Source organism: Polaribacter sp. MED152, assembly GCF_000152945.2.
GTDB lineage: Bacteria > Bacteroidota > Bacteroidia > Flavobacteriales > Flavobacteriaceae > Polaribacter.
The window spans coordinates 922,743-980,413 of record NC_020830.1; the positions used below are offsets into that span (position 1 = coordinate 922,743).

The window sequence follows — 57,671 nt, forward strand, 5'->3', positions numbered from 1 at the left end:
ATTCTTCTTCTGCTTCTGTATATTTACCATCCCAAGCAAATGTTCTTCCTTTTAAAATTCTTACATCGATATAATTTGAGTTTTTTCTAAGAATATAATTACAAATTAAACGCGCCAAATCTCTTTCTTCATTAAAGGCTTTTTCTCTAGCCAGCATAAACATTTCATTTAATTTAAGGTTGGCCGTTAATTCTTCTACTTTTTTTAACTCTTCAGGCTTAAACTTATACACTTCTTTAATAACATCGTTTTTATTAAAAGGATAAATTTTATCATTCTGTGTAACATAAGCATTTAGACTTTTAAACTCGTTCAATTGCTTTTTTATCTCAGCTTCAATGGTATTGTCTTCTACTTTATAAGTGTTAAAATTGTCTTTTATTTTAAACAAGGTTCCACTAGAATACATATAGTCTTTGTAAACAAAATCATTTAAACTGCCTTTATAACGCATTAAAGGTATTTTATGAATGTTTCTAAAGGCTTGTGCAGTATCTATCCCTGTACCAATCCATGGTGCTTTTTGAGGTATGGTAATATTATAGTTCTTTGATAAGAAAGCCAACAAACTTGGTGTAACATCTAAATGTGAGGATACTGAATTCATTTTTGAAGTTTGTTTTAACATTGGGCTGTAGATGAACAATGGCACATTAAACCTACATAATTGATCTTTCTGTGCAATTGGAATTAATCTATGATCTCCACTAATAATGAATATAGTATTGTTGTAATCTGCTCTTTTCTTGTAAGACTCTATAAACATTTCTATACTTTTATCAGCATATAAAATACTTGCAAAAATTTCTTTGTTGGCTGTTATTTGTTTTTCAGTTACCTCTAAATCTGTATCTGAATTAATAATACTATCAACTTTTTTTAAGTAAGATTCTTTAACAGGAAAATCGAATGGCTCGTGTATGGTTTGCGTTGTAATTAAATCTAACCTTGGGGCTTTAGTATTTTTTAATTCGACCAATGTTCTTTTAAAAATTTCATAATCTGAATATCCCCAGCTAAAACCTGTATCTCCATTTGTTGATTTAGGATAAGAGCTGTCGTATTTATTTTCATCGATGACATTATCTAAACCATGATAATCTAAAAAGTTTATTTTTTTGTCAAAACTAGATTGATCTCCAGAGAAAAAAGAAGTAGTATATCCATTTTTCTTTAAAACACTAAATAATGATAAATGTGTTGGTGTATCTTCTATTTCTAGAAAACCTTTATTGCCAAAAGGTACAGAAGCCATTAGCGAAGGCAAAGCCCCAAATGTTCTACCTGTGTTACTTAAAAAGTTAGGCCAGAATAAAGATTTCGGAATTAACGAATTTAAATAAGGTGTAAAACCACTATAGTATTTATCACCAACAAACTCAGAACCTAAACCTTCTACAAGTATAATTACAACATTAGGTTTTTCTTCTTTAATGGTAAAAAACGGTCCTAAAACATCCTTTATTTCGGATGACTCTCTTAAAAACGGATATTCATTACTACCATCTAATTTTACAGCTTGCACATCCTTTTTTCCAATTTCATAATTGATGACATCTGTAACAAAATAGTACATCTTATTTTGATACTTAGCATTAGAAAAATCACTGATCGTTAATTTTATTGCAACAACAATTATGGTGGTTATAATAAATATTCTTCCATAATGCTTGTAATAAGGAGATTTTTTAAGAAAAACACTACTTACTATAAACAACAATGGAAAAATAATAAATGGTAGAAAATAAAATACAGAGGTGCTTTCTGATGAAGTTACAGTTAAATAAATATCATCTAAAGAATAGCCTAATAAATCTGCACCTAAATTTAAAAGCGTAGTAAGACTATACTTGGTTAAAGAAAATTCTATAAGAGTTAAAATTACAAACATCACCTTAATAAATACTGCCCCATATTTATATTTCTTACTGGCTAACAAATGATAAAATGGTAAGAAAATAAGAAAGATGAATAATACTGTGTATAAATGATTTAATAATTTAAAAGCAATGAGTTTAAATAAATTTGGTAATTCTTTACCACTGAAATACGTAGATGTAATTTCAAAAACACTTATCATCCAAAAGCTGAGCATTAATGCAAAACACAGTAGAATATAAGCTCTATTTTTTTCTCTTATTGTTTTAATTTTCATAGTGATTGTTTAAAATATCATTATTTACTAGAAAGACCTTTTCTAACCATTACACCCCATTTTTTATTTTTATTAAAATAATAATCTATGTTTCCTTTTATAGCTGCATACAATACTAAAGGATGCAATATAAAAGGCTCTAAAAATATGGTAAGCACCAGTTTTAAACCAATACCTTTCTTCTTATATTGATGGTAAGTAAACTCTTCTGTAAAGACAGCTATGAAAGAAAATAGAAGCGAAAATAGATAAGCTAATAAAAAAAGCCCCACCACAAAACTCCAATTTAAAGGTTGATAAACCACCAAAAACAAAAAATATAGCATACCCAAAACTTCTACAATTGGCGCTATTCTTTCAAATATAAACCAGTAAGGAAAACTTAAAAGACCTAACAATCTATATTTATAATTCAAACCTATATTTCTATGCGTTTTTAAAGTTTCTATGGTTCCTCTTGTCCATCTATTTCTTTGAGATATTAAGATTTTTCGATCATTAGGAGCTTCTGTCCAACACAAAGGATCTGGAATGTAAGCTACTTTATATTTCAGATTTTGCTCCTCCATATACTTCCTCATTCGTACAATGATCTCCATATCTTCACCTACAGTAGTAATATCATAACCACCCACTTTTATAGCTATTTCCCTATCAAACATGCCAAACGCACCAGAAATAACAAGTAAACCATTAAGTTTTGCCCAAGCCATTCTACCCAATAAAAAAGATCTTAAATATTCTAAAATCTGAACTCTTTCTAGCCATTTATCAGGAAAATTGACCTCTATTAATTTTCCGTTTTCTATTTTACAAGAATTTGCAATACGAATTACACCTCCAGAAGCAATTACTTTTCTATCTGTATATTCTAAAAATGGTTTTACCATTCTTTGCAGTGAGTCTGCCATTAACAAACAATCTACATCTATACACGCTAAGTATTTACTGTTACTAATATTTATTCCAAAATTTAGTGCATCAGACTTACCACCATTTTCTTTATCAACAATAATTAATTTTTCGAATGCAGGATTTTTTGATTTAAATACCCCAGCTCTTAATGGTTTTGTGGGTATTTTCTGATTGATTAAATATTCTACCTTTTCTAAATCATAAGCCTTAATAAGTCTTTCTAAACTATCATCTTTGCTACCATCGTTAATAATAATAACATCATAATTTACATAATGTGTAGACAATAACGATCGTACGTTTTCTACAATATTTAAACTTTCGTTGTACGCAGGTGCAATTATGGAAATGGATGGAGCTATTGAGGAGTTTAAGAGATCTTTATGGTAAACAAAGCTGTTTTTCTTTAAATAATCTACTGTTTCTTTAGATGAAAATATAGCCAAAAGTATATAAGAGCCTATAATTAGCAACGTAAACACTAAAAAGAAGTAGTGAAAAAAAAGTAAGATATTTCTTAAAACTTCATTAAAATCCATAACTATAATCTAAATACTCTATTATTCTATTATAAGATTCATCTTCAGAGCTTTTGTCTAATTTATTATACAACTCTGTATCATGCTTCTTTAAAATTGTTAATGCTTTGCTTTTTATTTCAAAATCTGAATCTTTTATATGTTCTAAAACGAATAAACTATCGTTTTTAGTGGCTACCTTTTCTAAAAACTCAAACAGCGCTTTTTGCTCTTTAATAGTTAAGCTTTCAAATTTTTCTACCAATATTTCTTTGGCTTCTGTAATTTCGAAATAAGTGACAACTTCAATAGTTTTTAGCCTAATATCTAAATTTTCATGATGCAATAATTCTAACAATAGCTCTTTAGTTTCTAATCGATTAAAAATTTTTACAATATTTAAAATGAAAAGAATTACAAAATCATTTTCTGACTTTAGCCATTTCTTAACATCTAATAAGTGCTGATTATCAAATTTTTCGATTTCAATTAATAATTCTATTTGATCCCATTCAGACAGTGGTAATTCTAGCGTATCTAAAAATTGTAAACCCTCAAACTCAAATAATTCTAAAAAGTAAAGATGTGCCTCTCTCCTCACCTCTTCTTTTTTATGATTTACAAACTTTTTGATTATTGGCGCAAATTTTTTAACCTCAAACTGTCTTAAATCGCGAATACCTAAAGCAATAATATTCCACTTTTTGCTTTTTATCTTTTGTTTTGCAAAATAAATCAGACCAATTTCTTCATATAAATTATGCATAATGTCTATAACATTTCCAGACACCTGCTGACTTAATTTTAAAAAAGTATTGGTAATAATTCTTCTTTTTCTGCGATTTTTTACCCCTTTTTTAAATTCTGAAATTATATTTTTTTGCGTTTTTAAAAAATTTTCTGATGATTGATCTAGATGTAAATATTCAATTAATAAACCCTCAATATAGTTGGTGTATTTTTGGCTTCTAGACTCAACAACTCTAATATTACGTCTTAAAATTTTTAGATAAATAATTAAAACTATAACTGCCACAATTAGTACTACTACTAATGTCCAAATTATATTTTCTATTAAAGGAAATCTCATCAAATCTTCATTAACATACGCTTAACTCTAATCGTTAATTCATTAGGGCTTAATGGTTTACTCATAAAATCATTAGCACCTAAATTAAAGGCATTTAAAACCATTTCTTCTTGTCCAGAAGAAGAAAACACCAAAATAGGCGTCTTGCTTTCAAGCTTATTTCTTACATGGCTAATGATCTCTAAACCACTATAATAATCCATCATAACGTCTGTTAAAATTAAATCTGGATTTTCAGTTTCTATAAATTCTATGGCTTCTTTACCATCCTTAGCTATAAAGAGTATATAACCTTCTTTTTCTAAGCGAAATTTTAAAAGGAGAGATAAAACAGAATTGTCTTCTGCTAGAACTATTTTACTATTTTGACTCATATTTTTTGTAGGGGTATGTAGGTTATCACAATTAAATTGCATCCTTAAAAAACCAAGATAATCAAATAAAAAGATAAATAGCAGTTTTTATCTATCTTTGCTCTAAAAGTTAGACTTCTAAAAGAGCCCCTAAATAAAATACATTATGCAAATTGAAAACATATTAACCAGCGAAGTTGTAGACTTAACTTCTTTAAAAAGTTTTTTTTCTTCGGATAAAGATTCTTTAATACAGCTAGTTACAGTTTATTTATCTGACACTAAACCAAGATTAGCTTTGCTAAAAAAAAGTATGGATAATGTAAATTATGAAGAAGTACGTAGTATTTGCCATTTCCTAAAATCATCTTTAGGTTTAATGGGTGTAAGTTGTTTAGAAGAAATTACTTCATTAGAAAAAAGAGCTCAGAATTTAGATCCAGAACCAATTATTAATGAACGTCTACAGCCTATTACTAAGGTTTTAGATGAGAGTATTGTAGAGTATCAACGAATTTTAGATCAGCTTCAAGCGCTATAATTTATTACCTTAAATGATAAAAGAAATACAATTACGTGTCAATTTAATTGAAGAACGTAAAGAAGACATTCTCATTCATAAAGCCTCAAAATTTTTAAAAATACCTCGTACAGAAATTACAGCAGTTAAAATTCTTAGAAAATCTATAGATGCTCGTAAAAAAGAAACCATTTTTAACTACAAAGTTGCAGTATATATTAATCAAGAAATTCCAGAAAAATCAGATTATATTTTTGATTATAAAGATGTTTCTAAAGCCAAAGAAATTCATATAATAGGTTTTGGTCCTGCAGGCATGTATGCTGCCTTAAGATGTATTGAGCTAGGTTTCAAACCTATTGTTTTAGAGCGTGGTAAAAATGTTCAAGAACGCAGAAGAGATTTAAAGGCCATTAATCAAGATCATAAAGTAAATAGTAATTCTAATTATTGTTTTGGCGAAGGTGGTGCAGGTACTTATTCTGATGGTAAATTGTATACTCGAAGTTTAAAAAGAGGTGATGTAAGAAGAATCTTTGAAAACCTAGTTTTTCATGGAGCTACAGAGCAAATCTTAATAGATGCTCATCCTCATATTGGTACAAACAAATTGCCTAAAATTATTCAAACGATTCGCGAAACCATTTTAAACTTTGGTGGTGAAATTCATTTTAATAGTACTGTTACCGATTTTATTATTAAAGAAAATAAAATCAAAGCATTACAATTAAATAATGACACAGAAATGGCTGTAAACTCTGTAATATTAGCTACAGGTCATTCAGCAAGAGACATTTACGAATTATTACATGCAAAGAAAATAGCCATAAAAGCAAAATCTTTTGCAATGGGTGTTCGTGTTGAGCATCCCCAAGAAATTATAGATCAAATTCAATACAGCTGTTCTGGAGAAAGAGATGAATTACTGCCTGCTGCAGCTTATAGTTTGGTGCATCAAGTAAATAATAGAGGTGTTTATTCCTTTTGCATGTGTCCAGGAGGATTTATTGTACCAGCAGCAACTGCAGATGGAGAAGTGGTTGTAAATGGAATGTCTCCTAGTAGAAGAAACAACAAATTTGCGAATTCAGGTATTGTAGTTGAACTAGATATTGATAGAGATTTTAAGAAGTATGAACATTTAGGCCCTTTAAAAGGATTACAATTCCAGAAAGATTTAGAAAAAATAGCTTTTTATGCTGGTGGAAGAACACAAACTGCTCCTGCACAAAGGTTGGTAGATTTTGTAGATGGAAAATTATCTACAGACTTGAATGATACTTCTTATCAACCAGGATTAAATTCGGCACCTTTGCATTCTTTGCTCCCAAAAATTATTGGTGGTAGATTACGAAAAGGATTCCCAGCATTTGGTAGTAAAATGCATGGCTACTTTACAAATGAAGCTAATATTGTTGGTGTAGAATCTAGAACATCATCTCCAATCAACATCCCTAGAAAAGAAAATTTAGAACACCCAGAAATAGAAGGTTTATTTCCTTGTGGCGAAGGTGGTGGTTATGCAGGTGGTATTATTTCTGCAGCTATGGATGGTGAGAGGTGCGCAGAAGCTGCAATAGCAAGTCTCTAATTATTGCAGTATTTTAAATAGACAAACTCATTAAGAATTTGTAGTTTTACTATCTTTAAAATTCATACATGAAATTAACGATTGGAAGAGTTGACAAGGCTGATTTTCCAGAACTTTCTCTTTTAGACATAGATATCAAAATAGACTCAGGTGCATACACCTCTTCTATTCATTGCTCTAACATTAAAGAAGTAAATCTAGAAAATGAACAATACCTAAAATTTACGCTTCTAGATCCTGAACATGAATTTTATAATCATAAAGAGTTTACATTTAAGAACTACACTTCTAAAATTGTAAAAAGTTCTAATGGAATAGCTGAGCAAAGATTCATGATTCAAACATCCATTTTTATTTTTAACCAATCTTTTCCAATTTATTTGACTTTAAGTGAACGAAAAGACATGAAATTCCCTATTTTAATTGGCAGAAAGTTTTTGAATAAAAAGTTTATCATAGACACCGCAAAAATGAATATATCACACAAATTAAAAAACAAATAAATGAGAATTGTTATTCTATCTAGAAATCCAAAATTGTACTCTACAAAAAGATTAGTTGAGGCTGCAGTTAAACGAAAGCACGAAGTAATAGTTGTAGATCATTTAAAGTGTGATATAGTTATCGAAAAAAAATCTCCTAAAATTTATTATAAAGGGGAATATATAGAAAACGTAGATGCAATTATACCAAGAATTGGAGCTTCTGTAACTTTTTATGGTACAGCAGTTATTCGTCAGTTTGAAATGATGAAAGTTTTTACTTCTGTAAGTTCTATTGCTTTAACCAGATCTAGAGATAAACTGAGTAGTTTACAAATTTTAGCCAGAGCTGGAGTAGGCTTACCAAAAACCGTTTTTACCAATTACACTAAAGATGTAGAGCATGTTGTTGATTCTGTTGGTGGTGCTCCATTAGTTTTAAAATTGTTAGAAGGTACTCAAGGTTTAGGTGTAGTGTTGGCTGAAACGAAAAATGCAGCAACCTCTGTATTAGAAGCCTTTAATGGTTTAGGTGCAAGAGTTATTGCGCAACAATTTATTAAAGAAGCAGGTGGTGCAGATATTAGAGCTTTTGTGGTTGATGGTAAAGTTGTTGGTGCTATGAAACGTCAAGGAAAAGAAGGTGAATTTAGATCAAATTTACACAGAGGTGGAAACGCTACTGTAATTGAATTAACAGATGAAGAAGAAAAAACGGCTTTAAAAGCAACTAAAGCCCTAGGCTTAGGTGTAGCTGGTGTAGATATGCTTCAATCTTCTAAAGGTCCTTTAGTGTTAGAAGTAAATTCATCTCCAGGCTTAGAAGGTATAGAAATTGCAACTGGTAAAAATATTGCCAAAGAAATTATACGTTATTTAGAAATACATGTCGAATAAACCTTTTACTCTTTTAGGCAAAGTTATTCCAGAAGGAAAACGCACTGTAATCGACCTAAAAATTGCCAAATTACATACTAGAACAACAGTTAATGTACCTGTAATTATAGAACATTCTAAAAATCCAGGACCAGTTGTTTTGCTTCTTGCAGGTATTCATGGAGATGAAACTAATGGAGTTGGTATTGTAAGAGAAATTATTGATCTTAAATTAAACAAACCCAAAAACGGAACTATTATATGTATTCCTGTTTTCAATATTTTTGGTTATTTAATACAGACTAGAGAATTTCCTGATGGTAGAGATTTAAATAGAATGTTTCCAGGCAGCAAAAGCGGTTCTTTAGCGGGTCAATTTGCTTATCAGTTTTCAGAAAAAATTGCTCCTTATGTAGATTATGTAATTGATTTTCATACAGGAGGAGGAGAAAGAGATAATATTGCTCAAATTAGATGTAATAAAGACGATGCTAAAGGTTTAGAACTAGCTAAAATATTCAATCCACCAATGATTGTACATTCGAATACAATCATAAAATCTTTACGAGAAACATTGCATAAAATGGGTAAAACCGTTTTACTTTTTGAAGGAGGAAAATCAAAAGAACTTAGTCCAACAATTATAAATGAAGGGGTAAATGGTACAAGAAATGTATTAATCCATTTAGGTTTAATTGAAGGTGAGATTAATGTTAGAGCCACACCAATATTTATTAAAAAAGCAAAATGGATTAGAGCTTCAGATTCTGGTATGTTTAAAGTAAGGGTTCAAAATGGTGCTTTAGTAAAGAAAAAGGAAGTGCTTGGGGTAATTCAAGATCCTTTTGGAGAGTTTAAAAAGAAGGTTTACGCACCATTTAATGGGTATGTTTTTTGCATAAATAAAACTCCGATTGTAAATAAAGGTGATGCTTTGTTTCACATGAGTATTAACGATTAAGATTTCTCATAAAATTATACTGCTATTTTATTTTTTAAAATTAATTTTGCCACATGCGAATAGATATTATTTCAGTAGCTCCAGGTTTATTAGAAAGTCCTTTTAATCATTCTATTATAAAACGTGCAAAAGAAAAAGGGCTTGCAGAAATTGTAATTCACGACTTACGTAAATATGGTTTAGGCAATTACAAACAAATAGATGATACTCAATTTGGTGGTGGTGCAGGCATGGTTTTAATGATAGAACCAATTTCTAATTGCATCAAAAAATTACAGGCAGAAAGAACATATGATGAAATAATTTATATGACTCCAGATGCAAAAACACTAAATCAATCTACTGCAAATACATTATCATTAAAAGAAAATATTCTTATTTTAACAGGGCATTATAAAGGTGTAGACCAAAGAATAAGAGATAAATTTATTACAAAAGAAATTTCTATTGGCGATTATGTTTTAACTGGTGGTGAATTGGCTTCTGCAGTTTTAGTGGATGCTATTGTAAGATTAATTCCAGGAGTTATTGGTGATGAACAATCTGCACTTACAGATTCTTTTCAAGACAATTTATTATCTCCTCCTGTGTACACAAGGCCTGCAGAATTTGAAGGACTAAAGGTTCCTGAAATCTTATTGTCGGGTAATTTTCCGAAAATTGAAGATTGGAGAAGCAATGAAGCTTATAATAGAACAAAAGAAATAAGGCCAGATTTACTAGATGATTAGTCGTTAAAATCAAAATTTCAGATTGTATCTCACTAATTATCAGCCTAAAAAATAAACGAATTAAATTTCCTCAATTAAAAATAATTACTAAATTTGCACTCGCTAAAATAACCTCTGACGAGATACGTGAATGTTGTTTAAGTAAAACTATAAACTATTATAAGATATGGAATCTTTAATAAAATTTGTACAAGACGAATTCGTAACAAAAAAAGAATTTGCAGAATTTGCAGCAGGTGATACTATCACTGTTTATTATGAAATTAAAGAGGGTGAAAAAGTTAGAACTCAGTTTTTTAGAGGAGTTGTAATTCAAAAAAGAGGATCAGGATCTTCTGAAACATTTACAATTAGAAAAATGTCTGGTACTGTAGGTGTAGAACGTATTTTCCCTGTAAACTTACCATCTATTCAAAAAATTGAAGTTAACAAAAGAGGTAAAGTACGTAGAGCTCGTATTTTCTACTTTAGAGGTCTTACTGGTAAAAAAGCTAGAATTACTGAAAAAAGAAGATAATCTTTTTCAATACTATATATTTAAAAGCACTGTATTTAATACAGTGCTTTTTTAGTTAACAAATGTTTATAAGTCTAGTTCATAGATTGTTAACTAAATAATTTGAAAATATTTTAAATTACAATTGGTTCAAATTATCTTTATTTCAGAATTTACAAGACATTAAACTTAGAGTCTTCAACAACCATAGAATGGTATTGTAAATTTTAAAGAATAAAGTTCTTTATAATTAAATTTTTAGTATTAAAATTTAAGTGATATTTATTATAAAGTTATGGCTATGCCTTTACTAAATTTTAAATATCGTTGAATCCATAAATAAGAATGTGATATTCATTCATCTAATTTATGAGTTTCAAGAAAGCCATATTTTGCAAGTAATTGTTAAATATGGCTTTTATGTTTAAATAAATTGTTCCAAACTTACTTCCTTTTACAGATTTCACACAAAAACCTCTGAACTATTAAGTATTTAATAACAAAAAATACATCTGTAATTCTTAAATTTGCCTCGCTCAAATATTGAGCATATTTTTTATATAATAAATTCAATTTTAAGATACTTTAAACTTATCATAAATGGCTAAAATAATTTATACAAAAACGGATGAAGCACCAGCTTTAGCAACACGTTCTTTCTTACCAATAGTAAAAGCCTTTACAAAATCTTCTAATATAGAAATTGAAGTTAAAGACATTTCTTTAGCGGCTAGAATTCTAGCTAATTTTTCTCACTACTTAACAGAGAATCAAAAAGTAGAAGATGCTTTATCAATTTTAGGAGATTTAGCAAAACAACCAGAAGCAAACATTATTAAATTACCAAATATTAGTGCATCTGTTTCTCAACTTACAGAAGCAATTTCTGAACTACAAAAATTAGGATATAATATTCCAGATTATCCAGAAAATGCAACTACAGAAGAAGAAAAAAGTATTTTAGCATTATACAATAAAGTAAAAGGTTCTGCTGTAAACCCTGTATTACGTGAAGGAAATTCAGACAGAAGAGCACCTAAAGCTATCAAAAATTATGCACGCAAAAATCCTCATTCTATGGGTGCATGGAGCTCAGACTCTAAAACGCATGTTGCTTCAATGAAAAGTGGCGATTTTGCAAACAGCGAAAAATCTGTTACTGTAGCAAAAGCAACTGATGTTTCTATCAAACATATTTCAAATTCAGGTGAAGAAACTGTATTAAAAGCAAAAGTTTCTCTTTTAGATGGTGAAATTATAGATGCAACTGCCATGAGCAAGAAAGCTTTATTAGCTTTTTTAGAGGAACAAGTGGCTGATGCTAAAGATAAAGGTTTACTTCTTTCATTACACATGAAAGCAACTATGATGAAGGTTTCTGACCCGATTATTTTTGGTCATGCAGTAAAAATATTTTTCAAAGATTTGTTTGAAAAGCATGCTGAAACTTTTAATGAAATTGGTGTTGATGCAAATGTTGGTTTCGCAAATGTAATTAGTAATTTAGATGAAATTTCTTTAGAAAAAAAGGCAGAAATTTTAGCTGATATCGCAGAAATATATAAAAACGGACCTGCTTTAGCAATGGTAAACTCAGACAAAGGTATTACCAACTTACACGTACCTTCTGATGTTATTATAGATGCTTCTATGCCAGCAATGATTAGAAATTCTGGTAAAATGTGGAATGCAGATGGTGAGTTACAAGATACGAAAGCTATAATTCCTGATAGTTCTTATGCTGGTATTTACGAGGCTACAATAGAGTTTTGTAAAAAGAATGGTGCTTTTGATCCTACAACTATGGGTACTGTACCTAATGTTGGATTAATGGCACAAAAAGCAGAGGAATATGGTTCTCATGACAAGACTTTTGAGATAGCTGCTGATGGTAAAGTGCAAGTAATTGATGCAGATGGTCAAATTTTGATTGAGCATAATGTTGAAGAAGGTGATATCTGGAGAATGTGTCAAACTAAAGATTTACCAATTCAAGACTGGGTAAAACTAGCAGTTACAAGAGCAAGAGCTTCTAACACACCTGCAGTTTTCTGGTTAGATGAAAGTAGAGCTCATGATGCTGAAATTATTGCAAAGGTAAATACATATCTTAAAAATCATGATACATCTGGTTTAGACATCAGAATTTTATCGCCTGTAAAAGCTACAGAATTTACTTTAGAAAGAATTGCTAAAGGTGAAGATACAATCTCTGTTTCTGGTAACGTTTTACGTGATTATTTAACTGATTTATTCCCAATTTTAGAGGTTGGTACTTCTGCAAAAATGTTATCTATTGTACCATTAATGAATGGTGGTGGATTGTTTGAAACTGGTGCAGGTGGTTCTGCTCCTAAGCACGTAGAGCAGTTCATAGAAGAAAATCATTTAAGATGGGATTCTTTAGGAGAGTTCTTAGCACTAGCTGTTTCTTTAGAACATTTAGGTACAACTACCAACAATGAAAAGGCATTAATTTTAGCTGAAACTTTAGATGAAGCTACAGATACTTTCTTAGATCAAAACAGATCTCCTTCTAGAAAAGTGGGTGAATTAGACAATAGAGGAAGTCATTTCTATTTGGCTAAATATTGGGCAGATGGCTTAGCAAATCAAGATAAAAATGCTGAACTTAAAGAAGAGTTCACAAAAATTGCAGAAGCTTTAAGTAATAATGAATCTCAAATTGTTAAAGAGTTAAATGATATTCAAGGTAGATCTGTAAATATTGGTGGCTATTACTTACCAAATGAAGATTTAGTTGTAGATGCAATGAGACCAAATGAGGTTTTAAATGCAATATTGAATTAGATTTAACATTTTTTTAAACAAAACATTAACAGAAGGAGTGCTTTAAAGCACTCCTTTTTTGGTTAGATTTGATTCTCCAATTCAAACCAATCAACATGTCTAAAAAGAAAATAGCAATAATCTCAGTTATTTCCTTAATTTCTATCTACCTTATTTACAGCTATTTTTCGCCTTCTAATGATGGCGAAGTTTACTTAACTACAAAGGTTCAAAAAGGAAATTTTGTGAGTGAAGTAATTACCTCTGGTGAAGCACAATCTACAAGTCTAAAGAAAATAAATGGACCAGAAAATCTAAGAAAATTTAAACTAAGAGATATAAAAATTCAAGATTTAGTTCCTGAAGGTTCAATAGTTAAAGTTGGTGATTATGTAGCAAGATTAGATCCTACAGGGGTTAATGAACAAATTATTGATGCCAGATTAAACCTAGAAACGGCTCAATCTAAGTACACACAACAACAATTAGACACTACCCTATCTTTAAAACAAGAAAGGAATGCCATAAAAGATTTAAGTTTTAGCATGGAGCAAACTAGGTTAGAATTAAAACAATCTATTTATGAGCCACCAGCAACTATCAAAAAACTAGAAATTGATTTAGAAAAATCAGAAAGAGATTTAAGAGAAAAGCAAGAGAACTACAGAATTAAAAAGAGACAAGCCAATGCAAAAATGGTTGAAGTTGGCACAGAGGTTTCTAAAATTAGAAAAGAATTGAACGATTTATTAGAGTTGTTAAAATCGTTTACCATTTATTCAGATGGAAATGGAATGATAACTTACTTCAAAAATTGGGATGGCTCTAAGAAAAAAGTAGGTTCTACTATAAGTCCATGGAATCCTACAGTTGCTAGTTTACCAGATTTAACCAAAATGGAATCTAAAACTTATGCGAATGAGGTAGATATTAGAAAAATTAAAAAAGGTTTACCTGTTAAGGTAGGTTTTGATGCTTTTCCTGATGTTGAAATACCTGGTATCGTTACTGATGTTGCCAATGTTGGTGAAAACAAAAGAGGTTCTGACATTAAAGTTTTTCAAGTAATGATAAAACTTAATGAAACTAATGACAATATTAGACCAGGAATGACAACTTCAAACAAAATATTGACTTTCGAAAAGAAAGATGTATTAAGCATTCCTTTAGAAGCTATTTTCTCTAAAGATTCAATTACCTACGTTTATAAAAAATCTGGTTTTTCAGTGGTAAAGAAACAAGTTAAAATTGGAGATTCAAATAACGATTCTGTTATCATAACAGAAGGGTTAGCAGAAAATGATGTAGTTTATTTGAACAAACCTGAGGGTTATGAGAATGATCAAATAGCTCAACTAAATTAGTTTTATGTTTAACAAAATCTATATTGAGAAACTAAAATCTAATTTTAGTGAAGCTGTTCGTGTAATTTTAGCCAATAAGGTTAGAACCCTTTTAACCTCTTTAGGAATTATTTTTGGTGTTGCAGCTGTAATTACCATGCTTGCTATTGGTAATGGTGCAGAAAAAGAAATACTTGCTCAATTAGAGTTGGTTGGTGTTAACAATATTGTAATTACTCCTATTCCTGATGAAAAGGATGATAATGAGAATGAAGAAGGTTCAGAAGGTGATGCCTTAGAGGCCATACGTTTTTCTAAAGGATTAGATATGCTAGATGTAAATAGCATCAAAAAAAATGTACCTTCAGTAAAATCTGTTAGTCCAGAGATTGTTTTAGAAACATATGTAATTAAAAAAGGAAGACAAAACCCTGTAAAACTAATTGGTGTTGCTCCTAACTATTTCGAAACTTCTAACATTGCTATAGAAAGTGGTAAAAACTTTTCATACAACCAAGTAGAAAACTCTTTACCTGTCTGCATCATTGGTAAAAAAATTGAGAAAAAGCTATTTACAGGAGAAAGTGCCATTGGTAAACAAATTAAAGTTAAAGATGTTTGGCTTCAGGTAATTGGAGTTATTGAAGAAAAATTTATATCTGATAATGCACAAGAAAATTTAGGTATTCGAGATATGAATTTAGATATTTATATACCTATTAAAACCTTTCTAGTTCGCTACAAAGACCGTAAAACAATTATGGATAAACCCATAGAAACAGGTGGAGGCATGATTTTTATTAGCGGACAACAACAAGGGCCAAAACAAAGAATACCTAGAGGTAATTATCATCAATTAGATAAATTAGTAGTTCAAGTAGAGAATTCTTCAGAATTAAATGCTACAGCAGATGTTTTAAGTAGAATGTTAAAAAGAAGGCATAATGATATGTTAGATTTTGAAATTTCTATTCCTATTCAATTGTTAAAACAACAGCAAAAAACAAAGCAAATTTTCAATATTGTTTTAAGCATCATTGCTGGCATTTCGCTTTTAATTGGTGGAATTGGTATTATGAATATTATGCTAGCCTCAGTTTTAGAAAGAACAAAAGAAATTGGTATTATAAGAGCTATTGGTGCTACTCAAGAAGATGTTATTTTACAATTCTTAACAGAATCTGTTTTAGTTAGTATTGGTGGTGGTATTATAGGCATTGCTTTAGGCGTTTTAGCCTCCTACATTTTAGAATTAAGTACAGGAATAGAAACAATTTTATCTGTAAGTTCTATTTTATTATCCTTTTTTGTTGCAACATTAATAGGTTTAATTTTTGGTATAGCACCAGCAAGATCTGCTGCTAACAAAAGCCCTATTGAAGCTATTAGACACGAATAACTATGAAAAAACTAATATTCCCATTTCTTTTTGCGCTATCATTTGCTGCATATGGTCAGCAAGAAATTACACTAGAACAAGCCATTTCTATAGCACAGAAAAATTCTCCAGACTACAAAGCATTGCTTAATCAAAATCAAGCAAGTTATTGGAGATACAGAAACTATCAAGCAGGTTTTTTACCTCAATTAAGGTTAGATGCTACACTACCTAGATATTCTAATTCTGTAAACAGATTAACGAATGATAATGGTCAGGATATTTTTGTAAGATCTAACCAAGCTAGTTTTGATGGTGCTTTATCTCTAAATCAGAACATTGCCTTAACTGGGGGTACAATTTCTGTAAGTTCTCAATTAGAAAGAGTAGATGTTTTTGGTGATAATGCATCAACAGGATTTTCGGTAATTCCGTTTTCATTAAACTACAGCCAAAATTCACTTTTTTACAATCCTTTTAAATGGCAAAAAAGAATAGAGCCTTTAATTTACGAGGAAGCCAAAAGAGAGTTTATCGAAAGAATGGAAGAAATATCTTCTAATACTAGTAGAAGATATTTTGCTTTATTAAAGGCACAAATTCAATCTAGAATTGCAAAATCTAACCTATCAAATCAAGATACATTATTTCAAATATCTAAAGGACGATTTAAAATGGGTAAAATTGCCGAAAATGATTTATTACAAATAGAATTATCTGTGCTAAATTCAGAAAATGAAGTAATTACTAATGAAATCAATTTTAAAAGATCTTCTCAAAACTTATCTAGATATTTAGTTTTAGATACAGAAAACATCATACTTTCAACACCCAAAGAATTAACAACATTTACGGTAAGCGTAGAAAAAGCGTTAGAAGAAGCAAGAGCAAATAGAAAAGCTGTAATTGAATTTAGAAGAAGAAGATTGCAAGCAGAACAAGATGTTGCAGAAGTTAAAGGAAATAACAGATTACAAATGAGTTTTAGGGCCAATTTTGGTATTTCTCAACAAGGAGCTGTTTTTAATGATTTGTTTCAAGACTTTAACCAACAGCAAAATGTGGTTTTATCTATTGGAGTACCAATTTTAGATTGGGGCGTTTCTAAATCTCGAAGAAAATTAGTGGAAGCAAATCAAGATTTGGTAAACACTAATATAGAGATAGAAGAACAAGAATTTGAGCAAGAGATTTACCTTCATGTTTTAAACTGGCAAAATCAACGTAACTTTTTAAAAACTGCTAAAAAAGCGCAAGAAATTGCTTTGAAAAGATATGAAATTGCTAAAAAACGATTTGTTTTAGGTAAAATAGGGATTACAGATTTAAACATTGCCTTACAAGAACAAGACAGGTCTGTACTTCAATACTTGAATTCATTAGAAAAGTTCTGGACAGACTATTATACTTTAAGAAGATTAACACTTTACGATTTCATAAAAAATGAAAAAATAAAAGTAGATGATATCATTTATGATTAATTTATTTTAACATTTTCTTTAAGAAAACTATACCTTTTAATAGTACTTTTGTTTAATAATAATTAATATTAATCAAACAAAAAAATATCATTGAAAAAGTTCCTAATTCTATTTTTCTTAGGCACTATAGCACTCTATAGTCAAGAAAAAGTTACAGTAAGTGGTACTGTTTACGATAATGCTAATAACGAAACTTTAATTGGTGTTTCTATATATTTTCCAGAATTAAATGCGGGTACAAGCACAAATGAGTATGGCTTTTATTCTTTAACGATTCCTAAAGGAAATTATAAAATTCAGATTAGTTATTTAGGATTTACAAGTATCACTGAGCAAATTACCTTATCAGAAAATATTACTAAAAACTTTAAACTGAATGAAGAAGCAGAAAGTTTAAACGAAATTGTTATTGAATCTGATATTGAAAAATTGAATGTTAGAACTCCGCAAATGAGTGTTAACAAGCTAACTTCTTCTACCATTAAGAAAATTCCTGTAGTGCTTGGTGAGGCAGATATTATAAAGTCTCTAATTCTTTTGCCTGGAGTTACTAGTGCAGGTGAAGGAGCTTCAGGTTTTAATGTTAGAGGTGGTGCTGCAGATCAAAATTTAATTCTGTTAGATGAAGCAATCGTATTCAACTCTTCTCACCTTTTTGGATTTTTCTCAGTATTTAATCCAGATGTAATTAAAGATGTTAAACTATATAAAGGTGGTATTCCTGCAAGATTTGGAGGTAGATTATCATCTGTATTAGATATCTATCAAAAAGAAGGAAACAGTAAAGAATTTAATTTAACAGGTGGTATTGGCCTTGTATCTTCTAGACTTTTGGCAGAAGGCCCAATAGAAAAAGAAAAAAGTTCATTCGTTGTTGCAGGTAGAGCTTCTTATGCTCACTTATTTTTACCACTTTTTGACAATGATAACAAAGCGTATTTCTATGATTTAAACAGTAAAATTAACTATAGATTTAATGATAGAAACAACGTATTTTTATCTACCTATTTTGGAAAAGACGTTTTTGGCATAAATGATAGTTTTGTAAATGATTATGGCAATACAGTCTTAAACTTAAGATGGAATCATCTTTTTTCTGATAAAATATTTTCTAATTTATCACTAATCTACTCAGATTATTTTTATGGCTTAACACTTGATTTTGTTGGCTTTGAATGGGATTCTGGAATTACCAATTTTAATTTAAAGTACGATTTTAAGCATTACTTAAACGAAAAGTTTAAACTTACTTATGGTATCAATAACATTTATATCAAATTTAATCCAGGAGAAATCATTCCTAATAGGGAAGATTCTGGTATTCAAGCTGATAAATTAATCGACAAATATGCCAATGAATTTGCGGCTTACATAGCTGCTGAGCAAAAAGTAAATGACAAACTTACAGTACAATATGGTGTGCGTTTTAGCAACTTTACACGTTTAGGCCAAGATGAAATAAATGTTTACGCAGACAATAACCCTGTAATTTATAACGAAGAATTTAAAAGATATGAATCTGCTGAAGCCATAGGCACAGAATCTTATAAAAGAAGTGATGTTTTAGCAAGTTTTCAAAATTTTGAACCTAGAGTATCTTTATCTTATTTATTAAATAACGACACTTCTATCAAAATGAGTTACAATAGAATGGCTCAATATTTACATTTGTTATCTAATACCTCATCTCCTACTCCATTAGATGTTTGGGCTCCTAGTGGTCAGTTTATCAAACCTCAGTTATTAGATCAATACGCATTAGGTTATTTTAGATCAATTAAAAATGGAGATTATTCTTTAGAAACAGAAGTGTTTTATAAAGATATTCAGAATAGAATCGATTACATAAATGGAGCAAATTTAATTGCAAATAATGAAATAGAGACTGTAATTTTAAACGGTCAAGCAAGAGCATATGGTTTAGAGGTGCTGCTAAAAAAGAATGAAGGAAACTTTAAAGGTTGGTTAGCCTACACTTTATCTAGATCAGAACAACAAACTTTAGGTAGAACAGCAAATGAACCTGGTATAAATTCTGGAGAATGGTACAGTACACCTTTTGATAAAACTCACGATATTTCTTTAAATGGAAGTTATGAGTTATCTAAAAAATGGACCTTCAATGCAAACTTTTTGTTCCAAACTGGGCAACCTACAAATTATCCTGTAGGTCAATATGAAATATCTGGCTTAAATGTTCCAATTTATGATGATAATAGAAGAAATGCAGACAGACTTCCTGCTTATCACAGATTAGATATTTCTGCAACATTAACACCAGAAAAGAACAAAAACAGACGCTGGCAAAGCGAGTGGGTTTTTGGTATTTATAATTTATATGGAAGACAAAATGCGGCTTCTATCAATTTTAGTCAAAACAGAGAAACCTTTAGAAATGAAGCTGTACAAACCTCAATTTTTGGTTTAGTGCCTTCTGTAACCTATAATTTTAAATTTTAGTAAAGTGATGAAAAATAAATATATACTACCAATTTTATTACTTTTCATTTTTACAAAATGCGAAAAAGTAGTTGATGTAGAAGTGCCATCAATAGCTCCCAAATTAATAGTTGATGCATCATTTCAAGTATTCTTTGATGAAAGTCCTGTTACAGCAGAAACCATTGTAAAACTAAGGTTATCTGCAGATTATTTTGATGATAGTATACCTACTGTTACTAATGCTACTGTATTTTTAACCAACTTAACCAATGGTACCATTATCAATTTTTCTGATGCGAATGCTGATGGCGATTACGAGCCAAGTAATCCTTTTATTCCTGAAGAAAACACTGAATACGAGCTTACAGTTATTTATGATAATGAAACCTATAAAGCTACAGCTACTAGAGTTAAATCTACACCCTTAACAAATGTTATTCAAGGAGATGAAACACTGTTTTCAGGAAAAGAAACCGAAATTAAAATCTTTTTTACAGATGATGGTGCAGTAGATAATTATTATGTTTTTGATTTTTCAAACGCTTTATTTCTGGCATTAGAAGATCGATTTTTTAATGGTGCAGAATACAGTTTTTCTAACTTTTATCAAGAAGATGAAATTGATTTACCAACCACAGTAACCATTAAAATGTCAGGTGTTTCTAAAGAATATTATACCTATTTTAATATTTTGATAGATCAGAGTGGTCAAAATGCAGGTGGTCCTTTTGAATCTGTACCTTCTTCTTTATTAGGTAATGTTATCAACACTACAAACGAAGAAAATTTTCCTTTAGGTTATTTTCAAATTTCAGAAACAGATACATTTACCTTAAGTTTAGTAGAAAAAGATTAAATATTGTTTTGTAAATTATCAGTATCAAAAATATAAAATCGCTATTTTTGATTAATGGATTTTACAAAAACTACAGAGCAAGATTCGAAATACAATCATTTAGAAGAAATGTCGGTTTCTGAATTGCTTACTAATATTAATAATGAAGATCAACTGGTTGCTTTAGCTGTAAAAAAAGCTTTACCTCAAATAGAAAGTTTAACCCATCAAATAATTGATAAATTAAAAATTGGTGGTAGGCTTTTTTATATGGGTGCAGGTACCTCTGGAAGATTGGGTATTTTAGATGCCTCAGAATGCCCACCAACTTTTGGTGTTCCTCATGAGTTGGTAGTTGGTTTAATTGCTGGTGGAGATACTGCCATTAGAAAAGCAGTTGAGTTTGCAGAAGATTCTACAAATCAAGGTTGGTTAGACTTACAAGAACATAACATCAACGATAAGGATGTAGTTGTAGGTATTGCTGCATCAGGTACAACTCCTTATGTAATTGCAGCTTTAGAGGCATGTAATACTCATAATATTATTACTGGTTGTATTACTTGTAATGCAAAAAGTCCGTTAGCTTTAACAGCTCAATTTCCTGTAGAAGTAATTGTAGGGCCTGAGTTTGTAACAGGTAGCTCTAGAATGAAAGCAGGTACAGCTCAAAAGTTAGTTTTGAATATGTTATCTACTGCAACCATGATTCAGTTAGGCAAAGTAAAAGGGAATAAAATGATTGACATGCAATTGTCTAACAAAAAATTGGTGGATAGAGGAGAACGAATGTTAGTTGCAGAACTAAACATAAATAAAGAAGAAGCTAGCCATCTGTTACAAAAATTTGGTAGCGTTAGAAATGCTGTAAAAAATTATAAGAAATGAGTACAGATTTAAATTTACTAAGCAAAGGTTTAGTTCGATTAGGCATTGTTATTTTACTATTTATAGCTGCTCCTATCATTATCACAATGGGTTTTAAGGCTATTGATAAATTTACAGAAAGTCCGCAAAATATTTTTGCTTACCTATTTTTAGGTGTAGGCTGTTTGTTAATTATTTATGCAATGTATTTTGCTTTTAAAACTTTTGGTGTTTTAAGCAAAGCCATTTTTAACAACAAATAAGCTGAAGAGTAAAAGACTACATAAACTATTGAATTGGGAGTATTGGCCATCTTCCTTTTTCTATTTACCAAATTTACCTTACGCCTTTTACCTAGCAACAAAAGCAAAACATCCTGCGTTTTTTAGTGTTGCAAATCCTTCTATAAAAAGTTCTGGAAATGGAACAGAAAGTAAATTTGAGACCTTAAACTTAATACCCACTGAATACAAACCGAAAACTATTCTCCATAAAAGTACTGATGGTATTCTTGATACTTTAAAGCAACTGGTGGAAGAAAAAATTGAGTATCCTTTAATTGCTAAACCAGATATTGGCTTCAGAGGTTTATTGGTAAAGAAAATTGAGAACGAATCTGAACTAAAAAGTTATATTCAAAAATATAATATCAATATAATTATTCAAGAATACATCAATTACAAAAACGAATGCGGTATTTTTTATCACAGGCATCCTAATGAAGAAAAAGGTGCTATTACCTCAATTACTCTTAAAAAATTTCTAAACATTACAGGTAATGGTTCTTCTACTCTACTAACATTAATATTAAAAAATCAAAGAGCGAGTTTGTATTTAGATGTCCTAAAAAACAAAGCCCACCTTAATTTAAATCGTGTTTTAGATAAGGATGAAGAATTGGTACTTTCTGTTATTGGCAATCATTCTAAAGGTACTCAGTTTATTAATGGCAACCATTTAATTACAAAGCAACTAGAAGCTACTTTTGATGATTTAAGTAAATCTATAAAAGGATGGTTTTATGGCAGAATTGATTTAAAATACAATGATTTTTCTGAAGTAGAAAATGGAGAAAATTTTAAAATTTTGGAAATTAACGGAATTATTTCAGAACCTACTCACATTTATGATGCACAAAACTCTACTTACTTTAAAGCATTAAAATCCATCAGAAATCATTGGAAATATTTATATAACATATCTATGATTAATCATCAACAAAATAAAATACCTTACAAGAGTTCTAGAGAATTTATCAATGAAATTGTAGAGCTAAGAACCTATACAAAAAAGGTTAAAAGCTACTCAGATTTATAAACGCAAATATTATTTTTTTCAATTAGATATGATTTTTAACTCATTTAGAAATTATACTAACTCATTAGGTTTTTGACCTTCTATTATTAAATAATAAAAGCTAAATTTGTGTAAATCAATGACACAAATGACTAAATCAATAATCACTTCCTTTATTTTATTTTTCTTAATTACCTCAAATTCAATTGGTCAAGAAAAATCTAATTCTCAAGTTAAGCAACTTATAGAATCTTATAAAAACGATATTAGAGGTCCTTATTACAGAATTAAATGGTTCTGTGAAGATGGCAGTATTAGAGATGCAAAAGATCCTTGTCCTGATGATATGGAAGGCATACAACATGCAAGTTTTAAGCAATCTGCGTTAGATCTAAGAAAAACAAATCAATTATTTTTTGGTGAAATTTTAGCGGCTACAAAAACAAATGAATTTCTAGACGAAAATCATAACCATAGTAGATTAAAACAATATCAAATTGGTGAATATTTAGCGAGTATAGATAATGGTTGGATTTTAAGAAAAGGGCAATATTATAGGGGAGCTAAGCAATCTGAAGATGAAGAAGCTTGGGGAAAAGAGTTTTTTGAAGAAGTTTTAAAAAACGATGATTTCTTGAAAACCAATTACTATTTAGTTAGACAAGCTTTAAAAGATATTCCTCATAATGGAGATACTAATATTGGTCAGTTAATGAGAAGCGAGTCTAAAATTTTAGCTGAAGATATTCCTAGTTTTATGGATATTAGAATAAAGATTCATGGAAATCCTCAAAAGACAGATATTGATTTAGTAAAGAACTATATTCAAAAAATGCTAAGAAGTTATCTCTACAAGAAAAGAAAGATTTAAAAAATCTAATTGTAACTATGGAGCAATTTTATGCCCCTTTAGATTTTAACAAAATTGATAAAGAAATAGCTAGTTTAAAGGGTAATGCAATGGTTGTAGAAGAAATTAAAAACTTCTCTAACTACTATAAAAACAATAAATCATCAAAGAAAATAGTAGAAAATTCTGCAAGTATTTTAGCCAATATAAGAGGTAATATCTTAGATTTTACATCTTCTAAAGATCGTTTGAAGCTTTTAGATATTAGCAACCAATTAGAAAATATACTTTTAATAGAGACTCAAAATTGGCAAACAGAAGATTTGGTAGAAACCATTCGAAAAATTGAAATATTAACTTGTGCTTCTTTGGGTTCTGGTTTACTTGAATTTTGGGAATATGACAGAATAGAAAAAAACTTTAAATCTGTAACCGAAAATAAAGATGTTACCATTAAAGAGTTAAATAATTTACTTAATACTTCAAGAAGTATTGTAGAATGGAGTGCTTCCTTAATAAAAGCTAATTACAACGAAGATGTTATTAAATATACCAGTTTTGAGCCTATGGCTTATGGCTTTATAGATGATAGAGTTAGAAATAGTATTGCTCTTAGCTTAGGAGAAACTGTTAGTAAACTAGGAACATTCGTTGCCAAAGTTTCTAAAATTAACAACAAAGTTATGTCTATAGACAACCAAAGTGCTATTAGGGGTTTAAATCCTGGTTATGCTTATGGTGAGTTAGTTGTGGTAGATGGAGATCCAAATGCGATTGAAGTAAATACCAATAAAATATATATTTTTCAAAACCCACCTTCTGAACTAAAACCAGTTGCAGGTATTATGACAGTTTCTGAGGGTAATTTAGTTTCTCATGTGCAATTATTAGCAAGAAATTTAGGAATACCTAATGCTGCTTTATCTAACGAAAATTTACTTGACTTAAAAAAGTTTGATGGAAAAAAGGTTTTCTATGCAGTATCTAATAAAGGTAATGTTATTCTTAAGCCAGAGAGTGATATGAGTAATGAAGAAGAAAAGTTATTTGAGAAAGTAGAGCGTAGCAAAAATATGATAGAAGTACCAGTAGCAGACATTCGATTAGATGTTTCTAAAGTTATTAATATGAGAGAGGTTGAGGCTACTGACTCTGGTAAATTATGTGGACCAAAAGCCGCAAATTTGGGTGAATTGAAGCAACTATTTCCTAATCAAGTAGTAGAAGGAATAATCATTCCTTTTGGTGTATTTAAATCGCACATGAATTTAGAAATGCCTAACGAAAACAAAACATATTGGGAGTACTTAAGTAATGCTTTTAAACAAGCCGATGCTAAAAAGAAAAATGGCGTTTCTGATGAAATGGTAGAAAAATACTTGCTAACCTCTTTAGCAAAACTGCATAAATCAATTTTAAATATAGAATTAGATAAATCATTTGTAAAAGATTTAAAATCCAATTTTCAATCTGCTTTTAAAGATGATATGGGCAATGTACCTGTATTTTTAAGAAGTGATACAAACATGGAAGACCTCAAAGAATTTACAGGTGCAGGTTTAAATCTTACTCTATTTAACATTAAGAATGAAGCCAAAATCTTGGCAGGAATCAAACGTGTTTGGGCCTCTGCTTATACTGAAAGAAGTTTTAAATGGAGACAGAAATACTTGTTGAATCCTGAAAATGTGTATCCATCCATCTTAATTATACCAAGTGTAGATGTAGATTATTCTGGTGTAATGATTACCAAAGGTATCAATGCTGGTGCAGAAGAAGATTTAACTGTGGCATTCTCTAGAGGTGCAGGTGGTGCTGTAGATGGGCAATCTGCAGAAACAAGATTAATCACTAAAACAGATGATTACTTATTGGCACCTGCAAGACAAGCAGATTATATTAGATTACCAAATTATGGTGGTACTAAAAAGTATTATACTTCATTTAATAAAGAGATTTTAAACGAGGATAATATTGACAAAATAAGAGAATTCGCAACTCAAGTGCGTAAAAAAATAGGCGCAAAAACTGGGAATAAAAAGCAAGCTTATGATGTTGAGTTTGGCTTTAAAGACGATAAATTATGGTTGTTTCAAATAAGACCTTTTGTAGAGAATAAACAAGCAAAAAGTTCTGATTACTTGAATTCGATAACACCAAAAATATCAAGCTCAACAAAAGTTAACATCAACGAAAAAATATAACTATGAAAAAGAAATACCTATTAATCTTAGCAGCAATTGCCATTTCATTTGGTTTTGTGAGCTATTATCCTATTGATGGATATGAGTATACGGGAATTAAAAGATTGTATCAAATCAGACAATTCCAAAAAGATAGTGTGAGGTACACTAGAATTCCTAAGGGTGCTTACAAAAAATGGTCAGATATCAAACTTAATTTAACCAATAAAACTACAGATAGTGTAGAAGAATTATTTACGGTAGATAAAGATTTTGACCGAAAAATAAGAAGAATTACGCCTGGAGGTGCTTATTCTTTAGCCATAATGGACATGAGTGATACTGAAAACTTGAGGTATGCAGAGCATAGAAAAAATGTTGGTTATCAACCAGGAAGTGTAGGTAAAATTGCAGTTTTACTGGCTGTATTTGATCAATTGGCTAAGCTTTGTCCAGATTCTCATGCAGAACGTATTGAGTATTTGAAAAAAATAAAAGTTACAAGTAGATATTGGGGATTAGGAGATCATCATACCATACCAATTTATGATATAGAAAAAGATAGATTAACCAAAAGAAAAGTTGTGGCTAGTGATGAGTTTACCCTTTTTGAGTGGTTAGATCATATGGTTTCTGTAAGTAATAATGGCGCTGCAAGTATCATGTACAGAGAAGCAATGTTAATGGCAGCGTTTGGACAAGATTATTTCTTTTTAGATGAAGAAAAAGCAGAAAAATATTTTAAAGAAACTTCTAGAGATTCTTTAACTAACTTAGCGAATACAGTAGTGAATCAACCTTTACGAGATTTAGGTATTACTGAGAACGAATGGAGATTAGGAGGATTATTTACAAGACCTCCAGGAAGATATGTAGGAAGAAAAGGTGGTAGTATTGGTACACCAAAAGGCTTAATGAAATTTTTAGTAAAACTAGAACAAGGTAAGGTTATTGATGAAGCTTCTAGTTTAGAAATGAAACGTTTATTGTATTTAACAGACAGAAGAATTCGTTATGCAAAATCACCAAGATTAGACGAAGCTGCTGTGTATTTTAAATCTGGTAGTTATTATAAATGTGATCGTGAAAAAGACCCAAATTGTGGTAGTTATGCAGGTAATGTATTTAACTACATGAACTCTGTAATTATTGTAGAACATGACAATGGAGTGAAATATATTGTATGTTTAATGACCAATGTTCTTAACAAAAACTCTGCAGGTGCACATATGTATTTAGCCAGTAAAATAGATGATGTAATTAATGAAACTGCCAATATTAGTAAGCCAGAGGTTAAAGAAGAAAAATATATAGAAGATAAAGACGAATCTTCAGACAATTAAATTATTTACTATTTTAAACTGATATAAGTATCGTTTGCAAGTTGTTTTACAATTTTGTTACGATACTTTTTTATTGGCAATAATGCAGGAATAAGCGCTTTATTTTCTGCAACTCGTATGTAATTTACAGCTGAATGTCTAACTCCACTTCCACTTACCTTCATTAAAGTTTTTAGCAACTCTAATTCTGTTAAAATAGTAATGTGAATGGTTGTGGTATTATAATGATCTTCATCTAATACTTCATGCTCTAAAATTGAGAAAACCATAGCTCTAATGCCATTGTCTAAAAGATTTTCTAACAATTCCAATGAGTTTATTTTGGCTTCCTTATTTTTACTTTTAAAAGCATCAAAAGTAATTTGTATATCTTCTTCCGTATATAAAAGACCTAACAAATTAAATATTATAGAAAAAGATTTTTTAAGTTCTAACTCCAAAACATCACTTAAAATTTTTCGAGCTTCATACAAGGTTTGGTTCTCTTCATTAATTTCATCAACCAAATCTTTATTAATTAAATGCTGAATTGAAATAATGCATTCTAAAATTCGCTTATAATAATTACTTTCCTTTAAAATTTGCTTTCTTATAATACGTTTAGATAATGTAAGATCTTCATTTTTACGATGAATTTTACGAAGCGCTTTTGTAGCCTCTAGCCTACTTGTAGAATTTGTACTTCGTAAAATTTTCTCTAAGATAGATAATGATTTCTCATCTTGAAACGCCCCAACTATCTTTGGAATGTGCTTCTTAATGTTAGAATTTAAATCATCGTGTTTTTCTAACTCTTGCAAAACATCAATAATTTTAGGTCCGTAACTTTTTAAGGCTCTAACTGCGCGTTTTCTATGTTTTTTATTGTTTAAAAGATTCAATAAATCTTTAATAAAAATCTCATTAGAAGTAATACCTGCAGCTATAGTCGCAAATTTTGTGATGTAAGATTTTTGATTGTGCAAGTGCTCTGTAATAAAATCGTAGTGATTCGTCATTCTAGAATAAGCAATACTCAATAATAAACCTGCCACAATTTCTTTACGAACAGATTCTCTGTTAACTATATACTCATTTATTTTTTGCTCTAACCTTTCTTTTAAATGATAATATCTACCAATAGAAATGTTACTCATACTTTGCTTGGCAAGTGCTAATAATGCCCCATTTGCAATGTATTCTTCTTCATGATCTAAATAGGTATTAAAGAATGTTTTTTCTTTTTGCCTTGAATGTTCTAACAGATAATCTAAAGCAACATACACCAAAGTTTCATCATCATTATGAATTAAAGTATCAACTTCAGATAATATATTGTTATCATTAAAAGCATCTAAATAATCAATAGCAGCAACTTTAACTTTAGCTGATGGATGTTTCAGCAAATGAATTACTGGTTTCTGTAAAACTTTAAAATTATAGCCTTTTAAACGATCGAACATGTTTAGAATTTCTTCTTCATCTCCTTTTTCGAATACGTTTTTAATATCTAAAAGATTATTTTCCTTTTTAGATTTCTCTTTTTTAGCATTGATAAAAGATAAATTCTTTTGAATGTTCTTCTTAAAAGATTCGAAATAAGCCTCTCTCAGCTTATAAATTAAAATTATCCAGATGAAAACAAAAAACAATACAATTACAGTAATGTAAGAAGTACTTAAATTCAAGTTTCGAACTAAAAAGATAAGCATAAAGCCAGATAAACCTGTTGCAATACTATCTACAGCAACGTCTATGTATGATTTAGCCTGATTTTTAATTTGCAATGGAATTGGCATTATAGATAATTCTACAGCAGCTTTATTTAAACTTTGCTTGAAACTACCATCAATACCTTTTATAATAATTAAAACCCATAATTCAGGAAAGGTTAAAAATAATAAACCACCTAAACCAATGGTTAATGGGAGTACCAACATAGAAGAAGATACACCTAATTTATGTAGAATCTTATTTGTAAAAAACAACTGAATTGTTAAAGCAACCACATTAAAAGTTGAGAACCAAAAACCAAAAAATGAAGCCAATTCATCTGAATTTGGTATGGCTTTATGTGCAAAATCACTAAATTGAAAATCAATTAATTTGGCCACAACTACTCCAATTCCTGTAATTATTGCTAAATACGTTAAATGCTTAGATTTAGAAATTAATTTTAAAGATGAGCTTTCTAAACGATCTTGATTTGCAATAACCTGTTTACGTTTAAATGTATTTAGGTATCGAATTTTTAGTTTATAGACTTGCCTTAAAATAGGTATACAGCACAATAGTAAAATTGAAGCCACAAAAATGGTGTACTCTTTACCAAAACTACCAGCAATAAAACTGGTTAAATATCCTCCAAAAATTCCTCCAGCAATGGCACCTGCACCAATAAAACCAAAAATTCTTTTAGCCTCTCTTGCATTAAAAACCATATTTGCAAAAATCCAAAATTGTGATGTTGCAACTACTGCAAATAGCGATACAAAGATGTAGTAGAAATAAAGTATGTAGTGATTTATGTAATCGAAATTTAATAGAAAACCTAAGATAGTAAAGACAACACTGAATATTACTAAAGAGAGCACTGTTATTTTAACTAAAGAGTATTTTCTTATAGCTATACTATAAAAATACGTGGTTATTACAGCAGTTAATGCTACTAACAGATAACCATAAGGTAAATTATCTGCCCCCAATTCAGATACAAATAATGCATTTACTGTAGGCTTCACTATCAGTAAAACTGTAATAATCAAAAAGATATACAACTGCATTAAAAAAGAGATGAAGATTTCTCCATCCCTTAATCCAAATGTTCTGTAAATTAACTTTTTCAATTTTCTATAGTTCTTTTTAAGACTATAAAGAACGTGAATTTTTTAATACTTTTTCTAATGGAATAACCAAATCTCTAATGGTTTGTTCTCCATAATCGTAATCTATTAAAGCTACAATAATATATTTTCTATCTGGCCCCCAAACTAAAGCTGAATCTGAGTGATAATTTCTCCAAGAGCCAGACTTTCTGTAGACATCTGCTTTTGGTGCAACTTTATCTAAAGTATTTACAAATTTGTGGTGCAAAGCAGGCTTTTTCATAATCTGAAGCATTTCTCTAGAACGTTCAGTACTAATTAAATTACCTAATGCCAACTGGTAATAGAAACTACAAACTTGTCTTGTGGTTGCAGCATGACTTAATCCTTTAATAGGATCTGGATATCTTTTACCTGCAGATGCATATCTTTTACCAACCCATAAACCTCCACCAACTTCTTCATCATACAATTTATGTTTAGGTGCTCTTAAAACTTGTTCAATTTTTTTATAACCTACTCTATCAATATTTCTGGTAGATGCTCTGTTGTTAGATTTACTAATCATTAAACGTAAATCTTTTTTAAGTTCATTAGTGTATTCTAGTTCGCCTTTATCAATGGCATCCATTACTGCTAAAAGTATTGCAATTTTAGGCAAACTTGCTGCATACATCATATGATTATCATTCACACCTGCATATCTAAAGGCTGTACTATCACTTAAATCTACAATAGCAACAGACATTTGCTTACCTTTCACCAAACGTCTCCAAGTTTTATTTTTGTTAATTTCTTTTTCTAAGGTTACCTGTAAATCTAAATCATGAATTTCATGAATAGGCTTAATTTCTTTATTCAGCGAAATTGGTAAATCTACTTTTGTATTACTATAATCCTTTTCTAAGTAGACATAGGTATCATCTAAATCAACTCCTGTGCTTTGTGCCCGAAAACTGAGGGTACAGCAAATTGCTAATAGTAATAATAAACTTGTTTTATATTTTAAATATTTCATTTTAATATCAATTTTAACCTTTCTATATAAGATACAAAACAAATGCCAATATCTAAATAATAAGTGTTAAGGTTTTCTAAAAAGCCTTAATTTATAACCTTTTTGGGCGTTGTTGGATTAAAACCAAAGTCAGCATCTGGTAATGCTATACCTAGTTGATATATTAAATAACCAATACTTGCATAATGATGTGTAGTGTGACTTTGTACTTGCATTAAAACTGCTTTTAAAGTGGTTTTTGCAGTTACATTTCCTAAACCCAAATTATCTGTTAGAAGCACTTCTTTTAACAAGTCATCTTCTGATAAACTACTGAGTTTAGTTCTTGTTTCTATAAAATAATTTAAACCTTCAGAAGTATAAGATTCTACAAGCTCATTCCTATCTCGAACTGTAAAATCTATATGATTGGATTCTAATCCTTTAAAAACGCAAGAAAAAATATCTAAAATATGCCTTATATGACAGCCAATAGTAGAATTATAAGGAGGTATAGAATTATTCGTGTATTCTTCATTAGAAACGGTTTGTAATAACTTTATACCTTTCTGTAAATTCTTATTTATTGCTAAAATCATTAATGCTATTTCTTATTCATCCGTAAAATAATAAAAATTAAAAGAGTAAAATCTATAATTGAACACTAATTTAAATTGACAGAATAATCAACTTGCAATCAATAATTTAACTTACTAGTATTCAGTTGGGAATTGGCATTTTTTAATTTTGGCACGCTCTTTGAAATTATACTTATCAAATGCGGAAGTCGAAAAGCAGTTAGAGTAGACAAAACCCTTTAAACCATATATTATGAAAAAAGGTATACTTATATTATTAGGAATGTTCATGATGGTTTCCTCTGTTGAAGCCAAAACTGGCGAAAACTTACCAAACAGATACAGGGTGTTTAACTACTCTTATGAAAATTCGGTAAACTTCTTTGAAAACGGAATTGAGTTTTTCATTTTTACTAATGGCGATTTTGATTTTGATGCAAGTTTAAGAAATAGAAACCTTAGAATAAATAGAGATTTTAACGGACGTATTAGAACAATTGGAAATGTTTTTATCAGATATGATCGATTTGGAAATGTTACTAGAATTGGTGATGTTTTCATGAGATACAACAGAAACAGATTAGTAAGAGTTGGTGATTTACGTGTAAACTATGATAGATGGGGTTATCCTGTTTTTTATGGAAACGTAAGAGATTTTTATTACAACAATGGTGTTAGAATAAATGTAAATTTTGGAGATGTATTTGTGTACAATGATCCTTATTTCTTTAGAAATGATTTTAGAAGAAACTACATTCAGTTTAGAGAAGATAGAAACTTCTATTATTACAAGGCAAGACCTAATTCTAGATTAGGTAAAAGAAGTAGCATTATTAAAAGAAGAAAGTCTAATGCTACTATTGGAAGAAGAAATACCATTAATAGAAATAGAAATAACTCTTACAGAAAAGCTAGAGAAGTAAACACAACTAGAAGAAATACAAACGTTAGTAATAGAAAAGCAAATGTTAAACGTAATACTTCTAAAGTAAATACTAGAACTGGTAACAATGCTAACGTAAAACGTGATAATAAAAGAGTTATTAAAAATACTCGAAATACAAGTAACGTTAACAACAAGAGAGTAAATACCAGAAGTTCTAAGAAAGTAGTAAAAACGAAAACTACAAAAACTTCTAAGAGAGGCACAAATAATAGTAATGCTAAAAGAAGAAGAAGTTAGGTTAAGTTAAAGTTTATTATAGATTACTATTATTAAAAAACCCCATTATTTAAAATGGGGTTTATTTTTTGTATTAAGGGTGATTTTCCTGTTTTGGAAAGTTCAATGGTTTCTTAACTTTGTAATCCCCCAACTTTCCTAAAAATCACTATGAATTGATTTCCTCATTTAATATCAAATTTAAATGAGGTTTTTTTTATCTGATTAATTTCTTGTATTTGATACGTTTAGGCATTAAATCACCTCCCAAACGTTTCTTCTTATTCTCTTCGTAATCAGAGAATGAACCTTCAAAGAAATACACTTGGCTATCTCCTTCAAAAGCTAAAATATGGGTACAAATTCTATCTAGAAACCATCTATCGTGACTAATTACTACTGCACAACCAGCAAAATTTTCTAAACCTTCTTCTAAGGCTCTTAATGTATTTACATCTAAATCATTAGTAGGCTCATCTAATAGTAAAACATTACCCTCTTCTTTTAATGTCATTGCTAAATGCAATCTATTTCTTTCTCCTCCAGAAAGTGTAGAGACTTTTTTATTTTGCTCACTTCCTGAAAAATTAAAGCGACTTAAATAGGCCCTAGAGTTTACTTGTTTACCACCCATCATTACTAAATCTTGCCCATCAGAAAAGTTTTCCCAAATTGTTTTCTCAGGATTAATATCTGAATGTGCTTGATCTACATAAGCGATTTTAGCGGTTTCTCCAACTTTGAAAGTTCCTTTATCAGGATTTTCTTCTCCCATAATCATTTTGAAAATGGTTGTTTTACCTGCACCATTTGGCCCAATAATACCTACAATACCTGCTTGAGGTAAATTAAATGCTAAATCTTCATATAGTAATTTATCTCCAAAAGCTTTAGAAACACCTTCTGCTTCAATTACATTGGTTCCTAAACGTGGTCCATTAGGAATGTAGATTTCTAATTTTGCATCAACTTGTTTCTGGTCTTGACTCATTAATTTGTCATAGTTCTTTAAACGCGCTTTTTGCTTTGTTTGACGACCTTTTGCTCCTTGACGAACCCACTCTAATTCTCGCTCTAAAGTTTTTTGACGTTTAGAAGCTGTTTTGCTTTCTTGCGCCATTCTTTGTGATTTTTGATCTAACCAAGAAGAATAATTTCCTTTCCAAGGTATACCTTCTCCTCTATCTAATTCTAAAATCCAACCAGCAACATTATCTAAGAAATATCTATCGTGAGTTACTGCAATTACAGTTCCTTTATATTGTGCTAAATGATGCTCTAACCAATGTACAGATTCTGCATCTAAGTGGTTTGTTGGCTCATCTAACAATAAAATTTCTGGTTCTTGTAATAATAATCTACATAAGGCAACACGTCTTTTTTCTCCTCCAGAAAGTACTCCTATTTTTTTATCAGAATCAGGAGTTCTTAAAGCATCCATTGCTATCTCTAACTTAGTATCTAATTCCCATGCATTTGCAGCATCAATTTTATCTTGCAATTCTGCTTGTTGGTTCATAAGTTTTTCCATCTTATCTGCATCAGAATAGACTTCTTCCAAACCAAACATATCGTTTATTTTGTTGTATTCATCTAGAATAGCCACAGTTTCTGCAACGCCTTCTTTTACAACTTCTAAAACTGTTTTCTCAGGATCTAGTTGTGGCTCTTGCTCTAAATAACCAACCTTATAACCAGGCGAAAATGTTACATCTCCTTGAAAGTTTTTTTCAACCCCTGCAATTATTTTTAGTAAAGTAGACTTACCTGAACCATTTAAACCAAGAATACCAATTTTAGCTCCGTAGAAAAAGCTTAAATAAATATCTTTTAAAACTTGTTTTCCTGTTGATTGATAGGTTTTTGAAACCTTATTCATAGAAAAGATTACCTTCTTATCATCACTCATTATTGTACTTTTTTAAAATTGTGTAATATTTTTTAACGGAAGCAGTCTTAAACTCTTCCCTTTAACGCATTAAAAACCCAAGCTATACAGAAAAAACCGATACCAACTGTAGCAAAACCCCAACCAGCAACATCTTCATATCTATAAGCTCCCATTAAAATTAAAATAACTCCCATTAAAATCATTAAAATAGTAGCCCAACCAAGAACTGTATTTTTGTTCATCGACATAAATCTTTAATTTTTTTGTTAGTTGGCAAATATCGATAATTTATTTCGTTTATTTTAACGTTTTAGCGTCATCAACTAAACATTTTCCTAATAGGTAACGTAAAACTGATATCAATATATTATTAACATATGTTAAGATTGATATCGCTTATAAACTAAAAAAGAGAGCTATTATAGCTCTCTTTATCTTATATTAAAAATTAAATCTTAATTAGAAACCTCTTCTTTGGCCTCCTCTTCTCTGATTTTGGTTATTGTTATTCTGATTTCTATTTGGTCTTTTTGGCTTCATATCTTCTTTAATACCTTCTTGATATTTAATCCATTTTTTATCTTGTTTTTCCGATAAAACAGCAGCTAATTCAACATTAAGTGTTTCTTCTAGTGTACTAATTTTAGCTCTAATAGGCCTAATAATTTCCCCTACTTTCTGTCTAATATTAGGATTGTTGTTTTGGTTATTGTTCTCAATAGTAACATCTGGTCTGTTGGCTGTTCTAGCAGTTTTCATAATTGCATTCAAATCATCAAAATTTTCTTTGTTGATTAACGCAATTTCTTTTACCTTAAAGTTGTAATTTCTTAGAGACTTTCTGACTTGAGTAGCTACAGCATCATCTTTAATCTTAAGCTTTTTAACAACTTTAGAAATATCATAATAAAAAATACCTGCAACTTCAGAAGCATCAAAAGCCTTAATTGCTCTAACCTCTGGTTGACCTGTATTGTTTTGAGGAGATCTACCACCCATTCCTCCTCTTTGTGGGGCTGCTATACAAATAGATGAAAATAAGATTAGCGCAATAAAAAGTATTTTGTTCATATATCTAAATTAAAGTAATATCTGTTTAGATGAAAAGAATAACAAAAACTTGCGTCAAAATTTAAACTAATTACAATTTTGCTGCCAATCTTGCTCCTTGGTTAATAGCTCTTTTTGCATCTAATTCACTCGCAAAATCTGCACCACCAATAACATGAACGCTTTTACCTAATTCTAAAAGGGGCTGATATAATTCTTTAAATGGCGTTTGACCTGCACAAATAATAACATTATCTACATTTAAAACCTTTTGCTCTTCATTTTGAGTATAATGTAAACCTTCATCATCTATTTTATTGTAAGCCACTTCACCAATAAATTGAACCTTTTTTTTCTTTAAAGTTGATCTGTGAATCCAACCAGTTGTTTTACCTAGATTACCACCAAATTTACCTTTACTTCTTTTAAACATAAATATTTCTCTAGGTGATTCTTCAAAATCTGGTTTTATTCCTTCTATTCCACTTCTAGATTTTAAGGTTTTGTCTATTCCCCACTCTTTTAACCAAGCATCCACATTTACTGCTGTAGATTCACCTTCATGAGATAAGTATTCAGAAACATCAAAACCAATACCACCTGCGCCTATAACAGCAACTCGTTTACCAACAGGTTTTTTGTGCTTTAACACATCAATATAACTTAAAACTTTAGCATGATTACTTCCTTCAATTTTAAGTTCTCTAGGTTTAATACCTGTTGCTACAACAATCTCATCAAAATCAGATTTTGATAAATCCTCTACAGATACTTTAGTTTCTAATTTCACAGTAACATTATGCAATTCTATTTGCTTTTTAAAATATCTTAAGGTTTCATAAAACTCCTCTTTACCAGGAATTTGTTTTGCCATATTAAATTGACCTCCAATTTCTGAAGCAGCATCAAACAAAATTACATTATGCCCTCTTTCTGCAGCAATAGTTGCAGCAGCCAAACCTGCTGGTCCAGCTCCAATAACAGCAATTTTCTTTTTATTTTCTGTAGGTAAATAATTTAATTCTGTTTCATGACAAGCTCTTGGATTTACCAAACAACTAGCCACTTTTCTTTGAAACACATGATCTAAACAAGCCTGATTACAGCCAATACAAGTATTAATTTCATCGCTCTTTTCTGCTTTTGCCTTGTTAACCCATTCAGGATCTGCTAAAAAAGGCCTTGCCATAGAAATCATATCTGCATGACCTTCTGCCAAAACTTTTTCGGCAGTTTCTGGCATGTTAATTCTATTAGAAGTAATTAAAGGTATTTTAATTTCTTGCTTCATTTTTTTGGTTACCCAAGTAAATGCAGCTCTAGGTACAGAAGTTGCAATGGTTGGAATTCTAGACTCGTGCCAACCAATTCCTGTATTTATAATAGTAGCTCCTGCTGCTTCTATTGCTTTACCCAGCTTTACAATCTCTTCCCAAGAACTTCCTCCTTCTACTAAATCTAACATAGAAAGTCTATAAATAATAATGAAGTCTTTACCAACAGCCTCTCTAGTTTGTTTTACTATTTCAACTGGTAATTTCATCCTATTCTCATAATCTCCTCCCCAATCATCAGTTCTTTTATTAGTCCTTTTTGCTATGAATTGATTAATCAAATAGCCTTCAGAGCCCATTATTTCAATACCATCATAGCCAGCTAATTTTGATAGTTTTGCTGAGTTTACAAAATCGTTAATAGTTCTTTTAATGCCAGATTCCCATAATTTAAAAGGTGTAAATGGGGTAATTGGCGATTTTTTAGCTGATGGTGCTACATTAAATGGATGATATCCATACCTACCTGCATGTAAAATTTGCATACAAATTTTACCTCCTTCTTTATGAACTGCTTTTGTAATTTTCTGATGATGTTTTGCATGTTTCTTGCTAGACATTCTAGCAGAAAACGGACCTGTCCAACCTTGAATATTAGGAGCTATACCTCCTGTTACAATTAATCCTACTCCACCTCTTGCACGTTCTGCATAATAAGCTGCAATTTTATCTATTCCGTTTTTTTCTTCCTCAAGCCCTGTGTGCATTGACCCCATTAAAACTCTATTCTTTAATGTGGTAAATCCTAAATCTAAAGGTTCAAATATGTGTTTGTACTTCATAGTTTCAAGTTTAATTTTATTATGCATGCATAATACTTTGCAAGATAAGTTTTATTTATGAAAATCAATAATCAGAAAATAAAGATAATTACGAAATTTCAATTTTGTTTAAACTACACTTTTTCATTTCAGCTAAAAACTAAATGGATAACAAACAAGAAATCTTCGAAATTAAATGAAATTTGTAAAGAACAATAAAAATATAATTATGAATTTAAAAGATAAAGTAGCCATTATTACAGGCGCATCAAGTGGAATTGGAGAAGCAACTGCATTAAAACTAGCCAAAGAAGGCGCAAAAGTTGTTTTAACTGCAAGAAGTGAAGACAAATTAAAAGAGCTAGCTCAGAAAATTGAAAATGAAAATGGAACAGCTTTGGTAGTAACTGCTGACGTTACTAAAAGTGACGAGTTTAAAAATGTTGTGGAAAAAGCGAAAAGCGAATTTGGAACTGTAAATATTCTTGTGAACAATGCTGGTTTAATGCCTTTGTCTTACATCGAAAAATTTAAAACAGAAGAATGGAATACTATGGTTGATGTAAATATTAAGGGAGTTCTAAATGGTGTGCAAGCTGTTTTACCTACTTTAATTGATAACAAAGGTGGGCATATAATTAACATATCATCTACTGCAGCCTACAAATACTTTCCTGGAGGTGCTGTGTATTGTGCAACCAAAGCAGCTGTGCAAATGTTTTCTGAAGGATTAAGGAAAGAAATCTCGGCAAAACATGGTATTAATGTAACCTCAATAGAACCTGGTGCTGTAGATACTGCATTGTTTGAAACCATTACAGACGAAGACATTAAAGAAGAACTTAAAGACATGAAGAAAATGACAACATTGCAAGCAGAAGACATTGCAAATGCTATTTTCTATGCTGTAAACCAACCAAGTAGAGCTAATATTAATAACATTCACATTTTACCTAGTGAACAACAATAAAAAAACGATGACTAAAGAAAAAACAATAACAACAACAAATCCTGCAACAGGAGAACAACTAGAAACCTATAATTATATTACTGATTCTGAAATGAATACCACAATTGAAAATTGCCATAAAGCATTTTCTGAGTGGAAATTAGAATCTTTAAAAAATAGGGCATCTGTAATAGCTGCAATTGGTAAAAAACTAACAGAACATAAAGATGAATTGGCTAAATTAATGACGAAAGAAATGGGGAAACCATTATCTCAAAGTAATGATGAAGTAGATTTATGTGCAGGTATTTGCAAGTATACAGCCGAAAACGGACCTGATTCTTTAAAAGAAGAAGAAAGAGAATTATCTAAAGGTGGTAAAGGTATTGTAACGTATTCTCCAATTGGAATTGTTTACGGAATTCAACCTTGGAACTACCCTTCTTATCAAGTAATTAGATATGCAATAGTAAATTTAATGGCAGGTAATGGAGTGTTACTAAAACATGCTTCTAACGTTACAGGTACAGGAGTATTACTAGAAAAAATCTTTGTAGAGGCTGGTTTACCGGAAAATTTATTTAAAACATTATTAATTACTCATGATCAATCAGATGAAGTTATTAAACATAAAGCTGTTAGAGGGGTAACTTTAACTGGTAGTTCTGGTGCAGGTAGAAAAGTTGGGCAAAAAGCAACTGCAGAATTAAAGAAAGTTGTTTTAGAACTTGGTAGTAATGATGCTTATATAGTTTTAGAAGATGCAGATTTAGAGCTTGCTGTAGAAAAATGTGTTAGAGGTAGAATTTACAATAATGGAGAAACCTGCATTGCTGCAAAACGTTTTGTTGTTGTAGATGCAGTTTATGACGAATTTAAAGAAGCATTTGTTAAGGCTATGAAAGACGTAAAAGTAGGTAACCCAATGGATGATACTTGTGATATGGGACCAATGGCTAGAGAAGATTTAAGAGAAACTTTACACAAACAAGTAGAAGAAAGTGTACAAAAAGGTGCTGAGATTTTATGCGGAGGAAAAATAAAAGAAGGCAAAGGTTATTACTATCCTGTTACAGTTTTAGGTAATGTAAAGCCAGGTCAGCCTGCATATGATGATGAGCTTTTTGGACCTGTTGCTTCTTTAATAAAAGCAAAAGATACAGAAGATGCTATGAGAATTGCTAATGATAGTAGATTTGGATTAGGTGGAGGAATCTTTACAAAAGATACTGATAAAGCAAAAAGATTGGCTCAAGATCATTTTGATACTGGAATGATTTTCATCAATTCATTCGGAATTGCAGACCCTGCAATGCCATTTGGAGGAGTTAAAGATTCAGGTTTTGGAAGAGAACATGGAGGATTTGGAATCAAAGAATTTGTAAATGTAAAAGCATTAAACTTTAGTGAATAACATAGGTAAACCAAAAAAAAAAAAAAACGTCTTGAAATTCAAGACGTTTTTTTATTGGATTAAATATCACTTTAATTCATAGGAACATCTATAACTAATAATTTACTAGCTTTAGAAGCAGTTAGTTTTACTTTATCTACACCCTCTATTCCAACAGCATCTCTGCTTGCTAATTTTTCATCTGCTACCTCAACTTCACCATCAATCAAAAAGAAATATGCACCGTTTTTTAAACCGTATTCTGTTGTATAATTTTCATCCATATCAATCATGTAAATATATCCTTGCTGATTAATTGGTAAAGAACCTTCTATTTGTTTATCTCTAGGTGAAACTAAAACTTGAAAACGGTTATTACGTTCTTGAATATCAAAAAACTTTTGATTGTAATATGGTTCTACTTCCTGCTTTTCTGGAATTATCCATAATTGAAGAAAATTAGTTTCTTCGGTTTTACTGTCGTTAAATTCTGAATGTGTTAAACCAGTTCCTGCACTCATTACCTGTACTTCACCTACTTCTATAGAACGTTGATTGTTCATACTATCTTTATGAGATAAAGCTCCTGAAATTGGTATAGAAATAATCTCCATATTTTTATGAGGATGTGTACCAAAACCCATTTTAGGTTGCACAACATCATCATTTAAAACCCTAAGCATTCCAAAATTCATTCTTTCTGGATTTTGATAACTTGAGAAACTAAATGTATGATGTGATTTTAACCAACCATGATTGGCAAATCCTCTTGTGTTTGCTTTGTGAACTGTTTTTTTCATTTTATTGTAATTTTTGGATTCTAAAAAAATTAGATTTCAAGAATACTGTAAACCTCTTTTTCTAAAATTCTATATTAATATAAATAGCCCATTTTACCTTGCTGAAAGTCACGCATTGCCTCTAAAATTTCGGTTTGCGTATTCATTACGTAAGGGCCATATTGTGTTACTTTTTCTTTTATTGGTTCTCCTGATAGAACTAACAAATTACTCTTGTCATTTGCCTTAATTGAAACCAAATTACCATCTGTATTAAAGACTACCATTTGTTCGTTTCCTTTTTTCAAGAGGTCTGAATTATTTATTAAAACCTCACCATCTAAAAGGTAAATTAAAGATTGATGATTCTCTGGCAATTCAATTTCAATTTCACCATCTATATCTGCATTTGCTGTAAAAACATTTACTGATGTTTGCGTTTTTATAGAACCATATTTATCTGCTTGCTTACCAGCAATAATGTTTAATTTTATTTTACCATCCTTAGAAAACACTTTTGGAATTTGATAATCTTCTAGGTGCTGATAATTTGGTGGAATCATTTTATCTTTTGCTGGTAGGTTTAACCATAACTGAATTCCTTCTAAATCCCCACCCTTTTTTACAAATTCTTTGGTAGGTGCTTCAGCATGAATTATCCCTCTACCAGCTGTTGTCCATTGTACACCACCTGCTTTTACAACCATTTCATTTCCTAAAGAATCTCTATGCAATTGTTCTCCTTTAAACAATAAAGTTATCGGCTCAAAACCTCTATGAGGATGAGGACCTAAATCGAATGGATTATTGAATTCCGATATTGCATAAGGTCCATAATGATGCAACAACAAAAAAGGATCAACATTTTCTAAACCATTAGTTGGTAAAGGTTGACGTAATTTTATTGGCCCCATATTAACTAAAGGACTCTCTACTTTTAGTTGGATGCTTTTATAATTTTTCATCGTATTTTATCTAACAGATTGCTAAGCGTTTCTGCTTCTTCATCTGATAATTTATCTAAAAAGGATAAATTTTTGTTCTCATCTATTGTTGTTAAAAGTGCTAAACCTTGTTGCGTAATTTTTACATAAACCACTCTTCTATCACTATCACACCTTTCTCTTTCAATCAAATTTTTATCACACAACTTGTCCATTAAACGAGTTGCATTAGGTGCTCTTTCTATCATTCTGTCTTTTACAATCTGCACCTTCATTTTTGCCTTTGCTCCTCTTAAAATTCGCAAAATATTATATTGCTGAGGAGAAATTCCATAAGGTTTAAAAAACTCATTTTCTTGACTATTTAACCAATTAGAGGTATATTTTATGTTGATCAGTGCCTTTAATTTGTTGCTTTTAAATGCAGATTTTATGTCTTTAGAAATATCTCCCATAATTAAGCTCGTAATTTTAGATCTTGCATAATCTTATTGAATTCTTCTGTTGTTGGAGTTAAATACACGTTGTCATCAACAAATAATGTTGGATATTTTACTACTCCACCATACAACTCCTTGCTATGTTCTCTTGCCTCTTCATCTTTGGCTACATCTTTATACACATACTTTTCGTCTGTAGAGTTTAAGAAATTTTTAAACGCTACTGTGTAGGAATGTCCCTGTCTACCATACAATACTATCTTCATATTCTTTTCTTTGGGTTACGCAAAAGCGGATTTTATTCTGTTCTAATTAAATTAAGCCTTAGCTTAACGATTCTTCAAAGTTCTTAACTGCAGTCTGCAATTGTTTTAATAAATCTTCGTCAATGATTTTACCTTCTTTAAAGTTATCTCCAAAACTTGGTAAAGAAAAAGACACAATACTTTCTGCCCCTAAATGAGGAAACTTACTCATACCATCTTGTAAAACTGATTGACCTCCTCTAGCTCCTGGAGATGTTGCCATCAATAAAAGCGGTTTGTTTCTAAATACTTTTACATTAATTCTAGAGCTCCAGTCAAAAATATTTTTAAAGGCTGCAGCATAAGAACCATTATGTTCTGCTAACGAAAGAATAAAACCATCATACTTATCTAACAAACTAGAAAACTTTTCTGCATTGCTAGGAAAACCATTCTCATTTTCTTCATCTTCACTATAGATTGGCATAGTATAGTCTCTTAAATCTGCCACATCAAATTCTGTTTTTGATAAATTTTCTGCTGCAAAAGTTGCCAATTTTTTATTTATTGAGGTAGAACTTGTACTACCTGCAAATGCTAATATTCTTTTTTTCATAATTATTTTTTTAAGCTAATGTTGCTATTTGTTTGTTTGCACTTTCTAATTTGGCTTCACTGCTAAACATCAATTGATCTAGTTTTACAAATTCCACATCTGTGATACCTAAAAACCCTAAAAAATGCTCAATGTATTTTCCTGCAAAATCAATTTCACTTCCCACTTCTGTTCCTCCACTTGAAATTACGATATAAGCTTTTTTGTTTTCTAAAAGTCCCACAGGTCCTTTATCACCGTATTTAAAGGTTAATCCTGCTCTTGCAATTAAATCGAAATATGCTTTTAAAGATGCAGGTACAGAGAAATTATAAATTGGTGCGCCTATAACAAGAACGTCTGCCTCTTGTACTTCCTGCACTAACTCATTCGAAATTGCTAAAGCTTTATTTTGATCTTCTGTTCTTTCTCCTTGTGGAAATAATGCTCCTAAGATAACCTCATCTATAAATGGCAAATCTGAATAAGTAGTATGTCTTGTAACTACAGAAGAACCTTTGTTTCCAGATACTAATTGCTTAACTACCTTCTCTGCAAACATTGAAGATGTTGATGAAGTTTTGTTGCTACTTGAGTTTATATTTAAAATTTTCATAATTGTATAATTTAATTTCTTGTCAAAGATACAATTTATTAATTTATTTTCCAAGGAATATATTTACAAGGGAATTAACTAGTTTATTTGAGTGTCAATATTCGTTGAACCTTTTACCATTTTTGCTACAGGACATTTACCTGCAATTTCTAATAACCTCGCTCTTTGTTCTTGTGTAACCTCTTTCTCAAAGCTAATTTCTTCCATTAAAGATTTTTTGATTCCTTCTTTGGTAAGCTCTTCTTTTTGAGAAACTACTACATCTATTTTACCTAAATCCCAGCCTTTTCTTTCTGCATACATTCTTAAAGTGATAGATACACAGCCACCTATTGCCGTTAATAAATATTCTACAGGGGTTGGTCCTGTATCTCCTCCACCAGCTTTTATTGGTTCGTCAATAACAGCGAAATGATTTCTCATTTTAGCTTCGGCAAAATATTTCTTTTCTGATAAGGTTACTTTAGATTCTTGTTTCATTAGGCCTTGATTTTTTTCCAACTGAAGTAAGAAGTTAATAAAAGTATAGTGGCTACAAGTGCTCCCATTTGTTCACCATCACCAATCATAAAATGTGCAAAAAATGCAAGTATAAATGCGAAGAAAAAGCCAGAATAAGCCCATTCTTTAATAGCTTTAGAATTAATAAACCAAATTGCAATTAAACCTAAAAGCTTAATCACTCCATAAGGATAAATGATGTAAGTAGGATACCCAAAGTTGGTGAATGCTTCTGCAATTACTTCATGATTAAAAAAGTATTGACTTACTGAGAAAAGCATAAGTAGCGTAAGTAAACCTGTAGCAACGTAATAAATAATTTTTGTGGTTTTCATAATGATTGATTTTAAATTTCATTACAAAAGTACAAAAATTAAATTTTATTTACCAAGGAAAATAAATCCAAGGAAATATTTGGAAGTAAAATGATATTTAATTCATTTTTATAGAGTCTATTTGTTTTTGCAAACGTTCTATCTCTTCTAATTTCTTTTGCTGTTTTGACAACAATTGAATTGAGTCTAAAATTTGACGATTTTTTTCTAAAATAGTTTTCTCTTTTTCGAAATATAAATTTTCGTTTTCACTAGTTCTCCAAGCCTCATTCAATTGCATATACAATTCTTCGTTCCATGTACTTGGTTTCTTTGCATTAATCCAAACAACATCTCTATACTCACTATCTACTAGAGCCAAATCTGGAGTGGCTGCACCATCAAATTGTTCTGGGTTATCACTACTAATAGTAGATACTGTACCTAAAAAAAACATGCGTTTCTTTCCTGCAATATTTTTAATATAAGGTCTAAATTCTACAGGTGCATTAGAATTCCAATCATACTCTTTTTTAGATTCTTTCACTTTTAAAGGCATTGCAGACACACCAGCATAACCTTGCTTTTTAGAGGCATGATCGTAAAAATAAAATTGATTTGAACCATCTGCAGGTATAAATACACTGTAACTCAAACTCGTTCTTTCTGCTCCAATTGGTTCTAAACCAAACCAATGATACAAACCACTATAAGCACCTACATTTGTGCCTGAAAAATCAAAATCGGTTACATATGGTTGTTGATTTTGATCTTTTGGAGCCACAGGTATTTTTACAGCACTTTTCATGTTCCAAGGCAAAGGATCTGAAAAACCTGCCAAAAACTTTAAACTTTCTGCTTGTAAACGTGATACCTTTTCTGATAATGTATTTTGCTTCGTTAAAAACTGGTAGTCTTTCATTTTTTCTGGAGCTATGAAAGTACCTTTACCAATGGTAATTCTCTCTAAATAATCAGTGAAATTATGTTCTCCATTTTCTACAATCATTACTCCACCAAAAGTTGGATAAGGAAAGAAAAAACCTTTCCATTTAATTAAACTTACCACTTGCACCCAAGCTCCTTTATCATTTTTCATATAAAAGGTATCACTTGGTTCGTAATTAAAAAGCATCCAGGGATTAAATCTTTGCACTACTGCATTGTAGGTATTTCTGCTAAATCTTAATGATTCTCCAATTGAAAAAGTTACAGGGATTCTATTTTCTGAAGAAAATCTTGGAAAAGGTGTTGTACTTGAAACTGAGAATATTTCTTCTGTATTGTCTTTAATTCCTTGCCAATAATACTTTTCTGTTGGTTGAATGGCCATTGTCCATTGATTGGAATCATCCACTCTAACTAAATGAGGTAAAGAAACATCTTTTGTTTCACCTACAGATTCATTGGCCATCGAAAAAATGTTTCTTAAAGGTTGAATTCTTTCGTTCTGCGTTAATGGTAATTCTACAATTTCTATCCTGTTTAAATCGTTAAAAACATTGTAAGTTTTGATGTAATTATACATACCTAAAGAAATACCTACATAATACAAAGCCCCAAAAAACACTATCATTAAACCTAAAATACCTAACCTAGAACCTGTACTTGCTGTCTTTCTGAATTTTCTAATTCCTAAAAAAAGCACTGTACCACAAAGTATTATAATGAATATAAATTTTCTAAAGAATAATAAAGCTGGTTGATAATCATCTCTCAAAAAAAACAATAAACCTAAAATAACAACTAGTAAGAGAATTACATTTCTCTTTTGTTTTGAACCTTTGTTCCAATATGATTTTATCATGTGTATGTGTATATGTATGAAGTTGAATTGCCGAAATTCTTAGTCTCTCAATCTAACTTATATTTTATCTTTTCTAGTTCTATTTACATAAATAATACTACCTGCATTTGAGATAAGGATACAAAGTAATATAAAATGAGGGGTAAGATTTTTCCAAGTAAAAAATTCAGTAAAATTTGTAAACGGAATTAAACCTAACAAACCAATGATTGAAAATACTACAAGTATGTACCTAACTTTCTGCATGATCTTATTTTAAATATCCTTTATCTTTTAAACGTTCTCTGGCAGATTTACTTTCCTCTTTTGGCGCTTTAATTTCTTCTTGTGCTTTTTCTATAGCAACTGGTTCTTTAGCTTGAATATCGTCAATAAAATCTTTACCTTTTTCAATAACATCTTGAAATTTATCTTCTAGAGAATCTGATTGTTCGTCTATAATTGCTGATGACTTAAAAATGAAACCTGCTAAATAAGTACCTACTAATGTGCCAAAAATCATAGAAACGAATAATGAAATGGTGGCTAAATCTATTGGTATTAAAATACGTGTAATTAATATAACTATTAGGAATAATGACACAATAAAAACCAATCTTAACAAAAACGATTGTTGATACAAAAATCCTTTAGTGTCTGTAGATTTCATTTGCAAATCTTTAGAATTCATCATTTTATTAAAAAATCGATAGACTCCATTTCCTTGAGATTCTCTCCAATAAACAAGGGTCCCAAATAAAATGGATGCAATAAAAATGATTAGTTCTAGTGTCATAATACTATCTGTTACTTATAAAATTAGTCTATTTTTTCTAAAAATTGTTACGAATTGTTTCAATTACCCAATCTTTTTTAGATTCTTGCCAAGTTTTAAAATTCTCGTAAAAATTCTCTTTATCATACCAATACCAAAACAAAACATCTTTTTGAGCTATGTTTACCAATAACTTCCAAATTAAATCTTGATGCTGTGCCCTCAAAGAAGAGTGTGGTTTGTGCAAAGCAAAGTACAATTGCTCATCTACAAAATCTGAAATTTTAAGATTGTTATTTACTTTCTTTTTATCTAAATAACGCTCTGCACTCATAACTTTCTTGCGCGTTTTTAAATCTATTTTATTTAAATAACTTTTAAATAAGGTTTTATCTTTTAAGATATCATCTACAGGATGTTGTGTTTCTTTTAAAGCTTCTCCAAAAATAAACTTCTTAATTCTTTCATATCTTTTAGTACCAACTTCTGCCTCTAAATCGCACTCAATAATTACATGATCTTTAAGCTGATTCATTAGTTCTGGCTGTTCAATATGGAACATTAAAACATCGTAGGTTGTATCATTTATTGCCTCTTTATAAGCTTCTTTGTTTTCAAAAATTAGAATAGGTTTTATAAAATTTCTTAACAAATAAACACCTCCAAATGCTCTAGTAAAAAAAGAATCTGAAGTATACACAATAGGTTCTAAATTAATATCTCTCTCACGTAAATCTCCATATTTTTTTGCTGATGAAATTAATTGCTGATGTAAATTTTCATCAATAAAGTTATAATCTTGATTAAATGTTTCTATCAATTTTAACTGCTCTTCTTTTGCCTTTTTTAAATCATCTATTAAATGAAAATGAATAGTAATTTCTTTATAATTTAGTACATCTAAAGGTTCGTAAAAAACGTCTATATTCTGATCAAAATCTAAATACAAAGCAGAATCTCTAGTAATATTTTGAATCTTTTTTGAATAGGTTTTAAAAACCAACTTCATTAATTCTGCATCATAAGAATGAAAAGGATTGTAAATTGGCAAGCCTTTTTGCAAAGGTGTTATAATAATTGCGTGAGAATTTGCTTCTCCATTATTTAAATAAAATACTTGTTCTTTTTCTTCTGCAATTTCAGGACTCCAACCAACACCATCTATAGAAAAAGAGTTTAGTTTGGTTGCAGTAAAGCCCAATTTTACTAAACATTTATTGTAACGTTCTACTAATTTTCCACTTATGGGAATTAGTTCGTTTCTAAATAAATTGGCGTCTTTTAGCTTTTGCATTTTACCTCATCATCTTATTTAATTGCACATATTGCAATAACATAATTGTTCTTGCATCAATAATTTCTTGTGTTTCTATCATTTTAAAAGCTTCTAAAAAATCTACCTCTAAGATTTCTATTTCCTCATCTTCTGCAGAAACTCCTCCTCCATTTTTATGGTTATCATTCTCTGAATATTCTCCAATAAATAAATGCACTTTTTCGTTTACAATACCTGGTGATAAAAAAACTGTACTTACTTTTTGTACACTTTTAATTTTATAACCAACCTCTTCTTCTGTTTCACGAATTGCGGCTTTTTCTGGTGATTCATTCTCATCTATGGCACCTCCAACAACCTCTATTAAAAATCCGTTTTGAATGCCATGATTATAAACTGGAGCTCTAAATTGTTTTGATAAAACCACTTTATCCGTTTTAGGGTTGTATAACAAAACAGCAATACCATCACTTTTTCCATACATTTCAAAAGACAATCTTTTTGAAGTGCCATTATTAAAATGATAGTCAAAATTTAAATCTTCTAATTTTCCCCAATTGTCAGATTTTACTGTTTTTGATACGTTAGTTATTTTCGATTTAGTTTCCATTATCAAAACTTTTTCTCGCTTCTAAATCTATATTTAATTGGTTTACTCTTGCATCTACTTTTCGTTTAAAATCAGTATCTGCAATAGTGGCAACATTATCTAAATAACGAACAACTTCTTGCCTTCTAATTTCTGAAAAATCCAATCCTTTCATATTGGCTTTCATTAATTCTTGCAACATATTAAATTTGGTTTGGTAATCTTTTTTGAAATAAACTTCAGGATTTTCAAACCAATCTTGTTCTAAATCAAAATCTGTTAATCGTAACGAAATAGCAGACTGAATGTTTCTAACATCTCTAGATGAAAAGAATGGAAATATTTTCTGAATTTCTTTATACAAACTAGAAAAGAATTCATGTTCATTGGTATTAAATTTCTTGCTTGCTATATCATAGGCTTCTAAAACTCTTGCTTCTGATGGTTTTTCGATTGCATTAAGAATTTCGCCCATGCTTTTCGTTAACCCTTGATCTTTTAAAAACTGGTAACTCTTAGGATTTTGCATGTTCACAAAATCTGGAATTGTTTTTTCAAAATTCTTCCACCAAATGTAATCTTGATCTAGAAAATCGTGCTCAGTTCTTGCACCATCAATCTTAAATCTACCTTGAATTCTAGAAATTACAGCCTTATCTAACATTTCTGGTAAATTGGTGAATAAACCTACAGAGGAATTACCGTAATTTACAGCATAAGCACCTTCTGTATATCTTAAGAAAACTCCAATAACTTCTTTTACACCAGCAGAAACACCTTGTGCAGTTCTTTCTTGTAAATTATTCTCTGCATCATCAATTGGTGCAAAAATAATTTTTGTTGGGTCTTGCATTGGCTTCATCCATTCTACCATTTTTTCTGCAGAACCTCCTTGAAAAGTAGAGATTAACGTATCTGGCATTGGGTGAAACAAAAACGGAATGTCTAAATTATCACAATGCTCTTTTAAACGAGTGGCAATGGCTGCAATTAACATCGATTTACCTGTTCCTGGAATTCCATAACCCATAAAAACTGGCATAAAACCACCTAATTCTTGAAACGGATTTTTTTGTGCTTCAAAATCATAACTCAGCATTCTTTCTGTTAACCTTCTTGCAAAATGCTTGGCATCTTTATTACCTACAATCTGCTCAAACTGAATTTTATTGAATTCGACACTTTTAGCAGTGCCTGCAAAAACGTTTTCCCAGCCTGAAACTGCAAAATCAGAATTTTCTAGTTTGTAAGTTCTATCTGTAATTGTTTCTGTGTATTCCAAACTACTTTTACGTAACTGAATTTCATCAATTAAAGCTTCAAAATAAACCACTGTAAAATCGACAACATCTTTGTCTGACCTTATAATTTCTGGATGACCCAAATACTTATCAAAATAAAATAAAGAACACGCAATACCTTTTAAAGGAGACATGAATGAAACCTCAGGAATACCTGCAAACTTTTGCTTCATTACAGATAAATCATCTGAAGCTAAAGGTTTTAAATCGTGCAAAATTTTATACGATGTTGCAAATAATTGAAAAGCTGTAGCCGTTTGTAATTTGCTTTCATATGCTCTCTTCCCTGATGTATCTAACACTGACTTACGCTCATTTAAAGATGATAAACCAGAGGCATCATAGTAAGCGTCTTTAATCCAAATACCCAAAGTTAAACCCTCTTGTAGAGTGAATAACGTTTGATTTAAATGCACAGGAATTGCAATTGAATCTGGTAACAAGCGCTTTTTTAATGCTAAAATCGTTTTAGAAATTGAAGTAACTTCTACATTGCTACCATTATTGGCTCTAGATAAATACAGCAAAATAGAATCGTCTTTGGCATCTTTTTCTCTACTTTTTGCTTTATTACCTTGCTCCCATTGAATGGATTTAATATAACCAGTAGCTTCATCACGAAGTACATCTAATTCATTTTGTTTTATTGGAAAGGTTGAGTTGTGTTCCATCTTTTAACTTTTTAGGAATTTGATTTTTATGGCTAGGCAAAGAATCAAATTCTTTCTTTTTCGTTCTTATTTCAATTTTAAGTCAGCCATTTGAATTGGCTCTTGAGCTAATACATCTAAAGCTCTTGGTGTTTGGTTGTGCAACAACTGAATAATTCTATGAGGAGCAAAAAGATATTTTTGACTAATAACTTCGCTCCATTTTTGCATTGTTTGCTTTGAGAAAAAACCACCTTCTGTAAACGTTTCACCTGCAAAAACCTCATCTATAGTTAAAGAAACTGCATAAGATTCTAAAGAAACTGTTTTATTAGAAATTCCGCTTAAAATTGCATGCGTAATTTGGTTCTCATCTTTTGCAAATACATTATGTAAAGGCCCTAAATCTATCCTTTTAATATGTTTTGGCTGAATAGCCGTTAATTTTCTATCAATATTATAAGCCATGGTATCTAATGCCATTTCTCTATCTGCACTTTCCTTTAAAGTTTGATAAATTTTTTCTTTATCCTTTAAGGCATTATTTCCATCATAATTAAAATACATAAAACAGATGAAAGGCCTGTTATGACTTACATCATAAAAACTCCAGCTTGTAACATAATCGTAAATGGCATCTTTAGGAGCATCTAATATTTTACCTTGCACAAAGCGATTAAAAATAAACTGTTTTTCGACTGATGTATAATAGATAATAGATGATGCCTTAAATAAATCTGTTTTTTTGATAGGTTGCTTTTTTCTTAAAAGCGTATCTAAAAATTGTTCTTTTAAAACAGAGGTATCTACAAGTTTATCTAAATACTGTTTTCTTAACTCCAAATCATTATACAAGTACCTAAATTCCAAATAATTAGGAAACCCAGAGTCTGTTAAATCAACTTTCATATTATCCTCTTCATCATACATATATTTAATACGCATGGCTTCTATAGAATATAAAAGCAAATCTGAATATTGTTTAAAGAAAATAATTTCTTGTTGACTACACAGTTGATTTTGTTGAATTCTAACAATGATTTCCTTTAAAACAAAATCTACCATTTTATGATAAAAAACATATTGTTCTTTAGAGTTTAAAACTGCAGAGTCTAAGGGAGTTGATATCATGGTTTAGCTAAAAGTTTACAGTTATCAGGTTACAATTCAATATGAACTGAATACTGTAAATTGATTTACTGAATACTTGTTTTAAGATAACATATCATCATCATTAGAAACCTCTTTTTTAGGAGCTTCAGCAGAAGTTTCATCTTCTAAAACTGGTGTTTCTTTATCTGCTTTATAGAAGTCTTCGAAAATTTCTTTCATATCAATACCATATCTATCAGCAAAATTCTTTTGTATATCACCATCCTTCTCTCTAATTTCTTGTAGCGCTTCTGCATAAGTACTATAAACACCATTCATTACCTTCTCATGAACTGGAATATTATCCATCATTTCTTGACGAGCTCTTGCGCTTGCAGAATGCATAGAAGCCAAAGTAGCACCAATATGTTCATCGGTTTTTACACCTAAATGTTCTAAAATTGCAGCAAATTCTTGATCTGTTCTTGCCTTTAAAGCAACTACATAACCATCATAATACTTTAATCGTTCTTCAGTATCTGATTTCAATTTTGCTCTATGTGTCTGTAAATTAGAACGTAAAGATGTTAAAACTTTAATAGTTAAATTGTGTTTGTGTACAAAACTATCTTTAGAAGCAGCTAATGTTGTGTAAGCGTTTTTAAGACCTTCTAACTCTTCTACTTTTTGTTCTATTGCAGTTACTTTACCAATAGCTTCTGAATATTCTGTAGATTGTTTGTCTGCAATTTCATCTAATTCTTGACGCGCTTGTTTTAGCAAGGCATATTGCTCTTCTAACTTACCTTCTACTTCTTTTTTCTTTTCTAAAGCTTTGGTATGATTTTTAGAAGCTTCTACAATAGCGGTTTTCAATTTCTCCTCAACCTCTTTAATCTCTATTTCTCTATTTTTAAGTCGACTAACAGCAGCTTGAGATTTGTAAGAAAGTTCGCTTAACAAAGTTTGAATATCTGCGCTTTCTATACGCTCTTGAAACATTGCTTTGGCTTTATTATCTGCGCCTGCTCTTACCTTTTCTGCTTCAGCAAATTCCTGCTCTTCTTTCTTTATTTTAGATTTTCTACCCCAAAGATTATTCCACCACGTATCTGGTTTATTTTGTGCATCTTCTAATTCAATTCTAGCTCTTTCTAATTCTTTCTGAGCATCATCGATTACCTTTTGTTCAGTTTCATTTAATGCAGAAAACTTTTCGAACATAATACCAACCTCATCTTGATAATCGGTTAAATCTTTTATAGCATCTAAAAGCGTAGTTCTGTCTTTTTCTGCCATATGAACCACATCATCTAAAGTAGCATTAAGTATTTTTTGACGTTTCTGAGGATCATCTTCTTGAGCCAATTTAGACTTCATAGTGTCTACAGCTTTACCCCAGTTAACATCTACTTTTTCTGTTTTTTCATTTGAACTAGTTTCTAATAAATCAAATTCGTCTGCCATTTAATTAAGTTTTTTAGTTGAACAATTTTTGGATAAGCAATTTCGTTATTTTTTTTAATTATAAGAAATTTAAGTTTAATTATATGTAGCTAAAATGAACATGTTGTTACACATAATTTATGATTTCTTCAAAATTGTTACGAAAACTCTATAAATTACTCATATTTATCAATGTTAAAAAAAGTTAGTTTCGCTAGTTTTTAAATATATTTGACAATTGATATTCAAAATTCATTAAATGAAGAAATTTCTATCGTTTCTAGTATTTTTATTTTGTGCTTCTTCAGCATTTAGCCAGTTAAGTAAAAAACACTTTATACCACCATTGACAAGTGTTTCAACAGATGAGATTGGTCAGCAATACTTTTACATATCTACACCAAAAACAAATAATGTTTCTTATAAAATTACTCCAATTGGCAATCCTGATATAACAGCCTATAGTGGAGTGGTCTCTAATGGAAACCCGTTTGTACAACCAATATTGGATTCCTCTGGTAATTTTGAAGATTTCACTTCAAATAGCCAATTGCATATTACAAATTTTAATGTAGGTGGTATTATTAAAAACAAAGGGTTCATTATTGAAGCTAGTGATGTTATTTATGTATCTGTAAGGGTTATATCACAATCCACATTTCATGCAGCTGCCTTGGTTAGTAAAGGTAGTTCAGCATTAGGAAATAGTTTTAGAATTGGTGGTTTTGTTAGAGAAGGGAGCACAGTTAATGGTCATTTAACTTTTGCCTCTTTAATGGCTACTCAAAATAATACTACTGTAAATATCACAAACTTACCTGCTGGATTTACTCAACCAAATGGTTCAAATGTGCCTAATGATATAGTTTTAAATGAAGGTGAAAGCTATGTGGTAGCTTTAAGTGCTTTAGCTGGTCAAGATCCAAAAGATTTAATTGGTGGCTTAATCTCTAGTGACAAACCAATAGTTGTTAATTCTGGATCTGTAGCAGGTAGTTTTGGAAACGGTAATGGTAGAGATTATGGAATGGACCAAATTGTAGGTGCTGATAAAATAGGTACTGAATATATTTTAGTAAGAGGAAGTGGTATAGATAGTAATGAAAATGCATTAATTATTGCACACGAAAATGATACAGAAATATCGATTAATGGTGCCTCTTCTACAACCACAATTGATGCTGGAGAATATTTTGTAGTTGAAGGAAACAACTACAACAATGGCAATATGTACATAAGTACTTCTAAAGCAGCTTTTGTATATCAAGGTATTGCTGAAATAAATAATCAATTTCCAGATGCGAATCAAGGTTTATTTTTTGTACCACCATTAAGTTGTGAAAATAAAGGTGACGTAAATAATATTGCAAGTATTGATAGAATTGGTAGTAGTAACTTTGTTGGCGGTGTTACCATCGTTACAAATACTGGAGCAACTGTTACCATTAATGATGCAGATATTTCCACATTTTCTCCTCAAGGCCCAACAAATGTTACAGGTAATGCCAACTACGTAACTTACAATGTCTCTGGACTTAGTGGAAACATAAAAGTGAATAGTGATCAAGAATTATATTGTGCCTACTTTAATAGAAGTGGAGCAGCTACAACAGGAGCATTTTATTCTGGTTTTCCTTCTGCTCCAGAAATAAATTTTAATACTACAGTTGCCTCTTTAGGAAGTTGTATTCCAAACGTTACTTTACAAGCAGCTAATACAGATTTGTTTGATAGTTTTGAATGGCAATTTTTTAACCCTGCTACAAGTAATTGGGAACAAAGAAGTACAACAGCCGACTATAAACCTTTAGAAAGTGAACCTGGTAGATATCGATTAATTGGTACTATAAATTGTACAGGTGCTACCTTTAATTCAGTAGAAATACCTGTAAGTTTATGTCCAGATGATTATGACAGTGATTTAATAATTGACAACTTAGATGTCGATTTAGATAATGATGGTATTTTAAATAGTGATGAATCCTTAGGTGATGGAACTATTAATTTGACAAATTTAAGTAACCCAACAGTTGAAGCTGATGGTGCAATTATACCAAACCTTTTAACAGGTAATTTAACAAGCGATGGCAATGTTAGTTTTGTTGGAAGTACAAACGGAAACTTTACATCAACAATAAACGATAACAGTACATCTAATGCTGCTAATATATATGTTCTAAATAGCTCTGAAACTTTTAATTTCGAGTTTACACAAGATGCAAGCCAACCACATACTTCAATATCTGGTGTAGAATATGAAGTTGGAATAGGACCAGCTGCAAAAAATGTTACATTAATAGACCCTGATAATATATTACTAGTCGACACCAATTTTGATGGTGAATTCGAAGCAGGTGTAGATAATTATTCGAGTTCTCTTATTAGATTTACTTATAATCCTGCTCCTAATGGAAATACACCATTTAAATTTGTGGCTAATGATGTTGATGAAGTTATATTTTTACATACAGCAACCTCAAATGTTACAAATTCAATATTTAATGGAAACATAAAATTAACAAATGTAAGAATGGATTCTGATGGTGATGGAATTGAAGATGCATTGGATTTAGATTCTGATAATGATGGTGTTCCAGATATTTTTGAAGCAGCCAACGAAAGTATTTCACTATTAAATACAGATGCCAATTTAGATGGTTTAGATGATGTTTTTGATTCAGTAACTTTAGTGAATGATACAGATGGAGATGGAGTTCCAAATCATTTAGACTTAGATTCTGATAATGATGGAATTTATGATTTAGTAGAATCTGGTTTTACCCTTACTGATGCCAATAATGACGGAATTATCGATAATGCAAACGCTGCTAATGTTGGTATTAACGGATTATTAGATGCTTTAGAAAGCACTCCTGATTCAGGAATTTTAGCAAACGCTTTAAGAAATTCTGATGCCACTTCTGTGGTCACAGCAAATCAAGATACTATTTACGATTTTGCAGATTTAGATGCTGATGGAGATGATTGTTTTGATGTTATTGAAGCTGGTTTTACAGGAAACGGTTCTGGTATTTTATTTGCAAATCCTTTTGCAACAGATGCAAATGGTTTGGTAATTAACAATACAGATGGCTACACAACACCAAATGCAGATTACATTACAAGTGCACCAATAATCGTTAACTCTTTTGTAGATCCTGTTTTCTGTGAATTAAATACAGAAGTAATGACGATTGATTCTAATGCAGATGCTTTTCAATGGCAAGTATCTACAGATGGTACAAATTGGACGAGCTTAACTGATGATGCAACGTATAATGGAGTAACCACTAAAGATTTACAAATTACAGATACACCTTTAAGTTTTAACAATAATCAATATAGAGTTTTGTTAAGCAGAACAGGAAACTCGTGTACAGAAGAAGAATCGAGCTCTGTAACCTTAACTGTAAACCCTTTACCAATTATAAAAAATAATCCATCAGAAATTAATCAATGTATTGATGCAAGTGATACTAATCCTACAGTTAACTTAACTACTTCAGAGGATAATATTTCTGATACACCAAATATAACTTTCGAGTATTTTACAGATATCAATGGTACAAATCAAATTACCAACCCTACTTCTTATCCTGTTACTGTAAATACAATAGAAGTTGTTTACGTAAGCGTTATATCTGATGAAGGTTGTTCTAATGGTTTAGTAGAATTAAGAATTAATGTGGGGCAGACTCCAGATAATCCTTATAATGATATACAACCACCTGTTTGTGATGATCTTTTAGATGCAGATGGTAATGATACGCCTGGTGCTAATGACGATACTGATTTTATTACAAACTTTTCATTAGATAGAGATGCTATTGTAAATAGTATAAATCCACCAGCAAATACAGAGGTATTCTTTTACGAAAACTCTTCTGATAGAAATAACTCTTTAAAT

General features: G+C 30.4%; 50 protein-coding genes (2 of these 50 cut by a window edge). 23 read left to right on the plus strand and 27 right to left on the minus strand.

From position 1 onward, the window contains the following. The 4 genes in view from MED152_RS04235 to MED152_RS04250 are tightly spaced (at most 20 nt apart) and all read right to left on the minus strand, a layout consistent with a single transcriptional unit that may run on beyond the window. A protein-coding gene (locus tag MED152_RS04235; protein WP_015480625.1) for a sulfatase-like hydrolase/transferase crosses the window boundary here: on the minus strand, window positions 1–2,155 show its 5' portion. It extends 272 nt beyond the left edge of the window; 2,155 of the gene's 2,427 nt are visible here — the first part of the coding sequence; the start codon lies at window positions 2,153–2,155; its stop codon lies beyond the left edge, outside the window. A gap of 20 nt (window positions 2,156–2,175) precedes the next feature. Beyond that, window positions 2,176–3,609: a glycosyltransferase family 2 protein gene (locus MED152_RS04240; RefSeq protein ID WP_015480626.1), complete on the minus strand. Its 1,434-nt coding sequence runs from the start codon at window positions 3,607–3,609 to the stop codon at window positions 2,176–2,178. Next, window positions 3,599–4,678, minus strand: a complete 1,080-nt coding sequence (locus MED152_RS04245; RefSeq protein WP_015480627.1) for a hypothetical protein — start codon at window positions 4,676–4,678, stop codon at window positions 3,599–3,601. The genes MED152_RS04240 and MED152_RS04245 overlap by 11 nt, the downstream gene beginning before the upstream one ends. Further along, the gene (locus MED152_RS04250) at window positions 4,678–5,052 is read right to left on the minus strand and encodes a response regulator transcription factor (protein WP_015480628.1); all 375 of its coding nucleotides are present in this window, start codon (window positions 5,050–5,052) and stop codon (window positions 4,678–4,680) included. Before MED152_RS04250 ends, MED152_RS04245 begins: the two co-directional genes overlap by 1 nt. A 145-nt stretch (window positions 5,053–5,197) precedes the next feature. Here MED152_RS04250 and MED152_RS04255 point away from each other — a divergent pair, with 145 nt between their 5' ends. The 19 genes from MED152_RS04255 to MED152_RS04340 all read left to right on the plus strand — a co-directional run bounded on the left by MED152_RS04255 (window position 5,198) and on the right by MED152_RS04340 (window position 27,496). Then, window positions 5,198–5,572: an Hpt domain-containing protein gene (locus MED152_RS04255; protein ID WP_015480629.1), complete on the plus strand. Its 375-nt coding sequence runs from the start codon at window positions 5,198–5,200 to the stop codon at window positions 5,570–5,572. A gap of 13 nt (window positions 5,573–5,585) precedes the next feature. Further along, window positions 5,586–7,142 carry an NAD(P)/FAD-dependent oxidoreductase gene (locus MED152_RS04260; protein WP_015480630.1) on the plus strand — a complete coding sequence of 519 codons (1,557 nt, stop codon included), beginning with the start codon at window positions 5,586–5,588 and terminating at the stop codon, window positions 7,140–7,142. Window positions 7,143–7,210: 68 nt separating this feature from the next. Then, window positions 7,211–7,645: a RimK/LysX family protein gene (locus MED152_RS04265; protein ID WP_015480631.1), complete on the plus strand. Its 435-nt coding sequence runs from the start codon at window positions 7,211–7,213 to the stop codon at window positions 7,643–7,645. Next, window positions 7,646–8,521, plus strand: a complete 876-nt coding sequence (rimK, locus tag MED152_RS04270; protein WP_015480632.1) for a 30S ribosomal protein S6--L-glutamate ligase — start codon at window positions 7,646–7,648, stop codon at window positions 8,519–8,521. Beyond that, window positions 8,511–9,461, plus strand: coding sequence for a succinylglutamate desuccinylase/aspartoacylase family protein (locus MED152_RS04275; protein ID WP_015480633.1), 951 nt, complete (start codon window positions 8,511–8,513; stop codon window positions 9,459–9,461). Before rimK ends, MED152_RS04275 begins: the two co-directional genes overlap by 11 nt. A gap of 53 nt (window positions 9,462–9,514) precedes the next feature. Further along, window positions 9,515–10,192 carry a tRNA (guanosine(37)-N1)-methyltransferase TrmD gene (gene trmD / locus MED152_RS04280; protein WP_015480634.1) on the plus strand — a complete coding sequence of 226 codons (678 nt, stop codon included), beginning with the start codon at window positions 9,515–9,517 and terminating at the stop codon, window positions 10,190–10,192. Between the two features lie 166 nt (window positions 10,193–10,358). Beyond that, complete coding sequence (gene rplS, locus MED152_RS04285; protein WP_015480635.1) at window positions 10,359–10,709, plus strand: 50S ribosomal protein L19; 351 nt, start codon at window positions 10,359–10,361, stop codon at window positions 10,707–10,709. Window positions 10,710–11,288: 579 nt separating this feature from the next. Further along, a complete protein-coding gene (locus MED152_RS04290; RefSeq protein WP_015480636.1) occupies window positions 11,289–13,499 on the plus strand; it encodes an NADP-dependent isocitrate dehydrogenase in 2,211 nt (736 codons plus the stop codon). Window positions 13,500–13,594: 95 nt separating this feature from the next. Then, window positions 13,595–14,842: an efflux RND transporter periplasmic adaptor subunit gene (locus MED152_RS04295; protein WP_015480637.1), complete on the plus strand. Its 1,248-nt coding sequence runs from the start codon at window positions 13,595–13,597 to the stop codon at window positions 14,840–14,842. Between the two features lie 4 nt (window positions 14,843–14,846). After that, on the plus strand, window positions 14,847–16,220 hold the full coding sequence (locus MED152_RS04300; RefSeq protein ID WP_015480638.1) for an ABC transporter permease: 1,374 nt from the start codon (window positions 14,847–14,849) through the stop codon (window positions 16,218–16,220). Window positions 16,221–16,222: 2 nt separating this feature from the next. After that, window positions 16,223–17,680: a TolC family protein gene (locus tag MED152_RS04305; RefSeq protein ID WP_015480639.1), complete on the plus strand. Its 1,458-nt coding sequence runs from the start codon at window positions 16,223–16,225 to the stop codon at window positions 17,678–17,680. 90 nt (window positions 17,681–17,770) lie between these two features. Continuing rightward, entirely contained in the window at window positions 17,771–20,140 is a 2,370-nt protein-coding gene (locus MED152_RS04310) for a TonB-dependent receptor (protein ID WP_015480640.1), read from the plus strand. A gap of 7 nt (window positions 20,141–20,147) precedes the next feature. Then, window positions 20,148–20,978, plus strand: coding sequence for a DUF4249 family protein (locus tag MED152_RS04315; protein WP_015480641.1), 831 nt, complete (start codon window positions 20,148–20,150; stop codon window positions 20,976–20,978). A gap of 54 nt (window positions 20,979–21,032) precedes the next feature. Next, window positions 21,033–21,845, plus strand: coding sequence for an N-acetylmuramic acid 6-phosphate etherase (gene murQ / locus MED152_RS04320; protein WP_015480642.1), 813 nt, complete (start codon window positions 21,033–21,035; stop codon window positions 21,843–21,845). Further along, a complete protein-coding gene (locus MED152_RS04325) occupies window positions 21,842–22,087 on the plus strand; it encodes a DUF6095 family protein (RefSeq protein WP_015480643.1) in 246 nt (81 codons plus the stop codon). The genes murQ and MED152_RS04325 overlap by 4 nt, the downstream gene beginning before the upstream one ends. A gap of 28 nt (window positions 22,088–22,115) precedes the next feature. Next, complete coding sequence (locus MED152_RS04330; RefSeq protein WP_015480644.1) at window positions 22,116–23,141, plus strand: hypothetical protein; 1,026 nt, start codon at window positions 22,116–22,118, stop codon at window positions 23,139–23,141. Window positions 23,142–23,268: 127 nt separating this feature from the next. Continuing rightward, window positions 23,269–23,991 (plus strand): hypothetical protein, encoded by a 723-nt coding sequence (locus MED152_RS13880; RefSeq protein ID WP_015480645.1) that lies wholly within the window; start codon window positions 23,269–23,271, stop codon window positions 23,989–23,991. Between the two features lie 17 nt (window positions 23,992–24,008). Beyond that, window positions 24,009–26,174 (plus strand): PEP/pyruvate-binding domain-containing protein, encoded by a 2,166-nt coding sequence (locus tag MED152_RS04335; RefSeq protein ID WP_015480646.1) that lies wholly within the window; start codon window positions 24,009–24,011, stop codon window positions 26,172–26,174. Window positions 26,175–26,176: 2 nt separating this feature from the next. Further along, a complete protein-coding gene (locus MED152_RS04340; RefSeq protein WP_015480647.1) occupies window positions 26,177–27,496 on the plus strand; it encodes a hypothetical protein in 1,320 nt (439 codons plus the stop codon). 8 nt (window positions 27,497–27,504) lie between these two features. On the opposite strand, the gene MED152_RS04345 is transcribed toward MED152_RS04340, so the two are convergent. The 3 genes from MED152_RS04345 to MED152_RS04355 all read right to left on the minus strand — a co-directional run bounded on the left by MED152_RS04345 (window position 27,505) and on the right by MED152_RS04355 (window position 31,896). Next, on the minus strand, window positions 27,505–30,321 hold the full coding sequence (locus tag MED152_RS04345; protein ID WP_015480648.1) for an Npt1/Npt2 family nucleotide transporter: 2,817 nt from the start codon (window positions 30,319–30,321) through the stop codon (window positions 27,505–27,507). A 22-nt stretch (window positions 30,322–30,343) separates the two neighbouring features. After that, window positions 30,344–31,318 (minus strand): serine hydrolase, encoded by a 975-nt coding sequence (locus MED152_RS04350; protein WP_015480649.1) that lies wholly within the window; start codon window positions 31,316–31,318, stop codon window positions 30,344–30,346. 86 nt (window positions 31,319–31,404) lie between these two features. Beyond that, the gene (locus MED152_RS04355) at window positions 31,405–31,896 is read right to left on the minus strand and encodes a DinB family protein (RefSeq protein WP_015480650.1); all 492 of its coding nucleotides are present in this window, start codon (window positions 31,894–31,896) and stop codon (window positions 31,405–31,407) included. Between the two features lie 232 nt (window positions 31,897–32,128). Between MED152_RS04355 and MED152_RS04360 the strand changes: the two genes are divergently transcribed. Next, complete coding sequence (locus MED152_RS04360) at window positions 32,129–33,058, plus strand: hypothetical protein (protein WP_015480651.1); 930 nt, start codon at window positions 32,129–32,131, stop codon at window positions 33,056–33,058. A 196-nt stretch (window positions 33,059–33,254) separates the two neighbouring features. On the opposite strand, the gene ettA is transcribed toward MED152_RS04360, so the two are convergent. From ettA to MED152_RS04380, 4 genes are all read right to left on the minus strand, one after another. Next, entirely contained in the window at window positions 33,255–34,946 is a 1,692-nt protein-coding gene (gene ettA / locus MED152_RS04365) for an energy-dependent translational throttle protein EttA (RefSeq protein ID WP_015480652.1), read from the minus strand. A gap of 47 nt (window positions 34,947–34,993) precedes the next feature. Next, on the minus strand, window positions 34,994–35,176 hold the full coding sequence (locus MED152_RS04370) for a CAL67264 family membrane protein (protein WP_015480653.1): 183 nt from the start codon (window positions 35,174–35,176) through the stop codon (window positions 34,994–34,996). A gap of 211 nt (window positions 35,177–35,387) precedes the next feature. Then, window positions 35,388–35,999, minus strand: a complete 612-nt coding sequence (locus tag MED152_RS04375) for a hypothetical protein (RefSeq protein ID WP_015480654.1) — start codon at window positions 35,997–35,999, stop codon at window positions 35,388–35,390. A 70-nt stretch (window positions 36,000–36,069) separates the two neighbouring features. Next, on the minus strand, window positions 36,070–38,094 hold the full coding sequence (locus MED152_RS04380; protein ID WP_041383869.1) for an NADPH-dependent 2,4-dienoyl-CoA reductase: 2,025 nt from the start codon (window positions 38,092–38,094) through the stop codon (window positions 36,070–36,072). 208 nt (window positions 38,095–38,302) lie between these two features. On the opposite strand from MED152_RS04380, the gene MED152_RS04385 reads away from it, so the two are divergent. After that, window positions 38,303–39,043 (plus strand): SDR family oxidoreductase, encoded by a 741-nt coding sequence (locus tag MED152_RS04385; protein ID WP_015480656.1) that lies wholly within the window; start codon window positions 38,303–38,305, stop codon window positions 39,041–39,043. 7 nt (window positions 39,044–39,050) lie between these two features. Beyond that, complete coding sequence (locus tag MED152_RS04390) at window positions 39,051–40,436, plus strand: NAD-dependent succinate-semialdehyde dehydrogenase (RefSeq protein ID WP_015480657.1); 1,386 nt, start codon at window positions 39,051–39,053, stop codon at window positions 40,434–40,436. A 71-nt stretch (window positions 40,437–40,507) separates the two neighbouring features. Here the strand turns inward: MED152_RS04390 and MED152_RS04395 are convergent, their stop codons facing one another. The 16 genes from MED152_RS04395 to MED152_RS04465 all read right to left on the minus strand — a co-directional run bounded on the left by MED152_RS04395 (window position 40,508) and on the right by MED152_RS04465 (window position 53,785). Further along, window positions 40,508–41,215 (minus strand): pirin family protein, encoded by a 708-nt coding sequence (locus tag MED152_RS04395; RefSeq protein ID WP_015480658.1) that lies wholly within the window; start codon window positions 41,213–41,215, stop codon window positions 40,508–40,510. Between the two features lie 74 nt (window positions 41,216–41,289). Further along, entirely contained in the window at window positions 41,290–42,159 is an 870-nt protein-coding gene (locus MED152_RS04400) for a pirin family protein (protein ID WP_015480659.1), read from the minus strand. After that, window positions 42,156–42,593, minus strand: a complete 438-nt coding sequence (locus MED152_RS04405) for a MarR family winged helix-turn-helix transcriptional regulator (RefSeq protein ID WP_015480660.1) — start codon at window positions 42,591–42,593, stop codon at window positions 42,156–42,158. Before MED152_RS04405 ends, MED152_RS04400 begins: the two co-directional genes overlap by 4 nt. 2 nt (window positions 42,594–42,595) lie before the next feature. Further along, complete coding sequence (locus MED152_RS04410; protein WP_015480661.1) at window positions 42,596–42,844, minus strand: glutaredoxin domain-containing protein; 249 nt, start codon at window positions 42,842–42,844, stop codon at window positions 42,596–42,598. Window positions 42,845–42,902: 58 nt separating this feature from the next. After that, window positions 42,903–43,439 carry an NADPH-dependent FMN reductase gene (locus MED152_RS04415; RefSeq protein WP_015480662.1) on the minus strand — a complete coding sequence of 179 codons (537 nt, stop codon included), beginning with the start codon at window positions 43,437–43,439 and terminating at the stop codon, window positions 42,903–42,905. Between the two features lie 10 nt (window positions 43,440–43,449). Next, complete coding sequence (locus MED152_RS04420; protein WP_015480663.1) at window positions 43,450–44,034, minus strand: FMN-dependent NADH-azoreductase; 585 nt, start codon at window positions 44,032–44,034, stop codon at window positions 43,450–43,452. Between the two features lie 78 nt (window positions 44,035–44,112). Further along, the gene (locus tag MED152_RS04425; RefSeq protein WP_015480664.1) at window positions 44,113–44,514 is read right to left on the minus strand and encodes an OsmC family protein; all 402 of its coding nucleotides are present in this window, start codon (window positions 44,512–44,514) and stop codon (window positions 44,113–44,115) included. Continuing rightward, window positions 44,514–44,870, minus strand: coding sequence for a DoxX family protein (locus tag MED152_RS04430; RefSeq protein WP_015480665.1), 357 nt, complete (start codon window positions 44,868–44,870; stop codon window positions 44,514–44,516). Before MED152_RS04430 ends, MED152_RS04425 begins: the two co-directional genes overlap by 1 nt. Window positions 44,871–44,967: 97 nt before the next feature. Further along, entirely contained in the window at window positions 44,968–46,656 is a 1,689-nt protein-coding gene (locus MED152_RS04435) for a hypothetical protein (RefSeq protein WP_015480666.1), read from the minus strand. A gap of 57 nt (window positions 46,657–46,713) precedes the next feature. After that, window positions 46,714–46,902 carry a hypothetical protein gene (locus tag MED152_RS13670; protein WP_015480667.1) on the minus strand — a complete coding sequence of 63 codons (189 nt, stop codon included), beginning with the start codon at window positions 46,900–46,902 and terminating at the stop codon, window positions 46,714–46,716. A 4-nt stretch (window positions 46,903–46,906) separates the two neighbouring features. Continuing rightward, entirely contained in the window at window positions 46,907–47,431 is a 525-nt protein-coding gene (locus MED152_RS04440) for a hypothetical protein (protein WP_015480668.1), read from the minus strand. A gap of 37 nt (window positions 47,432–47,468) precedes the next feature. Then, window positions 47,469–48,704 (minus strand): DUF6638 family protein, encoded by a 1,236-nt coding sequence (locus MED152_RS04445; RefSeq protein WP_015480669.1) that lies wholly within the window; start codon window positions 48,702–48,704, stop codon window positions 47,469–47,471. Between the two features lies 1 nt (window position 48,705). Further along, the gene (locus tag MED152_RS04450; protein ID WP_015480670.1) at window positions 48,706–49,296 is read right to left on the minus strand and encodes an NUDIX domain-containing protein; all 591 of its coding nucleotides are present in this window, start codon (window positions 49,294–49,296) and stop codon (window positions 48,706–48,708) included. Beyond that, window positions 49,286–51,247, minus strand: coding sequence for an AAA family ATPase (locus tag MED152_RS04455; RefSeq protein ID WP_015480671.1), 1,962 nt, complete (start codon window positions 51,245–51,247; stop codon window positions 49,286–49,288). The genes MED152_RS04450 and MED152_RS04455 overlap by 11 nt, the downstream gene beginning before the upstream one ends. Before the next feature lie 66 nt (window positions 51,248–51,313). Then, window positions 51,314–52,357, minus strand: coding sequence for a hypothetical protein (locus MED152_RS04460; protein WP_015480672.1), 1,044 nt, complete (start codon window positions 52,355–52,357; stop codon window positions 51,314–51,316). 81 nt (window positions 52,358–52,438) lie between these two features. Continuing rightward, entirely contained in the window at window positions 52,439–53,785 is a 1,347-nt protein-coding gene (locus MED152_RS04465) for a hypothetical protein (protein WP_015480673.1), read from the minus strand. Window positions 53,786–54,023: 238 nt separating this feature from the next. On the opposite strand from MED152_RS04465, the gene MED152_RS04470 reads away from it, so the two are divergent. Continuing rightward, window positions 54,024–57,671, plus strand: the 5' portion of a protein-coding gene (locus MED152_RS04470) for a T9SS type B sorting domain-containing protein (RefSeq protein WP_015480674.1). Its footprint extends 1,977 nt past the window's final position; 3,648 of the gene's 5,625 nt are visible here — the first part of the coding sequence; it begins with the start codon at window positions 54,024–54,026; its stop codon lies off the right edge, out of view.

Coding starts and splice junctions, on each gene's coding strand:
- MED152_RS04440 (WP_015480668.1), bottom strand. CDS start 47,431: ATGACACTAGAACTAATCATTTTTATTGCATCCATTTTATTTGGGACC.
- MED152_RS04350 (WP_015480649.1), bottom strand. CDS start 31,318: ATGAAATATTTAAAATATAAAACAAGTTTATTATTACTATTAGCAATT.
- MED152_RS04425 (WP_015480664.1), bottom strand. CDS start 44,514: ATGAAACAAGAATCTAAAGTAACCTTATCAGAAAAGAAATATTTTGCC.
- MED152_RS04355 (WP_015480650.1), bottom strand. CDS start 31,896: ATGATTTTAGCAATAAATAAGAATTTACAGAAAGGTATAAAGTTATTA.
- MED152_RS04255 (WP_015480629.1), top strand. CDS start 5,198: ATGCAAATTGAAAACATATTAACCAGCGAAGTTGTAGACTTAACTTCT.
- MED152_RS04240 (WP_015480626.1), bottom strand. CDS start 3,609: ATGGATTTTAATGAAGTTTTAAGAAATATCTTACTTTTTTTTCACTAC.
- MED152_RS04430 (WP_015480665.1), bottom strand. CDS start 44,870: ATGAAAACCACAAAAATTATTTATTACGTTGCTACAGGTTTACTTACG.
- MED152_RS04335 (WP_015480646.1), top strand. CDS start 24,009: ATGGAGCAATTTTATGCCCCTTTAGATTTTAACAAAATTGATAAAGAA.
- MED152_RS04450 (WP_015480670.1), bottom strand. CDS start 49,296: ATGGAAACTAAATCGAAAATAACTAACGTATCAAAAACAGTAAAATCT.
- MED152_RS13880 (WP_015480645.1), top strand. CDS start 23,269: ATGACTAAATCAATAATCACTTCCTTTATTTTATTTTTCTTAATTACC.
- MED152_RS04455 (WP_015480671.1), bottom strand. CDS start 51,247: ATGGAACACAACTCAACCTTTCCAATAAAACAAAATGAATTAGATGTA.
- MED152_RS04460 (WP_015480672.1), bottom strand. CDS start 52,357: ATGATATCAACTCCCTTAGACTCTGCAGTTTTAAACTCTAAAGAACAA.
- MED152_RS04265 (WP_015480631.1), top strand. CDS start 7,211: ATGAAATTAACGATTGGAAGAGTTGACAAGGCTGATTTTCCAGAACTT.
- MED152_RS04360 (WP_015480651.1), top strand. CDS start 32,129: ATGAAAAAAGGTATACTTATATTATTAGGAATGTTCATGATGGTTTCC.
- MED152_RS04250 (WP_015480628.1), bottom strand. CDS start 5,052: ATGAGTCAAAATAGTAAAATAGTTCTAGCAGAAGACAATTCTGTTTTA.
- MED152_RS04415 (WP_015480662.1), bottom strand. CDS start 43,439: ATGAAAAAAAGAATATTAGCATTTGCAGGTAGTACAAGTTCTACCTCA.
- MED152_RS04390 (WP_015480657.1), top strand. CDS start 39,051: ATGACTAAAGAAAAAACAATAACAACAACAAATCCTGCAACAGGAGAA.
- MED152_RS13670 (WP_015480667.1), bottom strand. CDS start 46,902: ATGCAGAAAGTTAGGTACATACTTGTAGTATTTTCAATCATTGGTTTG.
- rplS (WP_015480635.1), top strand. CDS start 10,359: ATGGAATCTTTAATAAAATTTGTACAAGACGAATTCGTAACAAAAAAA.
- MED152_RS04370 (WP_015480653.1), bottom strand. CDS start 35,176: ATGTCGATGAACAAAAATACAGTTCTTGGTTGGGCTACTATTTTAATG.
- MED152_RS04395 (WP_015480658.1), bottom strand. CDS start 41,215: ATGAAAAAAACAGTTCACAAAGCAAACACAAGAGGATTTGCCAATCAT.
- MED152_RS04405 (WP_015480660.1), bottom strand. CDS start 42,593: ATGGGAGATATTTCTAAAGACATAAAATCTGCATTTAAAAGCAACAAA.
- ettA (WP_015480652.1), bottom strand. CDS start 34,946: ATGAGTGATGATAAGAAGGTAATCTTTTCTATGAATAAGGTTTCAAAA.
- MED152_RS04295 (WP_015480637.1), top strand. CDS start 13,595: ATGTCTAAAAAGAAAATAGCAATAATCTCAGTTATTTCCTTAATTTCT.
- MED152_RS04420 (WP_015480663.1), bottom strand. CDS start 44,034: ATGAAAATTTTAAATATAAACTCAAGTAGCAACAAAACTTCATCAACA.
- MED152_RS04260 (WP_015480630.1), top strand. CDS start 5,586: ATGATAAAAGAAATACAATTACGTGTCAATTTAATTGAAGAACGTAAA.
- MED152_RS04290 (WP_015480636.1), top strand. CDS start 11,289: ATGGCTAAAATAATTTATACAAAAACGGATGAAGCACCAGCTTTAGCA.
- MED152_RS04410 (WP_015480661.1), bottom strand. CDS start 42,844: ATGAAGATAGTATTGTATGGTAGACAGGGACATTCCTACACAGTAGCG.
- MED152_RS04465 (WP_015480673.1), bottom strand. CDS start 53,785: ATGGCAGACGAATTTGATTTATTAGAAACTAGTTCAAATGAAAAAACA.
- MED152_RS04275 (WP_015480633.1), top strand. CDS start 8,511: ATGTCGAATAAACCTTTTACTCTTTTAGGCAAAGTTATTCCAGAAGGA.
- MED152_RS04445 (WP_015480669.1), bottom strand. CDS start 48,704: ATGCAAAAGCTAAAAGACGCCAATTTATTTAGAAACGAACTAATTCCC.
- trmD (WP_015480634.1), top strand. CDS start 9,515: ATGCGAATAGATATTATTTCAGTAGCTCCAGGTTTATTAGAAAGTCCT.
- murQ (WP_015480642.1), top strand. CDS start 21,033: ATGGATTTTACAAAAACTACAGAGCAAGATTCGAAATACAATCATTTA.
- MED152_RS04380 (WP_041383869.1), bottom strand. CDS start 38,094: ATGAAGTACAAACACATATTTGAACCTTTAGATTTAGGATTTACCACA.
- MED152_RS04340 (WP_015480647.1), top strand. CDS start 26,177: ATGAAAAAGAAATACCTATTAATCTTAGCAGCAATTGCCATTTCATTT.
- MED152_RS04300 (WP_015480638.1), top strand. CDS start 14,847: ATGTTTAACAAAATCTATATTGAGAAACTAAAATCTAATTTTAGTGAA.
- rimK (WP_015480632.1), top strand. CDS start 7,646: ATGAGAATTGTTATTCTATCTAGAAATCCAAAATTGTACTCTACAAAA.
- MED152_RS04385 (WP_015480656.1), top strand. CDS start 38,303: ATGAATTTAAAAGATAAAGTAGCCATTATTACAGGCGCATCAAGTGGA.
- MED152_RS04375 (WP_015480654.1), bottom strand. CDS start 35,999: ATGAACAAAATACTTTTTATTGCGCTAATCTTATTTTCATCTATTTGT.
- MED152_RS04315 (WP_015480641.1), top strand. CDS start 20,148: ATGAAAAATAAATATATACTACCAATTTTATTACTTTTCATTTTTACA.
- MED152_RS04305 (WP_015480639.1), top strand. CDS start 16,223: ATGAAAAAACTAATATTCCCATTTCTTTTTGCGCTATCATTTGCTGCA.
- MED152_RS04245 (WP_015480627.1), bottom strand. CDS start 4,678: ATGAGATTTCCTTTAATAGAAAATATAATTTGGACATTAGTAGTAGTA.
- MED152_RS04400 (WP_015480659.1), bottom strand. CDS start 42,159: ATGAAAAATTATAAAAGCATCCAACTAAAAGTAGAGAGTCCTTTAGTT.
- MED152_RS04325 (WP_015480643.1), top strand. CDS start 21,842: ATGAGTACAGATTTAAATTTACTAAGCAAAGGTTTAGTTCGATTAGGC.
- MED152_RS04435 (WP_015480666.1), bottom strand. CDS start 46,656: ATGATAAAATCATATTGGAACAAAGGTTCAAAACAAAAGAGAAATGTA.